Origin of the sequence: Rhizobium sp. BK399, assembly GCF_014194695.1 — a bacterium.
Lineage (GTDB): Bacteria > Pseudomonadota > Alphaproteobacteria > Rhizobiales > Rhizobiaceae > Rhizobium.
In genome coordinates this window covers 1-55,329 of the sequence record NZ_JACIAH010000001.1, presented here as the reverse complement: position 1 = coordinate 55,329, position 55,329 = coordinate 1, and the positions used below count along the sequence as shown (strand labels likewise).

Sequence of the window (55,329 nt, the reverse complement as noted above, 5' to 3'; positions counted from 1 at the left end):
TGATCGGCGCGACGCCGAGCAGCGTCCCGATGTAGGTGGCGACACCCTTGCCACCCTTGAAGCCGATCCAGACCGGGAAGAGGTGACCGATGAAGGCGAAGAAACCCGCGATCAGCGCTGCTTCGTTGCCCAGAAAATAGCCGACGATCCAAGCTGCGGCCGATGCCTTCAGCGCATCGAGAAGGAGCGTTGCGGCTGCAAGCTTCTTGTTGCCGGTTCTAAGCACGTTGGTCGCGCCGATATTGCCAGACCCGATGCTGCGGACGTCGCCGAGCCCGGCGGCCTTTGTCAGGATCAGGCCGAAGGGGATGGAGCCGAGCAGGTAGCCAATGGCGGCCGCCGCGAATGCGATCGGCAGCGTGATCTGCCAGGTCATGAGATCCGAGACCATGTTCCCTCCGGTGGTCTTTTTATATCGTATGCACGCAGCGTCCGGCGACGTAGGTCGCAACAGCGCGCCCGCTGAGGCGAGCGTCTTCGAACGGCGTGTTCTTCGAGCGGGAAAGAAGCATGTCCTTCGAGACAAGCCAAGGGTCATCGAGATCGATCAGCGCAATATCCGCCTTCGCGCCCGGCTTCAGCGTGCCGGCCTCGAGGCCGAAAATCTGCGCCGGCCGCGTCGACATGGCATCGATCAGCCGCATCAGGCTGACCTGGCCGCTGTGATGCAGGCGCAGCGCCGCAGCTAGCATCGTTTCAAGGCCGACGGCTCCGTCGGCCGCTTCACCGAAGGGCAGGCGTTTCGTGTCAACGTCCTGCGGGTCGTGCGAGGAGACGATGATATCGATCGCACCGCGCGCCAGCGCATCCACCATCGCCATACGATCATCTTCGGAGCGCAGCGGCGGATAGAGCTTGAAGAAGGTGCGATATTCGCCGATGTCGTTTTCGTTCAGCGAAAGATTGTTGATCGAGATACCGCAGGTAACGCGCGCACCACGGCTGCGGGCAAGCTCGATCGCCTCGACCGATTCCGGCACGGAGATCATCGCGGCGTGGTAGTTGCCGCGTGTCAGCTTGGCGATGCGCAGGTCGCGTTCGAGCGGGATGAGTTCTGCTTCCTTCGGGATACCCCCGAGACCGAGCCAGCTGGCAAACAGTCCCTCATGCATGACCCCGGTGGCACCCAGATATTTGTCGCGGGTCTCGCAGGAGATGACGGCGCCGAATTCACGCGCATAGGTCATCACGCGACGCAGGACCTGCGTGTCGTGGACGCTCGAGCGGCCGTCGGTAAACGCGACGGCGCCGGCTTCCATCAGCAGGCCGATCTCGGTCATTTCCTCGCCGGCAAGATGTTTCGTGATCGCCGCTGCCGGATAGACGTTGACCAGTGCCTTGTCCTTCGCCGTCTTCTTGACGAATTCGACAAGCGCGATGTCGTCGATGACGGGATCGGTATCCGGCATCATGATGATCGACGTAACGCCGCCGGCCGCTGCCGCGCGGCTTGCCGAAGCGATCGTTTCACGATGCTCGGCGCCCGGCTCACCGATATGAACGCGGGCATCGACGAGGCCAGGCGTAGCGACGAGGCCGGTGCAATCACGCACGTCGGCACCGGCGGGCGCTGCCTGGTTCTGTGCGTCCGCGCCGGCCGCAACGATCAGGCCATCCCTGACGATGATGCTGCCGACTTCATCGAGATTGCGCGAGGGGTCGACGATGCGAACGTTCTTGAGGACGACCGAGTTCTTCATGCGCCGGCTCCTTCGGTGCGTGGACCCTGGTTCTGTGAGACCAGCAGCGTCTCCATGACGGCCATGCGCACGGCGACCCCCATTTCCACCTGTTCGGCAATCACGCTCTGCGGTCCGTCCGCGACCTCGGAGGAGATCTCGACGCCACGGTTCATCGGGCCGGGATGCATGACAAGCGCATCTTCCTTCGCCGCTTTTAGCGTTTCCGCGTCGAGCCCATAGAAGTGATAGTATTCGCGCACCGATGGCACAAAGGCGCCGGACATGCGCTCGCGCTGCAGACGCAGCATCATCACAACGTCGGCGTCCTTCAGACCTTCCTTCATGGAATGGAAGACCTCAACGCCCATGTCGGCGATACCTGATGGCAGCAGGGTTGCGGGCGCTACGACGCGCACGCGTGCGCCCATGGCGTTCAGCAATAGGATGTTCGACCGCGCCACGCGCGAATGCAGCACGTCGCCGCAGATCGCGACGATAATGCGCGACAGCTTGCCCTTGGCGCGGCGGATCGTCAGAGCGTCAAGGAGGGCCTGCGTCGGATGCTCATGTTGGCCGTCGCCGGCATTGACCACCGAGCAGGAAACCTTCTGTGCGAGCAGGGCAGCAGCCCCGGCGCTGGAATGGCGGATCACGAGCACATCAGGCCGCATCGCGTTCAGCGTCATTGCCGTATCGATCAGGGTCTCGCCCTTCTTCACCGAAGAATTGCCGACCGACATGTTCATCACGTCGGCGCCGAGACGTTTCCCGGCAAGCTCGAAGGAGGCCTGCGTGCGCGTCGATGCCTCGAAAAAGAGATTGATCTGAGTCAGGCCGCGAAGGGTCGACGTTTTCTTCTCTCTCTGCCTGCTGATCTTGACGGCCTCGTCGGCCTTGTCGAGGAGAAAGGTGATATCCTGCTCGGTGAGCCCTTTGATACCGATGAGGTGGCGGTGGGGAAAGAAGACCATGAACCTGCCTCTTGCTGTCGTCTGCGGGGTCTATAAAGAGTGAGCCGGGCGGCGGCAAGCTTGCGCTGTGGGCAAAGGCCCGTCTCCCCCTGCAATTTTGCCCGAATTCAACTATTGCAGAGGACAGGGAAATTGTAACTTCCGGTTTCCCTTTGCCTGCCTCTTGCACTAGAAGCGATTCATGACGCCCGCCGAAGAGAAACTTGCCGAACTCAACCAGCCGAGCCTGTGGTCCGGCATCAACGCCTACAGGTCCGATCCGCTGATCGTCGACCTGACCGGCACGCTGCCGCGTGGGATCCGCGACGATCTCGACAACATGGGCCGGTACGTGACCTCTCCGGAGGCGCAGGAGCTGGCGCGCATGGCGAATCAGGGCGTGCCGCAGCTGCGCACGCATGGTCCGCGCGGCGAGCGGCTCGATGTTGTCGAGTTCCATCCGGCCTGGCACGCGCTGATGCGCCGTTCGATGTCGTCGGGGCTGCATTCGTCTGTCTGGGATCCGCAGGCGGACACTGAGGCCAAAAACCAGGCGCACAAGGTTAGGGCAGCGCGCTTCTATCTGACGGCGCAGTTGGAATCCGGCCATCTCTGCCCGCTGACGATGACGAGTGCCTCGGTCGCAGCGCTTTCGGCTTCGCCGGCCGTGCAGAAGGACTGGGCACCGAAGATCCTCTCGCGCAAATATGATTCCACCAACAAGCCTGCCATGCAGAAGTCCGCCGTGACGATCGGCATGGGCATGACCGAGAAGCAGGGCGGCACCGACGTTCGCGCCAACACGACGACGGCGGAGAAGGTCAGCGAAGGCATCTATCGTCTGTCCGGCCACAAGTGGTTCATGTCGGCGCCGATGAGCGACGCCTTCGTGATGCTGGCGCAGACCAAGGATGGGATGGGCTGCTTCCTCGTTCCACGTCTTCTGGAGGATGGTTCGGCGAACGGCCTGCACTTCCAGCGCCTGAAGGACAAGGTCGGCAATCGCTCCAATGCCTCGTCGGAAGTCGAATTCAACGATACGTTCGGCTTCCTGCTCGGCACGCCGGATGGCGGTATCCGCACTATTCTCGACATGGTGACATTAACGCGGCTCGACTGCGCGCTGGCCTCCTCGGGCATCATGCGCGCTTCGCTGGCCGAGGCCGTGCATCACACCCGCGGCCGCAGCGTTTTCGGAAAGATGCTGGTGAGCCAGCCGATCATGACGCGCGTCCTGGCCGATATGGCCCTCGATGTGGCGGCTGCGACGGCGCTGTCCTTCCGCCTTGCCGATGCCTTCGATCGGGCACGCGGCAGCGCCGAAGAGGCGGCCTACGCCCGCGTCATGACGCCGGTCGCAAAATACTGGTGCTGCAAGATTGCGCCATCTCTGATTTACGAGGCGATGGAATGCATCGGCGGCAGCGGCTACATCGAGGAGCGCCCGATCGCCCGCCACTATCGCGAAGCGCCCGTTAACGCGATCTGGGAAGGCTCGGGCAATGTCATGGCACTCGACGTGCTACGCATCCTGAACCGCGGCAAGGACCTTTTCGAAACGGTATTCGCAGGTCTCGCGCGCGATCTCGGACCGGCCGGCAAGAAGACCATCGACGTGCTGCGCGCCGCCATGGCGCTTTGCGAGCGGGACGAGGGCGCTGCACGCCTGCTCGTCGAACAGCTGGCGCTCGCTGCCGGTGCCGCCGAACTCTATCGCCTGGGGGCAGGGCGGATCGCCGATGCCTTCATCGAAACCCGCCTTGCAGGCGGCTGGCGCTCGACCTACGGCATGCTGGATTCGCGCTTCGACGCCAGCTACATCGTCGATCTTCTCTATCCGCCGGCAAGCTGATGACTGTGCTGCGTCCCGTCCGTACCGACGATCTCGAGCAGATCTATCAAATCTCGCTCGTGACGGGCGACGCCGGCAGCGATGCGTCCAAATTGCACCGCGACGGCAAGCTGATCGGACATATTTATTCGGCACCCTACGTGCTGCTGAGCCCTGAAACCGCTTTCGTGGCAGAGGACTCCGAAGGAGTTGCCGGCTACATCGTCGGCGGGTTCGATACGGTTGCATTCGATCAGCGGCTTGAACGCGATTGGTGGCCGGCACTTCGTCGGGCGTACAGCGATCCGGAGGGCGATCCCGAGAACTGGGACGCCGATCAGAAACGCATTTCCGCGATCCACCATCCGTCTTCGGCGCCTGCTGCGCTCGTCGAAGCCTTTCCCGCGCACATCCACATGAACCTACTGCCGCGTTTACAGGGGCAGGGGATGGGCACGAAGCTCCTCGACCGATGGCTGTCGAATGCAAGAGAGGCCGGCGTCGAAGCCGTCCACCTCGGCGCCAATGCTAACAATTATGGCGCTCTGCGTTTTTGGGGCTCCCGCGGGTTCAGCCGACTTGGCCCGCCATTGGTCGACGCTTCCGACCGAACGGTCTGGTTTGGACAGAGACTATAAGGGCAGGCAGCTAAATGTCACCGTATGGTGACACTTTGAAATCGTTGCCATCTTTCGCGAACTGTCCACAATCTTTGCAAGACATGTCCGTTGCCGCTGATCTGTGGCGTTGTTACTCACCGCAAAGTGACAACTGGACCGAATCCCTCATGCTGAACGACCCCATGGTGCTTGCGCCCGTTGCCGACGCAATCCGTGTCGAACCCGAAAAGCGTATTCGCGACCGAAGCGCTACCGAGAAGGCAATTCTGAACGCAGCCAAGTCGTTGCTGGCGGAAGAGGGGTTCCAGAATTTCGGCATCAACGCGGTTGCCCGCCGCGCCGGCTGCGACAAGCAACTGATCTACCGCTACTACGGCGGCTTGAACGGCCTCGTGGAAGCGATCGGCGCCGATCTCGGCAATTGGGTCAAGGACCGCATTCCCGAGGATACCGGTGGCATGTTTCTCCTGACCTACGGCGACCTCATGGAGCGGCTGTCGCTGCTTTTCCTCGAGGCGTTGCGGGATGATCCACTTGTTCGCCGAATCGTTGCCTGGGAGGTTTCCGAAAACACCGAGCAGGTCAGGCGGCTTTCCGAGGCGCGGTCGAAGGCCCTAGCAAACTGGCTCGATCGCATGCGGGGATCGCTGATGCCGCCAAAGGGCGTCGACGTTGTGGCCGTCAATGCGCTTCTGATCGCGGCCATCCAGCATCTCGTTCTTTCCGCATCCGCTGGAGGCCAGTGCGCCGGACTGACGCTCAAGACGTCGAAGGATTGGGAGAAGGCCGCAACGGCTCTGAAACGTATCGTTCGCGGCGTCTACGGCTGAGGCCGAGCACAGTCTTTCCACAGGCGTCCCCGCGCGCGTTAACCTTAACAAATGGTTTACGTTGCGCCTTCCCGGGTAAGAAGTCAGTTTGCCAGTCAGTCCAAAATGTTGGGTGTCTGGAACCATGGGAACTAAAATCGCGAGAGGCGCGTTTCTTGTTGCCGCGATGATGTTTTTCGCTGTGCTTGCGCTGGATATCGCTGTGCCAGGGCTGGTTCTGGGTTCGATGGCGTTGTCGATATGGGCGGTTTCCCACGAGGGGCTATCCAGTCGAAGAGAACGAGAGACGACCGCATGAAGTGGTTCCTGATCTTCTGGGCCGGTCCCATTGTCTTCCTGGCGGGATGGTATTGGCTTTCCTATTACGACATGAACTTCGGCATCTATATGCTCAGTAGGCAGGTGCATGACCTGACCTTCGAGATTTATGGCAAGGTGCTCGGCATTCCGCCGGAAACCATTCCGCCGCTGGTTGCCCGCGCGATCGTCGTCGACAGTCTTGTCGTCTTCGCAATCATTGGGTTCCGCCGACGCAAGGCAATTGCCGCCTGGTGGCGTGCACGTCACGCGTCAAAATCGCCCGATGCCGTTCTGCCGAGCAACGATAGCCTGTCCAGCGCTCCCTGAAGAATGAAGCTTGCCGCTGCCGAGTCGATCCGCTCGGCACGCTGCCTGCGTGATACGTCCATCTCGAGCAGCGCCCGCTCGGCGGCGACCGTCGACAGCCGCTCGTCCCAGTAGACGAACGGCAGGTCAGTCTTCTGCTCCATGTTGCGCACGAAGGCGCGCGTCGCCTGAACGCGCGGTCCGGCCGATCCGTCCATGTTCATTGGCAGACCAATCACAAAGGCGGCGACCTTTTCCTTAGCGGCAAACTCCAGCAACGTCGTCGCATCGATCGTGAATTTTTCGCGCTTGATGACCGGCCGCGGCGTCGAAAAGCGCCGGCCGAGATCGGACATCGAAAGCCCGATCGTCTTCGTGCCGAGATCGAGGCCCGCGATCGCCTGTCCCGGCTGCAACGCAGTTGAGAGTTCTTCGATCGTTAGCACCGTCATCGTCGTTTCATCCTGTCAAAAGAAATTGAAGCGGTGACGCTTTTCTTTGCGACCGCATCCGATATGTCCATAGCCAGCAAAACAGGCTTTTGCATCCGATAATCGAAGGAGACATTTTATGAAGATCACTTGGCTCGGTCACTCCGCTTTCCGCATCGAGATCGGGAAGGCGAAAATCTTGCTGGATCCGTTTCTCACGCACAATTCCTCCTTCGCTGGGCAGAACCTCAAGGATGTCGCGAGCGGCGTCACCCACATCCTGCTGACCCACGGTCACGGCGATCATGTCGGCGACACCGTAGCGCTCGCCAAGGAGACCGGCGCGGTCGTTCTCGCCAACGCCGACCTTGCCTCGTGGCTGGGGTCCAAGGGCCTGGCGAAGCTCGAAATGGGCAATACCGGGGGGACTGTTTCCTTCGACGGTTTCTCGGCAACCTTCACCAACGCGCTGCATTCCTCCGCCCAGATCACCGAAGACGGCGTTTCGCATGCGCTCGGCAATGCAAACGGCCTGATGCTGCATTTCGACGAGGAAGCCTCCATCCTCGCCATGGGCGATACCGACATCTTCTCCGACATGGCGCTGATCAATGAACTGCATCAGCCGGATATCGGACTGGTGCCGGTCGGCGACCGCTTCACGATGGGCGGCGCGGTCGCGGCGCTGGCCTGCCAGCGCTACTTCAACTTCAAGACGGCGATACCTTGCCACTACGGCACCTTCCCGATCATCGATCAGACGCCGGAGAAGTTTGTCTCGGGTATGGATGGATCGACGACCGCGGTGAGGACGCCGAAGCCGGGCGAGAGCCTTTCCGTCTAGGTTACGTCAGCAAAACCGCTCCGATTTCGGTAGCGGAATTCTACGCAATCCAAGGGCCATGCCCGTTGCGCACGGCGGGCATGGCCTTTATAGCGGGTAGGAAAAATCCTATCCGGAGAATACCATGTCCGTCGACTTTGCCACCGTTAAGCGCGTAGCGCGCCTTGCCCGTATTGCCGTCACCGAAGAAGAGGCAAATCGCATGGTGGGTGAGCTGAATGGCATCCTCGGCTTCGTCGAGCAGCTCTCCGAAGTCGACGTCGAGGGCGTCGAGGCAATGACATCGGTCACGCCGATGGAGATGAAGAAGCGCACCGATGATGTGACCGACGGCAACAAGGCTGCTGACATCGTCTCGAACGCGCCTGTCACCGATCAGAATTTCTTCCTGGTACCCAAAGTCGTCGAATAAGGCCTTCGCCGTTTTTCGACCTTTGTTGCCATTCCAGATTTGAAGCGAATTACCATGAGCGAACTCACCAGCCTGACCATTGCCGAAGCCCGCACGAAGCTGCGCGCCAAGGAAATCAAAGCGACCGAACTGACCGAAGCCTATATTTCGGCGATCGAAGCAGCGAACGACAAGCTCAACGCCTACATCAAGGTCACGCCCGAGAAGGCGCTGCAGATGGCGGAAGCCTCCGACGCGCGTCTCGCCGGCGGCAAGGGCGGCGAGCTCGAGGGTATTCCGCTCGGCATCAAGGACCTGTTTGCCACCGAAGGCATTCACACGCAGGCCTGCAGCCACATCCTCGATGGTTTCAAGCCGCACTACGAGTCGACAGTCACGCAGAACCTCTGGGACGATGGCGCCGTCATGCTCGGCAAGCTCAACATGGACGAGTTTGCGATGGGCTCTTCCAACGAGACCTCCTACTACGGCTCGGTGATCAACCCCTGGCGTTCGGGTGGCTCCAACCAACAGCTGGTACCGGGCGGTTCCTCCGGGGGCTCGGCGGCTGCCGTTGCAGCCCACCTCTGCGCCGGCGCCACGGCAACGGATACGGGCGGCTCGATCCGCCAGCCTGCAGCCTTCACCGGCACTGTCGGGATCAAGCCGACTTACGGCCGCTGCTCGCGCTGGGGCACGGTAGCCTTCGCGTCTTCCCTCGATCAGGCCGGCCCGATTGCTCGCGATGTGCGCGATGCCGCGATCCTGCTGAAGTCGATGGCCTCCGTCGATCCAAAGGACACGACCTCCGTCGATCTGCCGGTTCCCGAATATGAGGCCGCACTTGGCAAGTCGCTGAAGGGCATGAAGATTGGTATTCCGAACGAATACCGCGTCGACGGCATGCCTGAGGAAATCGAAACGCTATGGCAGCAGGGCATTGCCTGGCTGAAGGACGCAGGCGCCGAGATCGTCAACATCTCGCTGCCGCACACCAAGTATGCCCTGCCGGCCTATTACATCGTCGCTCCGGCGGAAGCCTCATCAAACCTTGCCCGTTATGACGGCGTCCGCTATGGCCTGCGCGTCGATGGCAAGGACATCGTCGACATGTACGAAAGGACGCGTGCCGCCGGCTTCGGCAAGGAAGTCAAGCGCCGCATCATGATCGGCACCTACGTGCTGTCCGCCGGCTACTACGACGCCTATTACATCAAGGCCCAGAAGGTCCGCACGCTGATCAAGCGCGACTTCGAACTGGCGTTCAACGCCGGCGTCGATGCGATCCTGACGCCCGCGACACCGTCGTCGGCCTTCGGCGTCGCCGACGAGAACCTCGCGTCCGATCCGGTGAAGATGTACCTGAACGACATCTTCACGGTGACGGTCAACATGGCCGGGCTGCCGGGCATTGCCGTTCCTGCCGGTCTGGATCACGGCGGCCTGCCGCTCGGTCTGCAGCTGATTGGCAAGCCGTTCGACGAAGAGACGCTGTTCAAGACTGCGCACGTAATAGAGCAGGCGGCAGGCAAGTTCACGCCCGCCAAGTGGTGGTGAGCGAGCCACATCGGCATCGGCCGCCGACGAGGCGGTCGTTCCTTGTCGGGCGACTGAGGTCCAGCTACCTCGGGCGTGGACTTTGTATTCGTCCATTGCGGCCCTACCAGGAGGAGGACTCATGTCGGCGTCAGATATCACTCAGATGATCGAAGCATTCGACCGTCTCGCCGCGGCAGGTTTCATCGTTGGTCCGGAATGGCAAGCAGTGCATGAAGTCTGCCAGGCGCATGAGGGCGAGGCGCTTTTCGATTGGGGGCATGCCATCTGCCACCGCATCGAAGGCGACGACTGGAATGCCGACTACTGGTACCGCCAGGCGGGTAAACGGCGTGGGAACGCTAAGGTCGCCGACGAATGGTCGGTGATGAAGGCGGAGCTTTTCAAGCAGCTTTGAAAGTAAGCCGCGCGCCAGGCGACGCGCGGCTCGGACAACTATCTGTTGTCCTGTTCGGCTCTGACGAGAACCAGTCCTCGTTCGGTAATCCGGTAGGGCTTGCCGCCTGAGGATTTGATCGCCCGCTTCTGCTTCAATTTGCGAAACAGCTCAAGGCCGAAGCCGGGATAGACCCAGCCGTCGCGGGTAAGGCATCTTACCGCCTCGATTTTCCGGTTGTCGTCGCGTTCGATTTCAATGCGGCCGCCTTGGGCCAACAGGTGCAGGATGCGCTGCTCCGTGCGTGAAATATCCATGGAAATGTTGATCCGGTCTTGCGCCGTGAGGCGCGCAAAAACATCTGGCGTCCGGTCGGACGTCAGGGCTTCGTTCTTTTCGGGGCCCATGCGCACAGGGAAAACCTGCGGGCAGGGCCTCTACCGGGTCTGAGAAGACGAATTCAACATGCGGCCTTGATACTGGCTGCGCGACACCTCGTCAAGATTTGCAACCGAGAGAGGACATTTCCGCCGTGTCTCGCGCTCGAAACCTGAGGCTTGGAGAACGGGGTGATTCGGTGCTTTACTTCCGTGGAAAGTCGGAGGTGCCGTTGATCCACATTCGCAATGCCCGGGAAGGCGAAGCGGAGCTTTTGAGCGAGATCGGAATAAGGGCCTGGCAGAAGGCGATGGCATCCATCGGCGAAGGAGATGCTATGGTCGACGCCGCGCGAAGCGCGTTCTTCAACTTCGTTGCGGGGAGCTGGATCACCGTCACCGTCATTGAGTGGAACGGGCATGCGGCTGGGTGGGCAGCGCGCGAGACGCTCGACGAGAAGATCTCGGACTTCTGGATCGATCCTGCCTTCACCGGTCACGGTCTCGGAACCGCACTCTTGCAGGATATCGAGAAGGACATCGCCGCGCAGGGCTTCGACACGGCAATGATGCAGACACACTCGGGGAACTCTGAGGCGATCGGCTTTTTCCAGAAGCGTGGGTATGCAATTCATTGGCTATCGATTGCCTACAATCCCAAGCTCGATCGTGATGTCCCGTCGGTCGGGCTGTCAAAGTCATTGGAATCCGCGGACGACGGCATCTATGGCCTAGTCTAGCAGCGCGCCCTCCAGCGCGAGGTAGCCGAGAGCGCTTGATAGCAAAAGCGCGATCGCCATATGAACCAGCACGATAGCCCTCAGGATCGACCGGAACGGTTCCTTCTGCGTCTTATGACGAAAGAGCCGTTGTGCACAGACCGCCCCAAGGCTGCCGCCGACGAAAGCGAGTGTAAGCAAGGTCTTCTCGCTGATCCGCCGCCGATGACTGCGGGCAGCCTGCTTGTCGAGAAAGTAGATCGAGAACACCAAGGCATTCAACGCCACGAAGAGCCCGATGATCTTTAGAATATCAATCGTTGTCATTTAAATCACGCTAAGCCCATTGCGTTAACATGCGCCAAACCGGCCGGCTTGCTGCGACGCAGAGCCGAAAGCCTTGCACCCGCAAGCCATTTCCGTTACCTCACCAGTTGAAAAGAACAGCCTCAAAAAGAGCATCCCAATGACCATTGTCGACGTTCGCACGCCTGATCCGAAACGCTTCATTCCCGGCGCCACTGGCGATTGGGAAGTCATCATCGGCATGGAAGTCCATGCGCAGGTGCTGTCGAATTCGAAGCTGTTCTCGGGCGCTGCGACCGAATTCGGCAAGCCGCAGAATTCCAACGTTTCGCTCGTCGATGCCGCGATGCCCGGCATGCTGCCCGTCATCAACGAGGAATGCGTCGCCCAGGCGGTCCGCACTGGCCTTGGTCTCAAGGCGCAGATCAACAAGCGCTCGATCTTCGACCGCAAGAACTACTTCTATCCGGACCTGCCACAGGGCTACCAGATCTCGCAGTTCAAGGATCCGATCGTCGGCGAGGGCAAGATCATCATCTCGCTCGGCCCGGATCGCCAGGGCCAGTTCGAGGACATCGAGATCGGCATCGAGCGCCTGCATCTGGAACAGGACGCCGGCAAGTCGCTGCACGACCAGCACGCTACGATGTCCTACGTCGACCTCAACCGCTCGGGCGTCGCGCTGATGGAGATCGTATCCAAGCCCGATATGCGCTCGTCGGATGAAGCCAAGGCCTACATGACGAAGCTGCGCTCTATCGTGCGCTACCTCGGAACCTGCGACGGCAACATGGACGAAGGCTCGATGCGCGCCGACGTCAACGTCTCCGTCCGTCGCCCAGGCGAAGGCTTCGGCACGCGTTGCGAGATCAAGAACGTCAACTCCATCCGGTTCATCGGTCAGGCGATCGAATACGAAGCCCGCCGCCAGATCGGCATTCTGGAAGATGGCGGCGCGATCGAGCAGGAGACTCGTCTTTTCGACCCGAACAAGGGCGAGACGCGGTCTATGCGCTCCAAGGAAGACGCGCACGACTACCGTTATTTCCCAGATCCGGATCTGCTACCCCTCGAGTTCGACGATGCCTTCGTCAAGGCGCTCGCAGCCGACCTGCCGGAACTGCCGGACGACAAGAAGGAGCGCTTCGTGCGCGAACTCGGTCTGTCGATCTACGACGCTTCCGTTCTGGTCTCGGAAAAGGCGATTGCCGACTATTTCGAAGCCGTGGCTGAAGGCCGCGACGGCAAGGCGGCCGCTAACTGGGTCATCAACGACCTGCTCGGTGCGCTGAACCGCACCGGCAAGAGCATCGAGGAGACCTCCGTTTCGCCGGCTCAGCTTGGTGCGATCATTGACCTCATCAAGGCGGAGACTATTTCAGGAAAGATCGCGAAGGACCTGTTCGAAATCGTGCTGAACGAGGGCGGCGATCCCGCCGAGATCGTCGAAGTCAGAGGCATGAAGCAGGTGACCGATACCGGTGCGATCGAGCGGGCCGTCGACGAAATCATCGCCGCCAACCCGGATCAAGTCGCCAAGGTTCAGGCCAAGCCGACACTGGCCGGCTGGTTCGTCGGTCAGGTCATGAAGGCGACCGGCGGTAAGGCAAACCCGCAGGCTGTCCAGGCTCTCGTGAAGGCGAAGCTCGGCATCGAGGAGTAGGGACTGTGTATTTCGTGCGCACTGCCAGCGAGGGTGATCTTAGCAAGATGCGCACGTTGTTGGATGAGGGGTTTCGCGCGACCTATGCTGGCCTCTATGGCGAAGCGAAGGTAAAGGATCTCGTTGGTCATCTGTTTTCGCCGGCTGCGCTGCAGGCGCGGCTGGCGAAGAAGAATGCCGAGTTCCTCGTTGCCGACAATGGCAAGGATATCGGCGGCATCGGTTATGCCGCCATGTCGGATGAAATGACGAAGACCGTCATGCTTCATCTGCTCTATGTCCGTCCACCTCTCCATCGGCAGGGCATCGGGCGCGAGATCTTCGCCGAGTTGGAAACCTGTTTTCCCGATGCAGAAATCATGCGTCTGGAAATAGAGCCGCAGAATGCGGCGGCAATCGCCTTCTACCATGCCCACGGTTTCGAGGATGTCGGCCGCAATGAAAACGACGGACCGGGGCAGTCCGGCATACCGACCCTGATCCTCGAAAAGCCCCTGGAACTGCGCTAACCATCATGACCCAAACCATTATTCGCGAAGCGCGTAGCGCCGACGTTGCTGCGCTTGTGGCGATCTTTGCCGCCGATGATCTCGGCGGTCACGGCGACACGACTGCGCCCGAGGCCTTCGGCGACTATCTCAGAGCATTCGAGCGGATCGCCTTATCACGCGATCAGACGCTATATGTCGCTGAACGGGAGGGGCAGGTTGTCGGCACGTTCCAGACAATGATCGTCACGTCGCTGGTTGGTCGCGGTTCGTCGTCGATGATCATCGAGGCGGTGCAGACGCGTGGTGACATGCGTGGGCAGGGTATTGGCGCTGAGATGATCGAGTTTGCCATCGCGGAGGCAAAACGTCGCGGCCTGCGCCTCGTTCAACTAACCTCGAATGCCGGTCGCAAGGACGCCCACCGCTTCTATGAGCGACTTGGCTTCAAGCAATCTCATCTCGGCTTCAAGATGGCGCTGAAATGAACCGATGTGACACTGGAATCACTGGACAATGCACCTCGCTGGCGGCATAAGCGAGGGATCAAATTCTGGTCCCGCTTGCCGTCCGGCTAGCTCAAGGAAAAGACATGAAGAATCTCCTCGTGCAAATCTTCACCTGGTGGAACGGTCAGACGATCGGTACGCGCTTCGCGACCTGGCGTTTCGGCAAGCGCGTCGGTGAAGACGAATTGGGCAACGTTTACTACGAAGGCGGCATGTCGTCCTACGGTCTCCCGAAGCGTTGGGTCATTTACAAGGGCTATGCCGAAGCTTCCGCTATTCCCCCGGGCTGGCATGGCTGGATGCATCACCGCACCAATGTTCCGCCGACCCAGGAAAACTATGTTGCGAAGGAATGGCAGAAGCCGCACCGTGCGAACCCGACGGGTTCGCCGCAGGCCTATCGCCCGCCCGGCTCGCTGGTCGTTCCTGGTGAACGTCCGCGGGTGACCGGCGACTACGACGCCTGGACGCCTGGCAACTGAGCGCGCGGCGACAGCCCCGCTTTTAGCCACAATTGACCATTACCCGCAGAATGGCCGCAGCGATTGCGGCCTTCGATTTTAAGATGCTGTGGAGACGGGCAGATATGAAGCTTTTCACGCGGAACCAGATCCTGCGTGCCGCCGGGCTTTCCCTGGCGCTTGGCTCGACGCTTCTCCCACAAGTCGTCTCCGCTGCCCGGATCGAGAACTCGGTTGCCGTGTTCTCCGGTCTCGACAAGATCACCGGCCGCATCACGACCTTCGACGTCTACGTCAACGAGACCGTGCAGTTCGGCGCGCTGCAGGTGACGCCGAAGGCCTGCTATTCACGCGATCAGGCCGAAGCGCAGAAGATCGACGGCTTCGTGGAAGTCGACGAGATCACACTGGACCGCAAGATCCGCCGTATCTTCACCGGCTGGATGTTCGCCGACAGCCCCGGTCTCAATGCCGTCGAGCACCCGATCTACGACGTCTGGCTGAAAGACTGCAAGCAGAACTCGGACGTTCCCGCACCCGACAAAGCGGCTAACTAAATTTCAGAATTCGAGGTTCGGCGAAGCCATCGCTGCTGCCAGCATGTGGGTGTACTCATCCTTCGGAACGTCTATGGCTCCGAAAGTCTTGAGGTGCTCGGTCGTAAACTGGGTATCGAGCAAGGTAAAACTCTTGGCCCGCAGCCGTTCCACGAGATGAACGAGGCAGATCTTCGAGGCATTTGTCCGCCGGGAAAACATACTTTCACCGAAGAACGCCGAACCCAGCGATACGCCATACAGTCCGCCGACGAGTTCGTCCCCGTCCCACGCCTCTACCGAGTGCGCGTGCCGAATCCGATGCAGCGTGGAGTAGAGCGATTTGATCGTTTGATTGATCCAGGTACTTGGCCTGTCCCCGGTCTCTGCCGCACAGGCTGCGATGACCGCATCGAAATCGTGGTTGAAGCGGATATCGAACGGCTTGCGTCGAATGGTCTTGGCGAGGCTTTTGGAGACGTGGAATTCTTCGAGCGGTAGGACACCGCGAAGATCGGGCTCGACCCAGAATATCTCCGGGTCATCAGCCGATTCGGCCATCGGGAAGAGACCGATCGAATAGGCGCGCAGGAGAATTTCCGGTGTGATGCCTGGAGATTTCCTGCGCGATCCTGCCATTCTCTGTTACGCCGGTTTTTGGGCCAGATAGTTTTCCAGCCAATGGATGTCGTAGTCGCCGTTAGCGATATCCTGATTATCCACCAGATCCTGGAACAACGGTAGCGTCGTCTTGATGCCATCGACGACAAACTCATCGAGTGCGCGGCGCAGACGCATCATGCATTCGACGCGGGTGCGACCGAATACAATGAGCTTGCCGATGAGGCTGTCGTAGTAAGGCGGGATCTTGTAACCTTGGTAGGCACCGCTGTCGACGCGTACTCCAAGACCGCCCGGCGCATGGAAGTGCGTGATCGTGCCAGGAGAGGGTACGAAAGTACGCGCGTCCTCGGCGTTGATGCGGCACTCGATGGCATGGCCATGGAAGTTGATTTCTTCCTGCTTCACGGAAAGTCCGCCGCCGGAGGCGACACGGATCTGCTCGTGAACGAGGTCAATGCCAGTGATCGCTTCGGTGATCGGATGCTCCACCTGCAGGCGGGTGTTCATTTCGATGAAATAGAACTCACCGTTCTCGTACAGGAACTCGATCGTCCCGGCGCCGCGATACTTCAGCTTCTTCATGGCATCGGCACAAACCTGGCCGATCTTCATGCGCTGTTCGACGTTGAGGGCAGGCGAATTTGCTTCTTCCCAGACCTTCTGGTGGCGGCGCTGCAGCGAGCAATCGCGTTCACCGAGATGGATCGCATTGCCCTCGCCATCGCCGAACACCTGGATTTCGATGTGGCGTGGCTTGCCGAGATACTTTTCCATGTAGACGGCGTCGTTGCCGAAGGCGGCAGCCGCTTCGGTGCGGGCCGTCGACCAGGCTTCGATCAGGTCGGCTTCGGACTTTGCGACCTTCATGCCGCGGCCGCCGCCGCCAGCGGTTGCCTTGATCAGAACCGGATAGCCGATTTCGGCTGCAGTCCGTAGCGCGTCTTCCTCGGTCTTCACTTCGCCATCTGAGCCCGGGACAACAGGGATGCCGAGTTCCTGGGCCGTCGTCTTGGCGGTGATCTTGTCGCCCATGAGGCGGATATGTTCCGCCGTCGGGCCGATGAAGGTGATGCCGTGCGCTTCCAGGATCTCCGCAAACTTGGCGTTTTCGGACAGGAAGCCATAGCCCGGATGTACCGCATCGGCGCCGGTGATTTCGCAGGCGGCGACGATCTGGTGGATGTTCAGATAGCTGTCACGCGACGGCGGAGGACCGATGCAGACGCTCTCGTCGGCCAGACGCACATGCATGGCGTCGGCGTCCGCGGTCGAGTGAACCACGACGCAGGGAATGCCGAGCTCCTTGCAGGCACGCAGCACGCGAAGCGCGATTTCCCCGCGGTTGGCAATGAGGATTTTCGAGACCATGACGCCCGCCTTATTCGATGACGACGAGGGCTTGGCCGTATTCGACGGGGCTTCCGTCCTCGACGAGGATTTCGGTAACCTTGCCGGATTTCGGCGAAGGAATCTGGTTCATGGTCTTCATCGCTTCGATGATGAGCAGAGTCTGGCCTTCCTTCACGGTCGTGCCGAGCTCGATGAAGGCTCGCGCGCCCGGAGCGGGAGCCATGTAGGCGGTGCCGACCATAGGAGCGCTGACGGTGTTGGCAGGGTTGCGTGCAGGGGCCGCAGGCGCTGCGGCAACCTGGGCTGCTGCGGCGACGGGAGCCGGAGCCGCCGCAAACGCGGGCGCAGCCATCGGAGCCTGAATGTACTGGGTGTTGCCGGCGCGCGAAACGCGGATGCGCAGATCATCCTGCTCGACTTCGATTTCCGTCAGATCCGTGTCGTTGAGGATGTTCGCGAGGTCGCGGATCAGCGCCTGGTCGATACCGTTTTTCTTCTCAGCCATGAGTGTTTGCCCTGTCTTCTTTTTATGCCGTAAGATTCTTCAGCGCCTGCAGCGCCAGAATATAGCTGTAAGGCCCGAAGCCGCAGATGACGCCCTTCACCGCTGGCGCAATCATCGACTTGTGGCGGAATTCTTCCCGCGCGTGAACGTTGGAGATATGGAGCTCTATCACCGGAATGGAAATAGCGCGAATTGCATCGTGGAGCGCAACCGAGGTATGCGTGTAGGCGCCGGCATTAATCGCCACGCCAACTGCCTTATCGTTCGCTTCATGGAACCAGTCGACCAGCGTACCTTCGTGGTTGCTCTGGCGGAAATCGATATCGAAGCCGAGCTCGCGCCCGGCGACCTTGCAATCCGCCTCGATATCCTGAAGCGACTTGCCGCCATAGATGCCGGGCTCTCGTTTGCCGAGCATGTTGAGGTTGGGCCCGTTCAGGACGAAAATCGTTTGCGTCATCGAATGTTCCAATAGATGCGAGACGGCAACCTATAGACTCCCGACGGACCTAATGAAAGCCCTTTGGGAAGCGCAGCCCGAATCGCGCCATATTTGTCCACATGGCTGAAACACTTCGATTTTGGCGATTTGATGGGCGCCCTATCAGCAACTTGTCTTGCCGCAGGCGCGCATGTTCTTGACCTTGGTCTCAAGGTCGTCGAAACCGACCGCGCCCTGAACCAGTTCGTTGCCGATCACATAGGACGGCGTGCCGGTGATGCCGAGGCTCTGGGCGAGCTGATAGGTCTCCTTCACGGACGCGTCGCTCGAACTCTTGGCCATCTCGTCGCGGATCTGCTTTTCGCTGACGCCAAGCGACTCGGCGACTTCTATCGCACTCGCTTCATCGGCCCGCCCATCGCTGCCGAGCAGAGCGATGTGGAACGCGCTGTACTTCTGCGGGGCCAGCTTGCGGAAGGCATCGGAAACCTTGTGGGCAGCGACAGATTCCGGACCAAGGATCGGGAATTCCTTGAGCACGAAGCGGACGTTCTTGTCTTTCTCGAGCATCGTCTGCATGTCGGAAAGGGCATGCCGGCAATAGCCGCAGTTGTAATCGAAGAATTCGACGATGGTGATGTCGCCCTTCGGATTGCCGATCGTCACGTCATACTTCGAATCGAAAATCGTCGACTTGTTGTCGGAGATTACGGCGTTGGCTTTAACGAGGCGCGCCTGTTCCTGTTTTTTCTGCAGGGCATCCTGAACGTCGAGCATGATCTCTGGGTTTTCGATCAGGTATTGCTTGATGAACTCGCCGAACTCCTTCTTCTGCGCGTCATCGAGTGCTGCCGCCGGATAGGCTGCTGCCACCGACGCAGTAAACGCCAGCGCGGTGAAGATTTTCGGAAGTATGGCCATTATATCCTCGTTATCAGCAGTTCGTATGCGTCGTTCTAGGCGCCGGATAACACTGCACGGTTAACGGCGGAACTCCGATGCCGCCAAGTTACGGTGCGTCCTGTCGTCTTCAAACAGGAATTTTCGTATCCGCTGTTCAATCGCGGGATTGTGATGATCCGATTATTGCGGCAATTGTCTGGTCGCACGCAAAGTTAGAGAGAAGCGACCTTGTTTTCTATTTCCCAACGCAGCGAAGTCGAGCCCTTTCATGCCATGGATGTCCTGGCCGAAGCGACGAAGCGGCGAGCAAGCGGTCATCCCGTCATCTCCATGGCTGTTGGCCAGCCCTCTCATCCCGCGCCCCGCGCTGCACTGGAGGCTGCGCGCGCAGCACTTGTCGAAGGCAAGATCGGCTACACGGACGCGCTCGGCACGACAAGGCTGAAACATGCATTGGCCGCGCATTATCGTGACAGACACGCTTTGGAAATCGATCCCTCACGCATCGCGATAACTACCGGTTCCTCCGCTGGCTTCAACCTTGCGTTTCTTTCGCTGTTTGATTCCGGAGACGCGGTTGCGATCGCCCGACCGGGCTATCCCGCCTATCGCAACATTCTCGGCGCGCTTGGCCTCAGAGTGATCGAGGTGCCGGTTACGGCCGAAACTCATTTCACTTTGACGCCCGAAAGCCTTGAGGCCGCGCAAAAGACAAACAATGTCAAGCTGAAGGGCGTGCTGCTGGCGAGCCCTGCCAATCCGACGGGTACGGTAACCGGTCGCCAGGGACTGCAGGTGCTGGCTGACTACTGCTCAGCCGAGTCGATCGCATTCATTTCAGACGAGATTTACCACGGGCTGACGTTTGCCGGCGAGGAAACCAGCGCGCTGGAATTGACCGATGAAGCGATCGTAATCAACTCGTTCTCCAAGTACTATTGCATGACCGGCTGGCGCATCGGCTGGATGGTGCTGCCCGAGCGGCTGGTGCGCCCGATCGAGCGCGTTGCACAAAGCCTATACATCTCGCCACCCGAACTCTCACAGATTGCGGCTACTGCGGCGCTCGGCGCGAGCGCGGAACTGGATATCTACAAGGCGAGCTATGCGGCCAATCGCGAGTTTCTATTGAAGCGTCTGCCGGAAATCGGGCTATCGATCGCGTCGCCGATGGATGGCGCCTTCTATGCCTATGTCGATGTCACCCGGTTCACCAATGACAGCATGGCGTTTGCCAAGCGAATGTTGGCCGAGATCAATGTTGCCGCAACGCCGGGCCTGGATTTCGACCCACTGGAGGGCAATCGATCGATGCGCATGTCTTATGCCGGCTCGGAAGTCGAAATCGTCGAAGCAGTTGACCGCATGGCCGACTGGCTGAAGTAGATATCCCAGTGGCTTGCCAAGATTTTCTCGATTAACCTGTAAGCAGCTTGCCGGGGGTTCGGCAGGCTGCTCGGCTCTCGCATTCACTTCGCGGGACGGCAATTTTCGAGGTCGAGTTGCGACACAAGAGCCAAAATCGTTTCGGACACCGGCGTCGGAGTTGCAGTCAGGCGACCGAGTGAAACGAGCATCCCCACCAGCGGCGTTATCTCGAGCGACTTTCCCGCAAGAAGATCTTGCAGCGTCGAGGTGCGCACCGGCCCGATCTGTCGGGCTTGTTCCAGTCGCTGTTCCACCGACATTCCCACGTTCGCCCCGAGTGCCTCCCCAACGGCCTTCACCTCTTTCATGACCTTGCCGATCTGATCCGCGATGGCGGCATCCGCCATGAGATCGGACATCAACGATCTGGTGAGAGCGCTGATCGGGTTGAAAGAGGCATTGCCCATCAGCTTGCTCCAGATATCGTCGCGGATGCGGCTCGAGAGTTTCACGCCGATGTCGGCGCGCTGCAGCAGCGCCTCGATGTCACCCAAATCAGCGGTGATTTCGCCGGAGGGCTCGCCGAGAATGAAATGGCCTCTGTTGCTGAGCCTGACTTCGCCGGGCCTGCTGACTTCGGCTCCCTGATGGGCGACGCAACCGACTACGCGCTGCGGGCCGACAAAACGCCATAGCTTGCCGCCCTCGTCGAGCTCCTCAAACTGCAGTTCCGCATGACCGCTGTCCTGATCGCGATGAAAATACCACCACGGAATGCCATTCAGGATCATCATGACGCGCGTGCCGTCCTTCAATAGGCCGCCGATGCCTTCCGCTGCGGCATTGAGCTGATGTCCTTTCAACCCGGTAATAACGAGATCCTGTGGCGGCAGTTCTCGGGGATCGTCTGTCGCTGCAAGGTTCACGGTGAGTGGTGCTTCCGCACCGGGTTCAACGAGACGCAGCCCCTCGCTTCGGATGGCGGCCAGATGGGCGCCTCGAGCAACAACGGAAACCGTTGCCTCTGCGCCGAGCGACGAGGCAAGCCTGGCAGCGATGGCGCCGCCGAGTGCACCGGCTCCGAAGATGCAGATATTCTTGAAGGGCATGGGATGATCTTTCCGCGTTTGATGGACCGCGCAGAACTTAGGTCATCCCTCCTTCAAGGCGAGTGATATTTTGAAGCCGCCCAAGCTTTTTAGTGGCCGCCGCGGGGAAGAAGTTCGTTGCGGCGAAGCTCATCGATGGCTGCCACCGCGTCTTCTGCAGACCAGCCAGCGCGAATGGCGGCGCCGATCATCCGGACCTCGGCCTCCTCTTCGATCTTGAGGAAGAGCGGTTCCAAGGCCTCCTGGGCTGTTAGGATGTGCTCGTTTGGAGGGGTAACTGACTGGCGGGTGGCTGATGTAGGCATCTGCACGGTACTCCTCTCTCTGGCAGGGGATGATTCAACATAATGCACGAGGGCTAAAAAAGGTTCCGGATAAAGTTTCAACTGCGCTTCATCTTGTTCTTTCGCCCCGGCTCTGCCTTGTTGCGCGATTAGTCTGATGCTCGATTCGGTTCCCAATAAGCGGCGGAGCCACAACGAAACGCACGAAGGAGATTGCGATGACGAACGCCAAGAACGGGATTTCCGAAATGCGGCCCAGAATTACAGTAATTGGTGTCGGCGGCGGCGGTGGCAATGCCATCAACAACATGATTGCGGAAAATCTTGAAGGCGTCGAGTTCATTGCGGCGAATACCGATGCACAGGTACTGGCGACCTCGAAGGCATCCCGCCGTATCCAGCTTGGCGCGCATGTGACCGAAGGGTTGGGCGCCGGTTCGCTGCCGGAAGTCGGTCGCGCAGCTGCCGAAGAATCGATCGATGAGATCATGGATCATCTGGCCGGCTCGCATATGTGCTTTGTCACCGCTGGCATGGGCGGCGGCACCGGAACCGGAGCGGCACCGGTCATCGCTCAGGCCGCTCGCAACGCCGGCATTCTGACAGTTGGAGTTGTTACGAAGCCCTTCACCTTCGAAGGCAATCGCCGCATGAAAACGGCCGATGTCGGCATCGAGGCGCTCCGCGAAGCGGCCGATACGGTGATCGTCATCCCGAACCAGAACCTTTTCCGTATCGCCGATGCAAAGACCACCTTCGCGGATGCCTTCATGACTGCCGACCGCGTGCTTTATGCCGGCGTCGGCTGCATCACCGATCTGATCGTCAAGGAAGGTCTCATCAACCTCGACTTCGCGGACGTGAAATCCGTCATGCGCGGCATGGGCCGGGCGATGATGGGCACAGGCGAGGCTTCGGGTGAGGGGCGCGCGATGAAGGCAGCGGAGGCGGCGATCGCCAACCCGCTGCTGGACGATATCTCGATGAAGGGTGCCAGGGGCGTTCTGATCTCGATCTCCGGCGGCTCGGACATGACTCTCTTCGAGGTGGACGAGGCGGCAAGTCGCATTCGTGACGAAGTGCAGGATGAAGCGGACATTGTCGTGGGCGCGATCTTCGATCGTAATCTCGACGGCAAGTTCCGCGTCTCGGTTGTCGCGACAGGCCTGGACGGAGCGAGCAACGCGACACAGCCGCGCCAGGGCATCGCGCTCGGTCAGGATATGCAGCCCCGTACATTGCAATAGGTTCTCGCGGTCTGCGCATCCGCCGAGATGCGCAGATCTGCCCTGATTTCGTTTGTTTCGACGTCGCCTTGCGCTTACCAATCTCGGATTGCGCAACCGATGCTGAGGAATGTCGAATGGCCAAGATTGCCTATTTTGTTGCTGGCCTGCTTATTCTAGTCGGGCTCGTTTGGATGGGGCAGGGCAGCGGCTATTTTCCCTATCCCGCAGAGAGCTTCATGATCAACCAGACGCCCTGGGTTTATTGGGGTGCTCTTGCTGCAGCGGTCGGAATTATCGTGATTGCAGCGATGAGAAACGCGCGGCGGCCGCGATAGCTAGGAGCGCGCTCTCGAAACAGTTCGCCGGCGAAAGACATTTGGGTAAATGTCCGTCGCCGGCGAGGGTATGATTGTGTAAACAGCGGTTTACGCTCGGCGGGAACGAACGTCCGCCATCTCGGGCCGGGTGCCATCAGGGGCGCGAAGGCCGTAGTGCTTGCTTGCGAACACCCATTCCACATTGCCCGGCTCGAAGGGGCGGCGTGGGTTTCTCAGCGCCAGCCTGCGCTCGGCAAGGCTCCGGGGCAGGGTATCGAGCATGTCGTTGACGAAGGTTTCAACGCTGTCTTTCCAGCGAGGCGAGATCGAAACATCGACGCCGCCATAGCGCTGGAAGTCTGGATGTTTGCGGGAATAGCATGCGCCGAGCATCCATGCATGCTGCTGCTTCAGAAAACGTTCTTTGATGGTCATTCCTAGTCTTTTTCCTTGGCGTCATCGACGACATCGGCCTCGGGACGGTCGCCTGCGTTCGACCGTTCCGTTGTCCAGCTGCCGTCTGCACGCTGATATGTAATGTCCGCATCCTGGCCATCGAGCTGTTGTCGCTCCGCGGCTTGTTTGGCCGCTGCCAGTGCTTGTTCGTGAGTTGGGAAAGTTTCCGACCAGACATCGTCCAGGCGGTAAGCCCAGGCGCCATCGTGTTCGGCGACGTGGTAGGTAATCGACATCGATCATTCCTTCAAGAACTTTTCTCAGGAATTTGCGGGACGGCTTCCTACAGATTGCAAGACTGGAACGCAGGTCGCCAGATGCTTGTTCCCATCGACGCCTGGCCTGTGTGAGGCTGGATTCAGTGTGAAGAACGATCTTGCGCGAGCGGGGAACGCTTCATAGGTTTGAGACGTTGATGGATTCGTTCAACGCCTTTCAATAGGAACCACATGCGCGCTCAGTCGAAGCCGTTCATCGTCGAAGTTAAATCCTCGCGCCGCCAGGAGCGCCGCCAATCCGCGTCGATCTGGGGAAATCTGGATCTTTCGGCCGTTGCTGAAGAAATTGCGGAGGAACTGCCGCAACCAGCCGCCGCGCCGGCAGAATCCGCCGACGCGCAGTAGCCTTTTAAAGCTACGCCGCGACAAAGCGATAGGATGTGTCCTTGCGTTCGGCGTAGCCGACGCCCGGGTAACTCCAGTGATAGCCGAGCATCTTCAGCTTGTCGGTGGCGGCGCGATCCAACAGCATTTGACGGGTTTTCAACGCAACCTCCGGCTCGGTGTCGAAGCCGAAATGCCAGGCGGCATGTTCGAAGAAGATTACGTCGTTGGTGCAGGCGTCGCCCGTAATCAACAGACCACCGTCTCCAGCCAATTCGATCGAGATGTGGCCGGGCGTGTGCCCGCGGCTCTGCAGGATTCGCATGCCTGGAATGATCTCCTGATCGGGCCGAACCAACGTCAGACGGTCTTTGACGGCAAAAAGGTCCCGTTGCGCTCCGCGGGCAAAATCGTGAAGCACCGACGGCAGATGCGTCTCATAGTCCTTGTCGGTCCAGAAGTTCCATTCGGCTTCACTGACGAAATACTGCGCATTCGGATAAAGCACCTTGCCGTCGGCTGTTGTCGTTGCGCCCGAGTGATCCGGGTGAGCGTGAGTGAAAACCACCTTGGTGATCACCTCCGGCGCGACGCCGATGGATTGCAGGTTGGCGGCCAGCTTACCCGCGCTTGCCTGGAAATGACTGCCGGAACCGGTGTCGATGAGAATCAGGTCGTCGCCGTGGCGGATCAGCGGGATGTTGGCCTGGACCGGAGCGGCGGCCGAAGTTCCGCCGAGCCGCGGCATGATCGCCTTGCGCTCTTCAGGCGTGGCGTCGGGCAGCAGGATCTCGACCGGGAGCGTTAGAAAACCGTCGCTGACGACCGTAATGTCGAACGCGCCGTGATGGAAGCGATGGAACTCGGCCGCGATGGCATCGCGGGAAGCGAGCATCGCCGCTGCTGCAGCCGTCAGCTTCAGCAGGTCGCGTCGGGATAATCCATTTGGAATGCTGTCTCGTGTAGTCACAGCCGTCTCCTTTGCTGGGCAGATACGTCATGTGTCGCAGGCGAGCGCGACCGCACTCACCTGCGAATACTCATCCGCATAGCGGCAGCCGTGACGAACGGAGCCGCGGATCCACATGCTTAATCCAGGAAGAACTCCAGCAGGTCGGCGTTGATAACTTCAGGGTGCGTTGTGCACATGCCATGTGGCAAGCCGGCATAAGTCTTGAGTATGCCGTGCTTCAAGAGCTTGACCGAAAGCGGAGCGGAGTCGGCATAGGGAACGATCTGATCGTCGTCTCCATGCATCACCAGGGTCGGTACCGAGATTCGCTGGAGATCCTCGGTAAAGTCCGTTTCGGAGAAGGCCTTGATGCAATCGTAATGCGCCTTTGCACCACCCATCATCCCCTGCCGCCACCAGTTTTCGATGACGCCCTGACTGACCTTGGCACCCGGGCGGTTGAAGCCGTAGAAGGGGCCGGTGGGTACGTCTAGGAAGAACTGCGCACGATTGGCGACGAGCGCCGCACGGAACCCGTCGAAAACCGCGAGCGGCAGGCCGCCGGGGTTCTTGTCCGATTTGACCATGATCGGGGGGACGGCGCCGATCAGAACGGCCTTGGCGACCCGGCCGGGCTTCGCACGCGCGACATAGTGAGCAACCTCGCCGCCGCCGGTCGAGTGGCCGACATGGATGGCGTTCTTGAGATCGAGCGCGTCGGCTAGCGCGATAACGTCCGCCGCGTAGGTGTCCATCTCGTTGCCCTGCCACGTCTGGCTGGAGCGGCCGTGGCCACGCCGGTCATGGGCGATCACCCGATAGCCCTTGTCCAGAAAGAACATCATCTGCGCATCCCAGTCGTCTGCACTGAGGGGCCAGCCATGATGGAAAACAACAGGCTGGGCGGTGGCCGGACCCCAATCCTTGTAGAAGATTTCGGTTCCGTCCGTGGTCTTGATGAATGGCATGATCAGGTCCCTCTTTCTGGATGTGATTGCTTCGATGGTGGCAAGGCACGCCAGCATCCTTCCGGCGCCCATATTATGGAGCGTCCGGCTAGAGCTGGCCCACCGCGCTGCCGTACTACGTCATCATCATGACGCGGCTTTAGCGGCGCTGCGAACCAACGGTAACTTGAGGCAAATATTACAGAATGGAAGATGCCGTTTTGAAGAAATGGTGCGCAGGAGAAGCTAGCCGGTCGTGCCTTCGGACGGACGCGGGGCATGGGACGCATTCGTTATAGATCGGTCCCTGATTGGGAACACGGAGTGTCTACGAATTCAACGGGGCACTGGCCATGATATCGCCAAAGTCAGCATCGACCTTCCTGGAAGGGAGGCGATCTGATGAACGCTGACGAAAACCGCTATATCGAGATCACCACGCGGCTCCGTTCCGCGCAGTCGTTCTGCGAGTTTCTTGCGCACGGCGGCACTGTCCGCATCGCGCAGTCCGATGGCGCGCCATTCCATGACGTGAGCCACCGACTTCTCCAGCAGCATCGCCTGGAGGTCGAAGCCTTGAAGCGAGCCCGTAGGCAACTGTTTCCCGATCGAGTCGACGACGACATCAATCCTTGCCTCTACAGCCTGAACTAGCTGCTCGCTGTGACGCGATCGCATTCGCGGCGGTGCCGGCGGCGAGGCTGGCGTGATCAGCGCAACGTCAAGTTCGAAAACTGTGCGAATTGCCGAGCCCTCGAATTGAGCTCCAAAAATTATCCTGGGTTGCAGGCCCGCCACGTCGTCGGGATCGTCGCGCGCATGTTGACGTGAGTTCGAGGGTGGGCGGGCGGAACCGTGTCACCAATTCCGGAGCGCCGCCATTGTACGATGGTGTCGGCGAGACCCTGGTACAATCGACGCTGGCACTCGACGGTGTAGGATCTGCCAGTGTGCAAAGATTTCGCACGGGGAGTTTTGAATGGATCGGATCGACGCGATGAGTTTTCCTTGCGGCAGTGGGCGAGGGCAATCTGGCTGGTGTGGCGCGAAATCGAGAGGCAGCAACGGACTTCTCGATCGTCTGTGCGATCGGCGTCACCAGCTTTCCTGCGCAACCCTTCGCTTAGCGTTCCGACGCGACGTCGGTGATGGCGCTGGACAACGGAACGCAAACTGAAGATCATTGCCGCGAGCTATGCCCTTGGGAGACCGTCTCCTCGGCGGCTTGACGACATGGAGTTGCGCCGAGCCTTCTTTGCGGGCGTCGGCGCCTGAGCGAGGGAGGCGCGGTGGCCGTGGTTTCCGACCAGCCTGTGACTGGCAGTTGCAATGCAAAGAAGCTGGAAGATCGGGTGCGCAGCCTTGAGACTATTCTCAGACGCAAGGTGTTGGAGAATGAGGCCCTGCGAGAAGCTCTTTCCAATGTGCAATCCGAGAAACCGATTGGGATACCCTTTGACGCCGGGGCCGCGATCAGATTCTCGCAGGCTCTTTCCCGCAACCTCCTCCATTCTACACTCGTTGGGCGTCTTTTGCAGATCTCCGTGGATTATGCAGGCGCCGAGCGGGGCCTCCTGATCTTCATCATCGATAATGCGGCGACGATCAAAGCGGAGGCTGTCGTTCGGGCCTCCGGCATTGAGGTCCAAGCACGAAATGATGCAGTCGGCATGTTCAAGGAGTTGCCGATGGCGATCTTGCAATACGTGATCCGAACGAACGAACCGGTGATACTCGACGATGCATCAACCGACGCTGTCTACGGTCGCGACGAAACGGTGCTCTCGCGAGGAATGCGTTCGACACTTGCGCTTCCGATCCTCTCGCAGTCGAAGCTCATCGCGATACTCTTTCTCGAAAACAACTTCGCACCCTGCGTGTTCACTCCGGATCGAGTCGCGGTGCTCGAACATCTTGCATCGCAGGCCGCGATCTCCTTCGAAAGCGCCGATCTTTACGCCGAATTGGAAAAGAAAGTCGCGCTCCTTGACGTCCTCCCGGTATCCGCTTGGATGCTCGAGCCGAGCGGCACTCCCGAGTTCGTAAACCGCTCCGGATTGGAATTTGCCGATCAGTCTTTGGCTCATATCACGTCACATCCAGCCTCATGGATGGACGCTGTTCATCCGGACGATAGAGACGCGGCAACTCGGATTTTCCGTCGGGGTGTTCAGCTAGGACAAGACTTTTCCTTCGAGACACGAAGCCTTAGCGCCCGCGATGGAAGCTACCACCTGCATTTGCATCAAGCGGTTGCGCTACGGGACCGCGAGGGTCAGGTGGTGAAGTTCGTTGGAACGACCACCGATATCGACGAACACAAACGCGGTGAGGAATCGCTACGCACAACACAGTCAGCGCTTGCCCATTCAACCCGGCTTGCCACCCTTAAAGCAGTTGTAGCTTCGCTCGCGCACGAGGTGAGCCAACCGCTATCGGGAATATGGGCGAATGCAGACGCCGGCGCGCGGATGCTGGCTTTAGATTCTCCTGATCTCTCCGGTGTTGCAGAGTCGGTCAAACGAACAATGAGAGACGCAGTGAGGGCAACGGAAATCGTCCAACGGATGCGAGCGATGTTCGCTGAGGCCGCGCCGACTTCAGCAGCGGTGAATATCAACAATGCCGTCAATGAGGTCGTAGCGCTTATCGCGGGCGAACTGGAGAAGGGCGGCGCTACAGTACAAACCAGCCTGTCCGACAGAATACCGCTTGTCGCCGGCGACAAGATCCATTTGCAGCAGGTGATGCTAAACCTGCTGTTGAACGCGATCGAGGCTATGGCTTCCGTTGATGATCGCCCCCGGATTGTCCGGATCGAGACCATCTATGACGATCGGACCGGCGGTGTGCTCGTGAGTGTCCGAGACGTCGGGATTGGACTGGACAAGACGACGCTGGAAAAGCTGTTCCAACCATTATTCACGACCAAAGCGAAGGGTGTTGGTGTCGGCCTTTCGATCTGTCGAACGATAGTCGAAAATCATGGCGGGCGTATATCTGCCGCCGCCAACGCGCGTGAGCCGGGAGCATGCTTTTCGTTCGTCCTTCCGACGCACGAAGCGTCGGAAAAGCAGGCCCCGTCGAAATCGTCGGCCTAAGCCGTGAGGGTGCAATATGATCGTGCAATGGCTCAGCTTGGACGGTCAAAGTAAGTTCCGTTAAGTCATCAACACTCGATGATTAGCCCCTGCACCCTTGACGATCCGCTGTCGTCACGCCGTCGCGGACGCTTGTCGTACGATGCAATGGTTTTCGTTGCTTAGCCTAGGTGTGCTGCATCGGGTGACATGGTCGCGAAGGCACGCAGTCGCTGCGACGGTAGGAAGGTTCGAGAGGCACCGGTAAATGCTCGATGTGCTTGCACTCTGCTTTTTGCGATTGTCTGGGTCGCGATCGAGCCGCTGATGGCGCTCGGCGGGCCTATGCAGAATGACAACCTCTCGAAGGATATGGTGGTAGTCCGGCGTGCTTGGATGCGCGAGGTGCTGACGCGCGATCGAAAGGTGGGCCGTCTCTAGGCGGAAGAGACGGCCCAAGCGGGCCTCCGTAGGCCGCTGGCCCCGGCGGAGGGGAGGGCGCCGGGACATGTCGCCGGTCTTGAACGTGCGTTCGAGAGTGGGAGGTCAACGACAGGTCCAGGGTAACCCGCTGCGGCAGACGATTTAAGTGCACTTAGGTATTGGTCAGAGGGTCTGCGCCCCGTGGAGAAATTCCCGATACCATGGTGCAATTGGAGGAGCGAGCACAGTGGCAGATTGTAGGCGCATCGATCGGCAGGATCTGCAGGGCCTTTGTCCGGAATTGCCTTCTGAAGCCGCTTTCGGACAACAGCCATCCTGCTATTGTGTTGGCACGCAGTCCGCTCGGTCAACGAAGTGCAGTGTGTGAAACAACCGAACCTGGGTGCTGAAATGAACAGCGCGTTTACAAGACAGCCAGCGAACGAGGCCTTCCGCCAGACCGCATTCCTCGACAGCACGAATGCTTCCTATGTTGAGGAGCTACAGGCGATGTTCGCCAAGAATCCGAACTCCGTGGGTCCCGAATGGCGCGATTTTTTCGACCAGCTTGGCGACGACATCGGCGACGTCGCGAAGGGGGCGTCATGGAAGGATGCGAATTGGCCCGTTCCACTTCAAGGTGAACTCATCGCGGCGCTGGACGGCAACTGGCAGCAGACAGTGTCGGCAAAAGCCGAGGCTGATGCGACCGGCGATCGTACGGTCTCTGCAGAGTTTGACGCACGGGACACCGCGCGTGCCCTGGCGTTGATCGGGAGTTACCGGACCAGAGGACATCTTGCGGCGGACCTGGATCCCCTCGGTTTGAGTCCACGCGCACAGAACCGCGAACTGGAACCATCGTTCCATGGGTTTGAAGACGTGGATCTGGACCGTCCGGTCTACATAGGCGGCGTCATGGGCTTGGAGTCGGCGAGTGCACGTCAACTGGTCTCGGCCTTGCGCAGCGCGTACTGCGGAAAGATTGGCTTTGAATACATGCACATTGCCGACCCCGCCGGGCGCGAATGGATGCAACGGCAGGTCGAAGGGCAGAGGTATCAGCCGGAGGGGACGAAGAAGCGTGCCATCCTTCAGACACTTGTCGAGGTCACCGGGTTTGAACGCTTCCTCGGCAAGAAGTTCGTGGGTACGACGAGGTTCGGGATCGATGGCGCGGAAACCACGATCGTCGCACTTGAGGAGATAATAGCGCGGGGAGCTGAACTGGGCGTTGCCGAAGTGGTCCTGGGCATGGCCCACAGAGGGCGCCTCAACGTACTGGGCCAAGTCATCAAAAAGCCGCACCGGGCCATCTTCAGCGAGTTCAAGGGGGGGGCCTCGTTTCCTGACGACGTGGAGGGATCTGGAGACGTCAAGTATCACCTTGGAACCTCTTCGGACCGCATCGTCGATGGCAGGCAAATGCATTTGTCGCTGGTGGCGAACCCCTCCCATCTGGAGGTCATTGACCCCGTCGTTCTGGGCAAGGTGCGGGCCAAGCAGGAGCAGAGGGGTGACTCCGTCGAGCGATCAAGCGTGATGCCGTTGCTGATCCACGGAGATGCGGCCTTCGCAGGCCAAGGCGTCGTCGCGGAAAGCCTGGGGCTGTCTGGGCTAAAGGGCTATCGAACCGGTGGATCAGTCCATCTTATAATAAACAATCAGGTGGGATTCACGACTGATCCAAGTTATGCGCGTTCTTCTCCTTACCCTTCCGACGTCGCCAAGGCCGTAGATGCTCCCATTTTTCACGTCAACGGAGACGATCCGGAAGCCGTTGCATGGGTCGCGCGGCTTGCGACCGAGTACCGGCAGACGTTTCACCGGCCGGCGGTCATCGATCTGATATGCTTCAGGTTGTTCGGCCATAACGAGGGCGACGAGCCTTCATTCACGCAGCCGGCGATGTACAGGGAAATACGATCGCATCGGTCAAGTCTGGAGCTGTACGTCCAGCGGCTTGTCGCCGAGGGGATTATGACCGAAGCCGACGTTGACGCAGCCGGGGCAACATGGTCGGCTTATCTCGAAACAGAACTGGAAGCGTCAAAGAGCTACCGGCCCAACAAAGGCGACTGGCTCGACGGCCGATGGGCGGGATTGGAACGTGGTGAACCTGATAGCGAAGAAACGTCGGATAGTCCGACAGGTGTTGATCTCGGAGTGCTACGGGATATCGGGCGGGCGATAACTGCTCTCCCCGATCGCTTTGCAGCGCATCCGACCGTCATCCGGTTCCTCGAAGCTCGCCGCAAGGCAGTCGAGAGCGGACGGGATCTCGACTGGTCTACGGCCGAGGCTCTCGCCATGGGTTCTCTTGCGAGACAAGGCGATCGCGTGCGCCTGTCCGGCCAAGACAGCGAAAGGGGAACCTTCTCTCAGCGTCATTCCGTGATCATCGATCAGGAGACCGGCGACCGCTATCTACCGCTATGTCATCTAAGCGTAGACCAGGCGCCGTGCGAAACCTTCAACTCGATGTTGTCTGAGGTTGCCGTGCTGGGATTCGAGTACGGCTACTCTTTGGCGGAGCCGCATTGCCTCGTCATGTGGGAGGCTCAGTTCGGAGATTTTGCAAACGGAGCCCAGGTGATATTCGATCAATTCCTGTCGTCGGCCGAAAGAAAATGGCTGCGCATGTCAGGCTTGGTCTGCCTCTTGCCACACGGATATGACGGACAGGGGCCTGAGCATTCGTCGGCTCGCCTCGAGCGCTATCTGCAGAACTCCGCAGAGGGCAACTGGCAGGTCGCTAATTGCACTACTCCTGCCAACTACTTCCACCTGCTTAGACGACAGGTAACGCGGCCTTTTCGCAAGCCGCTCATTCTCATGACGCCGAAGAGTCTTCTGCGGCATAAGAGGTGCCGCTCCGATCTCAACGAACTGGGTCTCGGATCGTCATTTCGGAGAATTCTTCGCGACGATGCGGAGAACGACGGCGACCTCGTCGAGACTCCGTCGATGCGAAGAGTTCTCTTGTGCTCAGGCAAGATCTATTTCGATCTCGAGGCAGAACGACGCAAGCGCGGCGTCACCGACGTCTACATACTGCGGCTCGAGCAACTCTATCCGTTCCCCGCAAAGGCGCTTGCTCTCGAGCTGAACCGGTTCGGGACAGCCGAAATATGTTGGTGCCAGGAAGAGCCGAAGAATATGGGCGCTTGGTCTTTCGTCGAAGCCTACGTGGAGTGGTCGTCGGGGCAGGGACGCGGCCTGGCGCAGCGGCCAACCTATATCGGCCGCGCCGCGTCGGCCTCTACTGCTACTGGACAGATGGCACGGCACGTCGCCGAGCTCCAGGCGATAATGGACCGGGCCTTCGCTACCGATTGATCTCTTAGACTGGACGGGCCGATCGAATGGAACTTGAACTTCAAACAGCCAACGAGAGCACTAAGCGGTCGCGTGCGGCTGACCTACTTGAATATTACGGATGATGCTCTTGATACGGCGCTTCGAGGAGCGCGCAGGCCAGATGTATGGGGCAGGCCTGATTGGCGGCTTTTGTCATCTGTACATCCGACAGGAGGTGATCGATGGGAATGCGGGCCGCATTCATCCACGGCGATCAGGTCATCACCAGTTACAGGGGGCGCGGGCACACGCTGGCCGCCGGCATGAGCCCGCGATCAGTTATGGCGGAACTCTCGAGGAGGCCGTTCGCCAACGCTGCAAACGGCAAATGACAACTAGGAAATCAGATATGGATTCCGCGACCATCATCAGAGCGCTGGCCCATCCGACGCGACTAAATATCCTAAAGTGGCTGAAGGATCCTGACCGGTATTTTGGGCCGCAGGGATATCCAATTGATTTAGGGGTTTGCGCCAGCCAATTCCAGCGCGACGGAATGGCTCAGTCGACGGCATCCGGTCATCTCAAAGTACTAACGGACGCTGATTTACTGAGCGCCAGGAAGATCGGGCAGTGGAAGTTCTACCGAAGGAATGAGGCAGCCATATCGAGCTTTCTGCATCAGCTCACAACAGAAATTTAGGCCGGCTCAAGCGCCCGTCGCAGTGAATATTTCTTTTGGCGGTGGGGTAACGCCCCGACGGAAGCGACTTCTGTATTCGACCGGCGTGACGTTGATGCGGCGGACGAAAGCTCGCCGAAAGGCGCTCTGATCGTTAAAGCCGCACAAGGCTGCTACGCGCTTCAAGGGAACGTCGCCCTCTTCAAGCATTCTTCTCGCGGCATCCACCCTGACGGCTTCGACGTAGTCCCCTGGCGTCATGTCAGTTTCGCGTTTGAACGTGCGGGCGAAGTTGCGCGCGCTCATCCCAAGACGAGACGCCAGCGTCTCCACGGCGAGATCATTGGCGATATGTTCCGCTACCCATTGAGTTATCTCGCGAATAGGCCCCATTTCAGAGACCTGAGCTTCAAGATGCACGCTGAATTGCGACTGACCGCCTGGACGCTGCAGGAAAAGTATTAGCTCTTTCGCGACCCTCAGCGCCACGCCCCGACCGAAATCTTCCTCGACCATCGCGAGTGCGAGATCCATGCTCGCCGTTACACCGGCACTGGTGTAGACGGTTCCGTCTTTGATGAAAATCGTATTCGGCTGGACGTCGATCGCTGGGAACATCTTTCTGAGCCTTGTCGTGGAATTCCAGTGCGTCGTTGCGCGTCGTCCGTTGAGAAGGCCTGCGCTGCCCAGCAAAAAAGCTCCGGTGCAGATAGAAGCCAGCCGGCGCACCTGGACGGATCCGCTCTTCACCCAATCGACCAACTTGGGGTCCGCCTCGAAGTCTTGAACGCGCGGGCTGCCAGCAATTAAAAGCGTGTCGAACCCTTCCAGCGAATCGTCGATGGTCCGATCAGGGAGCAGGCGCCCGCCGTTAGACGCCACGACCGGCTCCCTGTCCCGCCCGACGACAGCTAGCTCGTATCCGGTGCTCCCATTAATGAGCTTGTTCGCTTCAGAAAAGACGTCCATCGGTCCCGCGACGTCCAGCATTTGCACGCCGGGCATGGCTAGTATCGCTATGCGCATGAGCTTACTCCTCGCGCCGGCCACCAGAGTCCGCCGAAATCTTCCGCGCCTACTTTGCCGGCGGCGGTGGCTGTCGGACAATAGTACTTTGGCATCGACTTACTCGTAACTCGCTCGGAGACGAGCGTACTCCTCAACAAGGCGCTGCAGCGAAAACGATCGATTTAGCCCGCTGGGATTGGGCAGTACCCAGACCTCCGCGCCGGCGAATGTCATGGCTTGCCGGCCCCAGTCAAAGCGTTGCGATGCGCAGAGACTGGCAAATGCCGGCTTCCCAAGGAACGCCAGCCTTTTCGGCCGAAAAGCCCGTAACTTGCGTTCGAATTCCGGCGCGGCGGAGGCGTAGTCCTGGGGACCGAGTTCGACGGCGCTTTTTGTCGCACGAGATACGAAGGCCGTGACGCCGCAACCGTATTCCAGAACCTGGCGCTCCTGATCCGCGCGCAACAGATACGGGGTGAAGCCGGAAAGATGAAGGACGCGCCAAAACCGGTTGCTCGGTGATGAAAAGTTGTGCCCGTCCCGGACAGCAGAGGTCGCCGGGTTCAGCCCGCAGAAAACTACAGAGAGGTCAGGCGCCAAGACGTCCGTCAGCCCCGCGGGTGAGACCGTGGGGCCCGGCGCCTCGTTCTGGGGACCTCGTTCACTCATACAAGTGCGCGGCCATCCCCGGTGATCACTGAACTCAGATCGACCGCCTCGTCCGAAAGGATCATTTCGTTGTGGGGTTTTCCGGATGGAATCATAGGCAGACAGTTTTCCGTCTTTTCTACTCGACAGTCGAAGATTACGGGACCGGGGTGGGCCAGCATCTCAAGGATCTTTCCATCCAGTTCCGCCGGGATCTCAGCTCTCATTCCCTTGGCGCCGTAGGCCTCCGCCAACTTCACGAAATCGGGCAGGCTTTCCGAGTAGGAGTGACTATATCGCTCATCGTGTAGCAACTCTTGCCATTGTCTGATCATCCCCATGTACTCGTTGTTCAAAATGAAGATCTTGACGGGAAGCTTGTACTGCACCGCCGTGGACATCTCCTGGATATTCATCAGGATGGAGGCTTCTCCGGCGATATCGATGACCGTGCTCGTCGGATGGGCGAGTTGAGCCCCGATTGCTGCGGGGAGGCCGTAGCCCATTGTGCCAAGCCCGCCTGAAGTCATCCAGCGGTTCGGTTCATCCAGGCTGAAGAACTGTGCTGCCCACATCTGGTGCTGCCCGACTTCGGTCGTCACATAAACGTCCCGGTTAAGGGTGAGGGCGCGCAATCGTTCGATGGCATATTGTGGTTTGATGACCTCGTCGGACTTCCGGTAGCCGAAGGCGTTGCGTGATCGCCACTTTTCGATCTGTTCCCACCAGACCGAGAGCTGGTCTTGGCGGCTTGTGGTCGAGGTTTTCGGCCAAGCGGCGATCATGTCGTCGAGCACCGAGCAGGCGTCACCGACAATCCCGACGTCCACCTGGACGACCTTGCCGATTGACGAGGGATCGATGTCGACATGGATCTTGCGCGAACCGGGAGAGAATGCGTCCAGCCTACCCGTGACGCGATCGTCGAACCGGGCGCCCACGCAAAACATCACGTCGCAGTCGTGCATCGCGTGGTTCGCCTCGTAGGCGCCGTGCATCCCAGGCATTCCAATCCAAAGCGGATCGGAAGCAGGAAACGCACCCAGACCTGTCAACGTCGATGTGACCGGGGCGCCCAGAAGAGCCGCGAACTGTCTAAGCCGCTGGCTCGCCGCTGGGCCTGAATTGATTATCCCGCCGCCGCTGTAGATGATCGGCCGTCGTGCTTTCGCCAACAAGGCTATCGCCTGGTCAATAAGTAAGGGGGATGCCTTGGTCTGCGGCTCAAACCGATGCAGAGGTCGCGCTTCCGCTGGCCCGACATATCTTCCTACCTTGACCTGAATATCTTTGGGGATGTCGATGACGACTGGACCCGGCCTGCCAGTGGTTGCGATACGGTACGCCTCATGCAACACGTGGGGCAGTTCCTCGATGCTTCTGACCAAATAGCTGTGCTTGGTACACGACCTGGTTATACCGATAGTGTCCGCCTCTTGGAACGCGTCCGTACCTATCAGATGCGTAGGCACTTGGCCCGTGATCACGATAAGTGGGATCGAGTCCATCAGCGCGTCCGCAATTCCGACAACGGTGTTGATCGCTCCGGGGCCGCTCGTGACGAGCACGACGCCGGGCTTTCCGCTGGAGCGCGCATAGCCTTCAGCCGCATGTGCGGCACCTTGCTCGTGGCGAACCAGAATATGCCGCAGCCTCGGCTCGTCGAGCATGGCATCATAAATCGGCAGAACGGCGCCACCGGGGTATCCGAAAAGCACTTCGACGCCATGATCTGCAAGCGCCCGAACAACCATCTCCGCTCCCGACATTTCGTCCGGCGCGGACGGCATAGCGTATTCGTTTGGTTTCATCCTTAAATTCCATTCGGTACGAGAAAGCTTCCACTTCGCTTTCGCGCCAGTATATAGAATTCGAGCATGACCGAATTGTCTTGCTGGGGGCAAAAACGGACAGATGCGCGTCCATTGCTGCCAGCGTCACTACCGACGCCTGAGCTTCATGGCGCCGGGGGTATTCCAGCGATGTGCGCCATGAGCCTTCTGACGCTCAGTTCCTGATCAAGCTCGTTCACCAGCAGTTTGAACCAGCTTAGGCCGACCCAGAGAGTTACCTTGTCGTCTACGTCCTCTGCGCGAACCTGACCTCGTTCCGCGCCCCTCTTCAGCATCTGTCTCACGTCGGCGGTGCGGGCGGGCAGGAACCGCTCCCGCAATGCGTCCAGAGCCTCGGACGCGCCCTGCGCTTCGGCAATGAGACTTTTCAATGCCGCGCCGGCAGGATGCGAGGCCCAAAAGCGCCACAAGCTGACAGTGTACTGCTCCAGGTCGTCCAAAAGATCACCGGTATCGGGAACTGGAACTGAAAGATGGCGCTCCGCCGTGTAGATCGCGATGAAAAGGTCCGCCTTTGTAGGATACCATCGGTAGATCGTCGTCTTGCCCGATCCCGCCCGGCGAGCGACTTCCTCGACCGAAAATCCGATGTACCCCTTCTCGGAGATCACTTCGCGCGCCGCCGCAAGCACGGCCGCCTCCGCCTCGGGATTGCGGCGGGCTCCGGTGGACTTGCGAGGTTTGGCGAGAGGCTTTGGCAGACTGGTCATACTTCAGGGGTAACTCAGGTTGAAGGTCAGGATCAACCGCGAAGCGCGAGGCTTATTTAAAAGCTTGACGGTCGCGCGCGCGGGATGAAGCCTGGAACGCCGGTGTCGACGACCGAATTGAACCGGATCTCGGTCTCGATCTTCTGGTCGATCTCGACCAGCGCTTCCTCGGGAATAGAGAGCAGGTTGGCGTTTTCCATGATGCGACTTGGCGTTACGGACGTCGTCAGAAAGGCTGTTCCTCGCTGAGCGGCCCATGCAAGAGATACTTGGGCTGGAGTCATATCAAGGCGGCTGGCGACGTTCTGGATCACCGGATCCTCAAGGAGGTTCGGTTCCATGCCATGTCCCAGGGGTGCGAAGGCCAATAATACGATTCCTTCCCGCTTGCAGTACTCGAGCATCTCCCATTCAGGAAGATAAGGGTGTGATTCAACCTGAACGATGGCAGGCTTTATCCTTGCTGCTTCGACGACGAGCTTCAGTTTCGGCAATGTGACGTCGGAGAGACCGATCGCCCTGCATTTCCCGCCATCGACAAGTGCTTCCAGCGCGCGCCATGTGTCGATCAAGTTCACCTGATCATCATAGATGACGGCGCCATGCTCATCGCGTGGATCGTGTTCATCTCCCGGCTGAAAGGCAAACGGCGTGTGTATGAGGTATGCGTCTACGTAGTCCACCTGCAGTCTGAGGCAGCTCGCTTCAAACGCGGCCTCGACCCGCTCTGGCCTGTGATTGGTGTTCCACAGCTTCGTGGTGATAAAGATGTCCTCGCGGCCGACCAACCCGGCGCTGAATGCATCCTGTAAAGCTTCCCCGATCACATGCTCATTCAGATAGCGCTCCGCGCAGTCGAAGTGGCGGAAGCCACTTTCGATGGCCAGCTTGACCGCGTTCTTTGTCGCCATAGGGCTGGGTATCAACGTCCCGAAGCCGACAACCGGAATATGGCCGCGGCCGTCCAGGAGAGGAAGGCGGCGATCGCGAGGCGCTACCGTTTCTTTCATTGTATGCTCCTTGGTTGAGAAAACATCGATGCGACAGCGCTCATTGCGCTACGGCAACAGATGTCTCGGTCGAAATTACTGCGAGGCATCCACGTCGACCCGTCGTTCGATCGTGAAAAGTTCTTGAGCACGGCTGACCCCTCGTAAAGTGTGAGCGCCAACCGACAGCAGGCAACCTCCGTTGTCCGCCTCCAGCGCTGAGGCAAATGTCGACGATATCAGGAGGTCCCTTTCGAGCGAGCGGCAGAGCGAGGCAATCCTGCTCACCTCGTTCACCGTCGGTCCGATGACCGTGAAATCCAATCGCTCCCGTCCGCCAATATTGCCGTAGAAGACGTCGCCGAAGTGCAGAGCCAGATAGACTTCCGTCACGGCGCGGCCTTCGATCCTGCGGCGCGCGTTCAGATCAACGAGCTTCTTGTCGAGCAAGCCCCGCCCGTGCAGCGCTGCAGCGCAGGCCTCCTGCGCAGTAGCTCCTCGAAAGATCGCGAGAGTGCCGTCGCCCATCAGCTTGAGCACTTCGCCGCCTGCAGCATTCACCGACGAAATGACCGCCTCTGCGTAGTCGTTGAGCATCGGGATGATCTCCTGCGGATCGGATAGGTCCGAGATGCGGGTGAAGTTCGCGAGATCCGAGAACCAGAGAGCGGCGGCAATCTGATCGGTCTTGTCTCGACGCATCCGGCCGAGCAGCACATGTCGTGCGGCATCCTCACCGAGATAAACCTTGGCAATTGTCTGCGCGACGCCGCTGATGGCGACGCACTTCGTCGCGAGCGCCAGACAGGGTGCGAGCGCTTTAAGCGCGTTGAGATCCGCTTTCGAAAAGCCGCCGGGTGCTCGTGTTGCAAACTGCGAAAAGAAGCAATCGATCTCCCCGATCGTTCCGTTGTCTCCGAACCTATGTGCTAAGGCCACAAAATCTGTGAACCCATCTGCCTTCATGGAGTCGAGCAGATAAAAGTCACCCGCATCACCATGGCAAAAGCGCCTCCTTACTTCGAGGTCGCCAGTCGTACGCAGGTAGAAGAAGGCGGTCCGTTCCCAGTTTATCGCGAGGCTTCCACCCGTTCCCAATCCGAACTCTGACAACCTCTCGATCGCCTGATTAGCGTCCCATCTGAAAGCGCGACGCTCGTACATGGGATGCAGCGCCTCGATCACCGCACTGGCTCGTTCCACCGGAACGCCAGACGCCGCGCAACGTACGCAGAAGCCGGCCAGCAAGTCGGCCTCGGGCATTCCTTCGATGCCCGACTGCATCAGCCAGGCGGTCAACTCTGCAACTCGGTTGTCTTTCATTGGCATGTCAAAGCAGTCTGTTGGCAAGAATCTGCGATTTTAGCGGGTCGTAAGTGGATGCGCGGGTGAGGGAGCCATGAGAGAAACAACGAGCAGTCCAGCGACCGCTGCAGCGAACGTAAGCCAAAACCCGTCGATATAGGCTAGAACATTAGCCTCCCTTTGCACGATCGAAGCGAGCACGCCCAATCCCCGCTTCAAAGCATCCGCGGACGTCGAACCGCTCGAGGAACCGGAACCGAGACTGGAGAGCATCGAGTTCCATCCGGGCGTCGTGCCGGTGACGTGAAGACCGATGAGGTTGGAGTGCAACTGCTCGCGCTGCCGAATCCAGGTCGTCATCGTGGTGGCGACGGTTTCAGAGCAGATCAGACGCATGACCTGAACATATGCTGTGAGCGACACGGCCCGCGCAGGATTCACGTTGCTGAAAAGCGTTGCCACGGCGGCAAGGAACACCAGCTCTTCTCCAAACGTTTGAAGAACGACTATCAGACGGAATTCGGGCAGCGCCCACAGGTTGGTGAGTTGGGTGCCCAACCATGCCGAGACAAGAAAACATGAGAACCCGAGGATCAGGGTGGCCCTCTGCTTGATCGTCCTTACCAGCACCACAGCGGTGCCGGTGGCTACCAGGAGGAGTGCAATAGCAAGCGGCGCCGAAAAATCGCCCACTTGCTCGGGGCGCAGTCGCGTGACCGAGACCAGGAAGTTCGGCTCGAGAAGCGAGCTCCCTAAGCTGGTGGTCATGAAACAAGCGATTGCCGCAAAGCCCAAGGCCACATTCCGAGAGAAGAGCACGGAAATATGCGCCCACGGATGCGTTACGCGCGCCTCATGCAAGAGGAATACGAGGACCAGAAAAGCGCTGGCGATCATCAATGAAACGACCATTCCAGATCGAAACCAATCCAATCGATTCCCCTGATCCAATGCAAAATAGAGCGTGGTCAAGGCGACGCCGAAGAGCGCCATGCCGCCCCAGTCCGCACGGCTCAGCAACTCCCGGTCCGTTACGACCGGCTTCGCGCCATACCAGAACAGGATTCCGACCATGGGAGCAATCAAGGCGCCCTGCCAGTACAGCCATTGCCAACCGATCGTCTGGGTGTAGCTTCCCGCCGTGTAGAGACCGAGATTCTGGGCGAACGGTATCCGGAGCACGTAGAAAGCCAGCGCGAAGATCCAGTACCTGCGGTCGAGATTCTTGAACGCTATCATCAGCGTTGCGCCGACGAACATTCCGAGGACCACAGCTCGCAGCGCGTGCAGAACTGCAAGCACTTCGAACGAATGCTGGAAGGGGATGAGAACCGACACCGTCGAGTAGAGCGCCACGGGCACAGTCATCACCCGCTTGACGCCAAAGACGGCTATCAACCAGCCGACGCTCGGGGCGACCAGTATCTGAGGCGCTGTCGCAAACGTGCTCAGCCACGCGCCTTCGTCGAAGCTCAACCCGAACGCTCCGCGCAGGTCCGCAAGGCCGATGTTTGCCGTCCGGACGTCGAACGCGGTCAATATCGACGCCAGAACCATTGCCACGGCAACAAAACCTTGCCGCGGCAGGTCGCTGCCATTTCCGGTCTTAGTCATGGCCTTCGGCCTCGGTGTCTATCTTCGTGATGACCGACATTCCTGGCCGAAGCCTTTCGAAGTGCGGCTGCTTTGCATCGAGCTCGACGCGAACCGTCAGGCGCTGAGCAACTTTGGTGAAATTGCCGGTGGCGTTGTCGGGTGGAAGCAGGGCGAAGGTCGAGCCGCTGGCAGGCGAAATCTTCGAGACGGCGCCATGAAACGTCTCTCCGGGAAGGAGGTCCGCTGTCACCTCTACCGATTGCCCTTCGCGAACTCTCGAGAGCTGGTTTTCCTTGTAGTTCGCAAGAACGTACACATGGGGAAGAGGGACGATCGAAATGAGACTGGTGCCAACGCTCACATAGTTGCCGATTTGCACATTTCGTCTGGCGACAATGCCATCGATCGGCGCACGAACGGTCGTATACCCGACGTCCAGCCGCCGAGCAGCGACGTCCGCTTCGGCCAGGTCGACATTCGCCTGCAGGACTTCGCGTTGTTTTGCGAGGACTTCCAGCTTCACCTGTTGCGCATCTACATTCGCTTTGGCGGTCTTGGAATTCGCCGAAGCTCGCTCGAACGCCGCCGTAGCCTTCTCGAGGTTTTGAACGGAGCTTGCTCGGCCGTCCAAGCCCAGCCGGGTCTGACGCTGGAGCTCCTTGTCCGCCTGGACCTTATCGGCTTCCGACGCTTGGCGTTGCGCCGCAGCCACGTCGATCTGCGTGAATTGAAAAGTACGCTGCGTCGAATTGTCTTCGAGCTGGGCGCGCGCGGCCTCAAGCTTCGCCTCGGCGGAACGCAATGCCACTTCGTATGGCTTCCGATCGATCGAAAAAAGAAGATCGCCGGTTTTGACACGCGTGTAATCGGCTACAGGCACCAACTCGACCGTCCCGCCGATGCGCGCACTTACGGACGAGACATCGGCAAAAACCGCCGCGTCGTCGGTAGATTGAACGCTTCGCGCGGCGACCCATGAGTCCCAGTTCGCCCCGGCTGCGACCACTGCGCCCAGTGCTATAATGATTGCCGAACTGGGGACGATCAACGATGAACGGTTGCGGACTGCCGCCACCGGAGCCGTGGGAGCCGCCGACGCTTTTGCTTCCCCCGGCTGCGGCACGAGCGCCGTTACATTGTTTTCGTGTGCCAAGCTCCAATTCCTTTTCTTTGACCACGCCATGACTTCATCCGTCGTGATGGACCTCGCGGTCCGCGATTGCAGAATTCGTTCGCCGCTTCCGTCGCTGGAAGGCGGGCCGTCTCGTCGACGGTCAACCGTAAGAATCCTGAGACGCTTCATATATACGATACGTATCGTATCGAAAAGGACTGTTTCATGAATTCTCGCCGGTACTGCTATTCGTTTTTGCTGACACTGGACGGGGGTATCAGATCATCCGGCGGCGCTACACGCCACAGGACTTAGGTATCGCCGATACTATCGTATGATGGTTCGACAGGTTGTGAGATGGTTCGATAGGCGCGCTGGACGCTCCGCCCTCGATGGCAACGAGACTTTGAGGTAACCCGATGGCCCGACTACTATCTGTCAACGTAGGTTTGCCCAAGACCATCTCCTGGCACGGCAGGGAGGTCCGGACCGGCATCTGGAAGGAACCCGTTGCCGGGCCCAGGATGGCAAGGCGCCTGAATATCGATGGGGACGGCCAGGGTGACCTGGCGGGGCACGGCGGTGAGAACCGTGCGGTGTACGTGTACCAGATCGAATCCTATGACTACTGGCAACGTTTCCTCGGTCGGAGTGACTTTGTCTTCGGACAATTCGGCGAAAACTTCACGGTAGAAGGGCTGTCAGATGCGGAAGCGTGCATCGGAGACCAATACCGGATTGGCAAAGCGTTGTTCGAAATCTCGCAACCACGCGTGACCTGCTATCGCCTCGGGATCCGTATGGATGTCCCAGAGATGGCGTCGCTTCTCGTCTCCCATGGTAGGCCGGGGTTCTATATGCGGGTCTTGGAGGAGGGGCTGGTCGAGGCGGGCGACGACGTCGAGATGGTCGCCGCCGGACTCAACCGGTTGACGATCTCGGAGGTCGACGCCCTGCTATATAAACCCGACCATCCCATCGACCGTCTCGACCTTGCGATCGACAATCCGGCATTGAGTCTGGGCTGGCGGCAGTCCTTCGAGAAGTTGAGGGACGCTAACCTCGACGGTCGGGCCAGCGGAAACGCAGGTCTGGCCGCGTACCCGCAGCCTGATCCGGCCTGGGAGGGATTTCGCGAATTCCGAGTGAGCCGGAAGACGTTCGCGAGCAGCGACGTCGTCTCGCTGGAGTTGGAGCCGAGCGACGGGCTCCCGATCGGCGACGCCCTTCCTGGGCAATTCGTCGTAATCGAGTTGAAGCCGACCGCTTCGATCCCGTGGCTGAGAAGCTACTCCCTATCAGCGCGGCCGGATAGTAGAGGGTTTTCCATTAGCGTGAAGCGTGAAGTTGGCGGAAGCGCTAGCGGCTACATCCACGACACCCTGGTCGTCGACGACGTCGTCGGCTTGAGCGCCCCGCGTGGCGCGTTCGTTCTTCCGCAGGGTGACGGTCCCGTGGTGTTAACAAGCGCCGGGATTGGAGTGACGCCAGTGCTTGCAATGCTTGAGGCGTTGGCGGAAGAGGGGACAGAACGGGAGATCTGGTGGCTTCACGGCGCGCGGAACGGTCTGCAACATCCGTTTGGTGAAACTGCCCGTCGGTTCCTGTCATCGATCCCACGCGCCCACAGCGTGATCTGCTACAGCTCACCGACGCCGATGGACGTCATTGGACGCGACTACGACCGCAAATCCCGACTGAATTCGGATGTGCTCAAATCCTTGCCCTTGCCCCTCGACGCCGAATACTGCATCTGCGGTCCCGCCGAATTCATGAGCGATCTCATTGAGTTTCTCCGATCGTCGGGGGTCGATAGGAGCCGCATCCACTCCGAGGCATTTGGGCCGGTTTCCTCGATCACGCCCGGCATCGCGGCGGTCGAGGGACGTCGTCCGCATCAGCCTCCCGGAGAACGGGGAACTGGACCATTGATCACATTCGCCAGGAGCGGGCTCAGCGTCGCGTGGAGTTCAAACTACGACAGCCTGTTGAATTTTGCCGAAGCCTGCGACCTCCCGGTGCGCTGGTCTTGCCGCGCTGGTGTCTGTCACACGTGCGAGACGGCGCTAATTTCTGGTGCCGTCGTCTACGATCCCCAGCCGTTGGACACGGCTGCGAAGGGAAACGTCCTCATCTGCTGTTCCAAGCCCAAAGCGAATGTAATCCTCGATCTTTAAGCTTATGGAGCCGCCCGCTGTTGCTCGTGCCGTGATTTATCGCTTCAGGAGCCATCGAATGCTCCCGATTGCGATGGCCAGCACGATCGCACTTGAGATGATAAGGAGGAACGGCGCGATCATCCCCAGAACTGGACCATCAGTCCGCGCTGCCATTTTCATCGATGCACTGGTAAGCGCCGTGAGCCCGAACGTAATTCCCCAGTAGGATAGATCGAGAGGCTGCCGCCTGATCCACGGGATCAAACGGGCGAGTATCAGTAATTGAAGCAGGCCATATCCAAAGAGAGCATGCGAAAGCGGATCCGGGTGCCCGGTGGTGCCACTCAGATATGCAAGGCACCCGACAGCAGGCGGCGCCAGTTGAATGCCCAGCATGGGGCGGAGCAATTCTGGCAACTCCTTGTTCGTGAGAAGCCTGTGCAGGACCACCGACTCTATCGCCAACCAGGAGAAGAACCCGGCGCCAAACGCCAACTGGCTCCAGTCTGAATGGCCGAAAGCGCTTGCGGCGATCGCGGTCACGAACGATCCCGCGCCGGCTGGGAGATATAGGGCGGCCGTGGTGGAAACTGGATCGCGGTTTCCCTCCCACAAGGAACCTGTCAACCAGACTCCGAAAACGACCGTGAATATAGCGCCAAATGCGAATAGGCTCACTCCCGCGAGCCAGGAATATGGCAGGACACCGAGCGCAATGAGCATTGACGACACGCCGAGAAGGCCGACGAAGCAGCTCTGCACCGGATTGGAGAATTCGGCGAGTGCTTCATCTCTCGCGAGCGCCCATTTGGTTAGAAACAGAAGGGTGAATACTACCCAGATCGCGCCGGCACAGAGATATAACGCCTCGCCGATAATCGTCGGAAGCCTCCACAATTCCGCAGCGAGGCGCCAGTTCGTCGCCAACCCGGATAGACCCAGAACGCACCCGAAATAACTTGCCTGGACTCTAGGAAATAGCACCGCACCATAGGTGGATCCCAAGCTTCCGTTGGTCGATAATCTGCTCACGAACGCCTCCATTTTTATAGTCAAGCGCCTTCGATGGTCGCCGACGGTCTCCGGATCGGGCAAACGCGTTGCTCTGACGCGCCTCGACAGGTGGGTGCGGTTGATCCAGAGAGGCTCCAAATCTGAAAGGATGAATATCTGCGGCAGGTTCTGCAGCGGTCGCGTCGCGGCAGGAAAGGACAATCTGCACCGCAGCCGAAGCTGCGCCGGCAAGCACCTTCCTACGGATGTGATGCGCAAACGCAATCATCGAACACTCCTGCCTTTCGAAGCGGAAAGCCTCTCACTGAACCGAGTTTCGATCTATTGCACCATGGTGTCAGGGAGCCGGCGAAGCGATCTATGTTCAGTCGTTCGGACCGTCCGAAGGAAGCCGCGGCTACCCCTGTGTCGCGTCGAGAGCTCAGTAGCGCCCCCCATGTGGGACCGTCGTCAGAATCTCGAACCGTCGGCCGACCGAGGCTTTATCAACGATGGAGTGCAGAGGCGACTGCCTTGCGAAGTTCGTCAACGCACAGCGGCTTATACAGGCAGTCGATCGCTCCCATTGATATCAGCCGGTCTCGAAGAATTTCGTCCTCGACGCCCGTGATGAATACGATCGGAATATCGCGTCCGCTGGAGATCATTGATTGAAAAAGTTCCGGGCCAGACATTACCGGCATCGCGACGTCCAGAACGATGCATTCCACCTCAGCTATCCGAGGAGAGCGCAGAAAATCATTCGCGGATGAAAATGTCTCGACGTCGAACCCGAGAGAACCAAGCAAACCAGACAGAGATTCGCGCACCGACACATCGTCGTCTACGACGGATATGAGCGCACGCAGATCCACCATCATCACCTCCGGAATTGGGTTCCAGCTTGCCCTCTTTTGCGACCACCTCTGGATGTCTCATGGCGCACAATCAGGCATATGCTTCCGACAACCAAGAGTATATTGGACAATGGTATCGGATGTGCTCTCGATTGCGGTACGGCTCGATCTCGAACACGAGCTCGATGGGCACCATCACGCGAAAGAGGGAGGGATGATATTGTACGAAGGTGTGTTCGCTACCTCGGTAGCGGGTCGAGGAGGCACGCAGGATCGGACAATCGCGGTTTCACTAAAACCGGCGCTCTCGTCTGTCGGCACGCTCGTGGGCTCGCCGCGAACGCGTTCCCCTAGCTTTGCCTCTTGACGTTCAACAAAGCCGCCATGGTCACAAGATCGGGAAGCGAACGGGCATCCATCTTTCGCATGACCTGGCCTCGGTGCGCCTTCACCGTTATTTCGCTAATGCCAAGCTCGTATGCCACCTGCTTGTTCAGCAACCCGGCAACCACAAGTGCCATCACCTCTCCTTCGCGCCGCGTCAGGGAACCGTGTCGCTGGCGTATTTGGCCAAGGTGATTTTCTTCCTGTTGGATGGACTCGTTTTGTGCGATCGCCGTCCGTATCACCGCAAGGAATGCGCCCGGATCGATTGGCTTGGTCAGGAAATCGCTAGCTCCGGCCTTCAGAGCTCTTACTGTCATCGGTATGTCGCCCACGCCTGAAACAAACACTATGGGCACCCGGCTTCCCCTGCTGGTTAGAGCCGCCTGTAGGTCGAGGCCGTCCAGTCCGGGCATATTAACGTCCAGAACCAGGCAGCTTGGGAGCTGCCGTGGAAGATGCGATAGGTAGTCTTGCGCAGATGAAAACAGCAGGGGTGTCCACCCCACGGAGCGTACGAGCAATTCCAGCGATTCTCGAACGGAAGCATCGTCATCAATGATGATGATAACGGGACGTGGCGGCACCGACAGCGCACTAGGCGCCGATTGGCATCGATCTGTTGGAGGGTTCATGTTCTGCAAGACATCCTCCTGTGCGACGACCGTTGGAAATCTGCCATGCCTCAGCGGCCTGTGCCAAAGGCCTTCGACCCGGCAGCCGGATCACACCGTACAGGCCAGTGTAGCATAACACACAGGCCGAGCTTCAATTGTCCGAAAGTATTGGTTTGAAAACAAGTCGCGGGCGCGCCACGTCATCACCAAGAATAATACATCCTACGTCCGACGCTCGATTCACACCCCGACTCCTTAAAAAAGAAGGGCTACTGGACGATGGTGTCGGCAATACTTTGGTGTCCCAGATACCTTCGCACAAGTGCGCTCCAGCGACCCGTTGCACATACTTCGCCTGAACAGCCCCTAGGAGCAGGCGATGATAAATCGGGATGAGAGACCACGCCAGGGCTGCGGCCTTCCGCTTTTCGCTATCGCTGCCGCTATGACTGCGATGGCCGCATCACTGGCCGTCGTACGGCATCCAGCTACCCTGACTCGGGTCTGGGTACCAGGCCCGGAGCAGATGTCCGCTGATGGAGCCGAAACTGCGCGGCGTGGATTTTGTGACAAAGAGTTGTTTCAAGGCAAGGGCAATATGTTCAGAACATTCGATAACCAAGCTGCCAAAAAGCACTTGGACGGCGCGGAAGTCGCTATGTTGCGCGTCGTCCTGCGAGACTTCTGCGAGACCCACGGCTTCGCGCTGGACGATCAACGAACACTTCACGCGGCTCGCAGACTTATCCGCCTTTTTCAGGGCGGAGAGAGTGACTGTGCGCGTTTGCGTATGTTGATGGACATGCAATCACTGAGCTGAGATCCGAAGGAAGGCACGACGAGGAAGTTACTTCTGCCGGCGCATCTCCTGATGTCAAGCTGCTCGCCGAGCGCCACACTCGCCGAGGGGTCCGGTGTCTCATTCGATACGGGGCCGACGTCGCATCTGCAACGTGAGGCCGACAGTGTGTGATGGGGCAAATTGGGGGAGGGCGAAGCCAGCATCGATTTGAGATACAGCCCCTCACATCTGCGGTGCGGTCGCGTCTTCGGTACAAATTCGCCCCGACAGAAATTCGGCATAACCTCCACGCGCGATGTCCACTCGAGACCCACCCAAGCTTGGAAACTGCCCGCTTGGATGCTCGTGGAGCTACTCGTCAAGCAGCACGGCGACCGAGACGCCCGCCGCGATGGTGAATATGCTTGCCAGCACACTGGCCAAGGTACTGCCCGCGGCCCGATCCCGATAAATATTCCTTGAGACCGCTATGGCGGAAACCTCTGTTGCTGTGGGCAGTACGCCCAGTAGAAAAGTCTGGGCCAAAAGCGCCCCTCGCAACCCCACGAGATAGGCGGTGCCAAAGATCACAATGGGTTGCAAGATGTTCTTCACGAACACATTGAACGTCACCTCCTTGTTGAGCTGCAAGCTGATCCCCGACAAAGTCAGACCAAGGGCGAAAAGCGCTGCGCCCCCAGCCGCTACGCCGATCTCGCTTGCTGCGGTCACGGCAAGTTCAGGCAACTTGAATCCGGACGCCGCGAAACCGGCGCCTGCAATAGGCAGAAAGACCAGGGGCTGCTTTGCCGCATTCCACAGCGCCCTGCCGATCCCGATCCGATGCTCTTCATCGGTAGCGCTCCGTGCAAGGACGACAAGCGTGATCGGGACGACGATCAGAGTCACGATCAGATTTCCGGAGACGACCATCAGAAGCGCCGACGACCCGACGGATGCGACCAGAACCGGTGGGCCGCAGTAGGCGATGTTCGGGAAGGAGCAGGCCAAGGCCTGCAGAGCGCTGTCCGCCTCTCCATGCTTGAAAAGCAAGTGTCCGGCAGCCCAGCCAATGAGGAACGTCAGGCCAAACCCGATCAGGAGAGAGAGTAGGATCCTGGCGTTGAAGATGTCTGCCGGATTGGCCTTCGCCGCCGCGAGAAAAAGTGCGATCGGAAGTGCGAACAGCACGACGAATCTCGCTAGCGCGCGTCCGTACTCGATCGGCATCATCCCGAGCTTCCCAGCCATCCATCCCAAGGTTATGCAGAAGGCGATGGGCGCGAGTGAATGAGTCGTGGTCGCAAGAATGCTCTGCATCAGTAATGCTCCTGTTCTGGGCTCACCTTGCCTTTGAAAACGAAGTAGACGAGCAGGGTGTAGACGATCGTGATCTGCAGAACGAAGATGCCCGCTCCCCAGAACATGGAGGCTAATGTCGATTGGGGCGCGACCGCCTCTTCCAGAGTCACCGCAGGAGGGATGACATAAGGGTAGAACGACACGGCGAGCGTCCCATCCGCCTCCTCAGCGCCGCAGGAAGTTCGATACGGTGAGATCGACGAGTTGATCGCCTCGGCCATTCATTACCGCCTTCAAAGCCCATACGCCGAAGCCTTTCACCTGCGCGGCCTCGATCTTCGGGGGCATTGAAAGCTCCTCGGTATTCGTGACCACGTCGAGCAGGGCGGGGCCGTCATGCGCGAGTACCTCGCGCAGCGCGCTTTCCAACTCGCCTGGATCCTCGACGCGAACACCGTGGATCCCTGCCGCCGCGGCTACCGCAGCAAAATTCGGGTTTGAGAGATCGACGCCGGTTTCAAGAAAGCCCGCGGCCTTCATTTCGAGAGCAACGAATCCCAGAACCGAATTGTTGAAGACAACGATCTTTACCGGAAGCTTCTGTTGCACGAGCGTCAGGACGTCGCCCATCATCATTGCGAAACCTCCATCCCCGGAAAGGCTTATTACCTGTCGGTCGGGGTAGGCGGCTTGAGCACCGATCGCCTGCGGAAGCGCATTTGCCATCGAACCGTGCACGAGCGAACCGATCATCCGTCGTCGGCCATTCATGGCAAGGTACCTTGCGGCCCATACGGTGGGGGTCCCGACGTCGAACGTGAAGACCGCGTCGTCGGCAGCGAGATCGCTTACGAGCTTGGCGAGGTACTGAGGATGGATCGGCTTGCGGCCCGGCTTGCCGGATGCGAGGTCATCGAGGCCTTCGCGAGCTTTTGCATAATTTTTCAGACTGTCGGACAGATGCGAGGTGTCCGACTTTTCGTCAATCCTAGGCAGCAACGCTCCGACGCTGGCCTTGACGTCGCCAACGAGGCCAATGTCGAGAGGCGCGCGGCGCCCAAGGCTTTCCGGTCTGATGTCGATCTGAGCGATCTTGGAGTCGGTGGGATAAAACTGCCGATAGGGAAAGTCCGTGCCGAGCATCAGCAACGTGTCGCATGCGAGCATCGCCGTGTAGCCCGAAGAGAACCCGATGAACCCTGTCATGCCAACGTTGTAAGGGTTGTTGTGTTCGATGTATTCCTTCCCACCAAGGGCATGCACTATGGGCGCCTTCAGGCGTTCGGCGAGAGCGATAACTTCGCCGTGGGCGCCCCGGCATCCTCGACCACAAAGGATTGTCGTCCGCTCACTCTTGTTCAGGAGGGCTGCGAGGCGATCTAGTTCAGGATCTCGTGGGAGTACCGTGGGTACATGAATCTTGAGCCCCTCGGGCTGCGAGATCGGGGCGTCGTAGTTCGCCAGCGCAATGTCGCCCGGTATGACCACCACCGCCACGCCCTTCTTGCCGATCGCCGCCCTGACAGCGGTCTCCAGAACCCCCGGGAGCTGCTGCGGGTTTGAAACCAGTTCGCAATAGTGACTGCATTCCTTGAAGAGGTTGTCTGGATGCGTCTCCTGGAAATAGCCGCGGCCGATCTCCGTGGAGGGGATCTGTGCGGCGATGGCCAGGACGGGTACTCGAGAGCGATGTGCGTCGAAGAGACCGTTTATCAGGTGGAGATTTCCTGGTCCGCAGCTTCCCGCGCAGACCGCGAGCTCACCGGTAAGGTGCGCCTCGGCGCCCGCGGCGAACGCCGCGGTTTCTTCGTGCCTGACATGCACCCATTCGATGTCGCCTCGACTTCGCATAGATTCTGTCAAACCGTTGAGGCTGTCTCCGACGACGCCGTAGATGCGGCGCACGCCGGCGGCGTGCAGGACTTCGGTGATGATATCTGCTGCTTTATGCGGCATGACCGCCTCCTTGAGTGGCGCTATCCCGCTTGCGCGAGCGTTGGACATCCGAGGGTACCGGAGTGGCAAAAGATGAAGGGTCGCCGTCTGATATGAGTCTGGCGCTCCGCTGACGCGTCACGAACGCCCAGATCCAGTCGAGCGCGACTGAGGTCCTGCTGCGAAATCCGATGAGAAACATCACGTGCACGAGTGACCAGAAGACCCAGCCCGTGAAACCGGATAGCGAGATCTTTCCGACGCGTACCACCGCGGCCCCGCGTCCGATAACAGCCAGGTCTCCTTGATGACGATACTTAAAGGGTGGGGGCAAGGGCTCCTGCGCCGCATGTGCCTCGATCACCTTTGCGACATAACTGCCCATTTGCTTGGCAGCGGGAGCGATCCCCGGAACCTGCTTCCCATCCGAAGTCGCGACGCACGTATCACCGATCACGAATATCTCGGGGTGATCACCTAGGTTAAGGGTTGGCGACACAGCGAGCCACGACAAGCATTTTTCAGAAAGTTCCACCGGAAACGCGCGAAGAAGTCTTGGCCCGGCCTCGACCACCACAATCCGCATCGATTGCGTGTCGATGGTCCGGAACTCGCCCTTCAAGGTCCTGTGTGTCAGCTCCGCGGCGGCACCCGCCATTTCGACGCCAGTTGCACCGCCACCGACGATCACTGTCGTCAAGCGTCGACGCCTCTCCTCTGCATCGGGCGTCTTGTCCGCAATTTCATAGGCGCGTAACAAATTTTCGCGCAAAGCCCTTGCGTCTTCAATTGTCTTCAATCCGGGGGCGAAGGGTTCCCATCCTTCGTTGCCAAAGTACGCATGCCTGGCGCCCGTGGCGAGTACAAGATAGTCGTATGGGACGATGGAGCTGCCATCCGTAACGGTACGCGAGCGAGTATCAACGCCGCTGACCTCCATCATCAGGACGCGTGTGTTCCTTTGAGCCGAAAAGATGCTTCTCACCGGCCAGGATATCTGGCCCGGCGACAGCGATGCCGTGGCGACCTGGTAGGGCAATGGCTGGAAGAGATGTAAGTTTCTCCTATCCAGCAACGTGATATCAACCGGCGCAGACCTGAGACCCCGTGCGACAGCAAGGCCTCCAAAGCCCGCGCCGACGACGACGACGCGGGGCCGGGGTGCAGCGGGAGGACGGTTTGCCACGACCAGCCCTCTCAATTCAAATGCCGGTAGACAGGCCTGTACGTCTTGCTGCTGATGAGTTGGGCGACGTCGGCTGGGCGTTCGACATTCGCCAGACCTTTGTCGAAGATATGCTCGGCAATTTTGCGGGCGACGTGCAACGAAGCCTCGAGGATCTTGCTCTGTGGCGGATAGATCAAACCGGCGTTCAGGCTATCCTCGTCCACCTGTTCTGCGACGGCCTTGGCTGCAACGATAAACATCTCGTCGGTCACAAGTTTGGCTTCGGTCGCGTAAACGGCCATCCCCATGGCCGGAAAAATGTACACGTTGTTTCCCTGGCCAGGAACTAAACGGTGCCCGTTTACGGTCAAGGGCGGGAAAGGGCTCCCGCTCGCGAACACCGCTTTTCCTTGCGACCACGTGTACGCCTCCTCGGCGGTGCATTCGGACCGCGAGGTGGGATTGGAATAGGGGAAGATGATCGGGCGATCGTTTATCGCCGTCATCGTCTCGATGACGGTTTTGGTGAAAAGCTTCGGGGCGGTGCTGACCCCGATGATCGCGGTGGGTTTCAGTAGCTTGATCGCATCGACGAAGTCCGCGACGGGTTCGTGATCGACGACGAACGGCTTCTGGAAGTCCTTCACTGCGCGGGACGCCACGAGGAGACCATCGACGTCGAACAGCGAACTACGACTACGAGCTTCCGCAAAGGGAAGACCCTGCATCGCCATGCCCTGAGCGATCAAATCCGCGATGCCGGTTGCAGCAGATCCGGCTCCAAGGAATAGGAACCGCTGATCCGTGAGCGTTCCCCCCGTGATCTTCAGCGCGGCATAGATGCCTGCGAGAGCGATCGAGGCGGTGCCCTGGATGTCGTCGTTATAGGTGCAGATCTTCGTCTTGTACCTCGACAGGATCGGGATAGCGTTGAAGTTGGCAAAGTCTTCCCACTGGATGCAGCATTTCGGAAAGAGGTCCGTGACCGCCGCGACGAACTCGTCAATGAACGCGTGATAGTCATCGCCGCGAATGCGGTCATGCCGAAGCCCGAGATAGAGCGGGTCGTCGAGTAGAGCGGGATTATTGGTCCCGACATCGAGAGTGATCGGAAGGCACACCTCCGGCGGGACGCCCGCGCATGCCGTATAAAGAGAAAGCTTTCCTATTGGGATTCCCATCCCGCCAACGCCGAGATCGCCCAGGCCAAGAATTCGTTCTCCGTCAGTGACCACGATGAAACGGACGTCTCTCTGTGGCCAGTTCGAGATGAGTTCTCTGATATGTCCCTTGGCGGATATTGGAATGTAGAGCCCGCGGGCTGAATGAAAGATGTGGTCGAACTTCTGACAGGCCTCGCCGACCGTGGGAGTGTAGACCAGCGGCATAAACCCTGCCGGGTCGGACATCAGGACTGCGTAGTATAGGGTCTCGTTTCTCGCCTGGAGGTCCGAAAGCAACAGGTACTTCTGGAGGTCGTCTTTTAATGCGTCGAGCTGCGCATTAATTCGCGCAACCTGGCTTTCGATCGATGTAGGCGTCGGCGGAAGAAGCCCCTCAATGCCATACCTGTGGCGCTCATTGCTGTCGAAGGCAGTCCCTTTGTTCGTGTGGGGGTCACGCAAAAGGGCATAGCCGTTGGACATAGCTTCTACAGCCATGGTCAAGCTCCTTGGTTGTTTGATTGTTCGGATTGTAGGCCAACCGAGGCCGGACGGGTGTCTCGATACGGGCTCGAGACACAGTCTGCCTGCAGGGCGTCTTGCTTTCGGTCTTGCCCTACGTGCACGACCACTCGCTCGAGGCTTCCTTAACTCTGACGGAAGACTAGGCTTGGGGACTGTCCCCGGCAACACGTACGATGGTATCGATCCTTACGTCGTCCATTTCGAGGCCAGAACCGCTTCCGTGAAATCCGTCCGCTTGTAGGCCGTCGACTCATAAACTCTGACACCAGATCCTTGCCGCGACGAGTTTGACCGCTGCGAGATAGTTTTCCGGGCGCTTGTCGTAGCGAGTAGCGATACCTCGAAACTGTTTGATCTTGTTGAAGAAACGCTCGACCAGGTTCCGTTGCCTGTAAACCCAGCGCGAGAACGAGAAGGAGCCCTTGCGAGTTGCCTTCGGCGGGATGTTGGCCCAGGCCTTGCGCTCGGCCGC

At 59.3% G+C, this 55,329-nt stretch carries 58 protein-coding genes and 3 pseudogenes (1 of these 61 only partly in view); 26 read left to right on the top strand and 35 right to left on the bottom strand.

The annotated features are described in order from the left end of the window. The 3 genes in view from plsY to FHT97_RS00285 are tightly spaced (at most 19 nt apart) and all read right to left on the bottom strand, a layout consistent with a single transcriptional unit that may run on beyond the window. Window positions 1-391 carry the 5' portion of a glycerol-3-phosphate 1-O-acyltransferase PlsY gene (gene plsY / locus FHT97_RS00295; protein WP_183859159.1) on the bottom strand. The gene continues 230 nt to the left of window position 1, outside the view, so only the first 391 of its 621 coding nucleotides appear in the window; the start codon lies at window positions 389-391; its stop codon lies beyond the left edge, outside the window. A 19-nt stretch (window positions 392-410) separates the two neighbouring features. Beyond that, a complete protein-coding gene (locus FHT97_RS00290) occupies window positions 411-1,700 on the bottom strand; it encodes a dihydroorotase (RefSeq protein WP_183859157.1) in 1,290 nt (429 codons plus the stop codon). After that, window positions 1,697-2,653 (bottom strand): aspartate carbamoyltransferase catalytic subunit, encoded by a 957-nt coding sequence (locus FHT97_RS00285; protein ID WP_037127400.1) that lies wholly within the window; start codon window positions 2,651-2,653, stop codon window positions 1,697-1,699. Before FHT97_RS00285 ends, FHT97_RS00290 begins: the two co-directional genes overlap by 4 nt. A gap of 181 nt (window positions 2,654-2,834) precedes the next feature. On the opposite strand from FHT97_RS00285, the gene FHT97_RS00280 reads away from it, so the two are divergent. The 4 genes from FHT97_RS00280 (at window position 2,835) to FHT97_RS00265 (ending at window position 6,540) form a co-directional block, all read left to right on the top strand. Continuing rightward, window positions 2,835-4,484: an acyl-CoA dehydrogenase family protein gene (locus FHT97_RS00280; protein WP_183756811.1), complete on the top strand. Its 1,650-nt coding sequence runs from the start codon at window positions 2,835-2,837 to the stop codon at window positions 4,482-4,484. Beyond that, a complete protein-coding gene (locus FHT97_RS00275) occupies window positions 4,484-5,101 on the top strand; it encodes a GNAT family N-acetyltransferase (RefSeq protein ID WP_183859155.1) in 618 nt (205 codons plus the stop codon). The genes FHT97_RS00280 and FHT97_RS00275 overlap by 1 nt, the downstream gene beginning before the upstream one ends. Window positions 5,102-5,250: 149 nt before the next feature. After that, entirely contained in the window at window positions 5,251-5,913 is a 663-nt protein-coding gene (locus tag FHT97_RS00270) for a TetR/AcrR family transcriptional regulator (protein ID WP_183859153.1), read from the top strand. Window positions 5,914-6,207: 294 nt separating this feature from the next. Next, window positions 6,208-6,540 (top strand): DUF6105 family protein, encoded by a 333-nt coding sequence (locus FHT97_RS00265; protein ID WP_183859152.1) that lies wholly within the window; start codon window positions 6,208-6,210, stop codon window positions 6,538-6,540. Here the strand turns inward: FHT97_RS00265 and ruvX are convergent. Beyond that, on the bottom strand, window positions 6,477-6,971 hold the full coding sequence (gene ruvX, locus FHT97_RS00260) for a Holliday junction resolvase RuvX (RefSeq protein WP_183756807.1): 495 nt from the start codon (window positions 6,969-6,971) through the stop codon (window positions 6,477-6,479). The genes FHT97_RS00265 and ruvX overlap by 64 nt on opposite strands. Before the next feature lie 118 nt (window positions 6,972-7,089). On the opposite strand from ruvX, the gene FHT97_RS00255 reads away from it, so the two are divergent. The 4 genes from FHT97_RS00255 (at window position 7,090) to FHT97_RS00240 (ending at window position 10,139) form a co-directional block, all read left to right on the top strand. Further along, window positions 7,090-7,794 (top strand): metal-dependent hydrolase, encoded by a 705-nt coding sequence (locus tag FHT97_RS00255; protein WP_183859150.1) that lies wholly within the window; start codon window positions 7,090-7,092, stop codon window positions 7,792-7,794. 124 nt (window positions 7,795-7,918) lie between these two features. Further along, window positions 7,919-8,206, top strand: coding sequence for an Asp-tRNA(Asn)/Glu-tRNA(Gln) amidotransferase subunit GatC (gatC, locus tag FHT97_RS00250; protein ID WP_016553653.1), 288 nt, complete (start codon window positions 7,919-7,921; stop codon window positions 8,204-8,206). 54 nt (window positions 8,207-8,260) lie between these two features. After that, a complete protein-coding gene (gene gatA / locus FHT97_RS00245; protein ID WP_183859147.1) occupies window positions 8,261-9,742 on the top strand; it encodes an Asp-tRNA(Asn)/Glu-tRNA(Gln) amidotransferase subunit GatA in 1,482 nt (493 codons plus the stop codon). A gap of 121 nt (window positions 9,743-9,863) precedes the next feature. Continuing rightward, window positions 9,864-10,139 carry a hypothetical protein gene (locus tag FHT97_RS00240; RefSeq protein WP_183859145.1) on the top strand — a complete coding sequence of 92 codons (276 nt, stop codon included), beginning with the start codon at window positions 9,864-9,866 and terminating at the stop codon, window positions 10,137-10,139. A 38-nt stretch (window positions 10,140-10,177) separates the two neighbouring features. Here the strand turns inward: FHT97_RS00240 and FHT97_RS00235 are convergent, their stop codons facing one another. Beyond that, on the bottom strand, window positions 10,178-10,435 hold the full coding sequence (locus FHT97_RS00235) for a YjhX family toxin (RefSeq protein WP_183859143.1): 258 nt from the start codon (window positions 10,433-10,435) through the stop codon (window positions 10,178-10,180). 293 nt (window positions 10,436-10,728) lie between these two features. Between FHT97_RS00235 and FHT97_RS00230 the strand changes: the two genes are divergently transcribed. Beyond that, window positions 10,729-11,235 (top strand): GNAT family N-acetyltransferase, encoded by a 507-nt coding sequence (locus FHT97_RS00230; protein ID WP_183859141.1) that lies wholly within the window; start codon window positions 10,729-10,731, stop codon window positions 11,233-11,235. On the opposite strand, the gene FHT97_RS00225 is transcribed toward FHT97_RS00230, so the two are convergent. After that, window positions 11,227-11,541 carry a DUF1294 domain-containing protein gene (locus FHT97_RS00225; RefSeq protein WP_183859139.1) on the bottom strand — a complete coding sequence of 105 codons (315 nt, stop codon included), beginning with the start codon at window positions 11,539-11,541 and terminating at the stop codon, window positions 11,227-11,229. The two genes, FHT97_RS00230 and FHT97_RS00225, sit on opposite strands and share 9 nt — an antisense overlap. Before the next feature lie 139 nt (window positions 11,542-11,680). Here FHT97_RS00225 and gatB point away from each other — a divergent pair, with 139 nt between their 5' ends. The 5 genes from gatB (at window position 11,681) to FHT97_RS00200 (ending at window position 15,198) form a co-directional block, all read left to right on the top strand. After that, complete coding sequence (gene gatB / locus FHT97_RS00220; protein WP_183859137.1) at window positions 11,681-13,183, top strand: Asp-tRNA(Asn)/Glu-tRNA(Gln) amidotransferase subunit GatB; 1,503 nt, start codon at window positions 11,681-11,683, stop codon at window positions 13,181-13,183. A 5-nt stretch (window positions 13,184-13,188) separates the two neighbouring features. Then, window positions 13,189-13,692, top strand: coding sequence for a GNAT family N-acetyltransferase (locus tag FHT97_RS00215; protein WP_183756802.1), 504 nt, complete (start codon window positions 13,189-13,191; stop codon window positions 13,690-13,692). A 5-nt stretch (window positions 13,693-13,697) separates the two neighbouring features. Then, on the top strand, window positions 13,698-14,159 hold the full coding sequence (locus FHT97_RS00210) for a GNAT family N-acetyltransferase (RefSeq protein ID WP_183859135.1): 462 nt from the start codon (window positions 13,698-13,700) through the stop codon (window positions 14,157-14,159). Window positions 14,160-14,263: 104 nt separating this feature from the next. Then, a complete protein-coding gene (locus tag FHT97_RS00205; RefSeq protein WP_016553662.1) occupies window positions 14,264-14,662 on the top strand; it encodes an NADH:ubiquinone oxidoreductase subunit NDUFA12 in 399 nt (132 codons plus the stop codon). Window positions 14,663-14,766: 104 nt separating this feature from the next. Beyond that, entirely contained in the window at window positions 14,767-15,198 is a 432-nt protein-coding gene (locus FHT97_RS00200) for a DUF2155 domain-containing protein (RefSeq protein WP_183859133.1), read from the top strand. Between the two features lie 3 nt (window positions 15,199-15,201). On the opposite strand, the gene aat is transcribed toward FHT97_RS00200, so the two are convergent. The 5 genes from aat to FHT97_RS00175 all read right to left on the bottom strand — a co-directional run bounded on the left by aat (window position 15,202) and on the right by FHT97_RS00175 (window position 19,019). Further along, window positions 15,202-15,816 carry a leucyl/phenylalanyl-tRNA--protein transferase gene (aat, locus tag FHT97_RS00195; RefSeq protein WP_183859131.1) on the bottom strand — a complete coding sequence of 205 codons (615 nt, stop codon included), beginning with the start codon at window positions 15,814-15,816 and terminating at the stop codon, window positions 15,202-15,204. A gap of 6 nt (window positions 15,817-15,822) precedes the next feature. Beyond that, window positions 15,823-17,169, bottom strand: coding sequence for an acetyl-CoA carboxylase biotin carboxylase subunit (gene accC, locus FHT97_RS00190; RefSeq protein WP_183756798.1), 1,347 nt, complete (start codon window positions 17,167-17,169; stop codon window positions 15,823-15,825). Window positions 17,170-17,179: 10 nt separating this feature from the next. Continuing rightward, window positions 17,180-17,656 carry an acetyl-CoA carboxylase biotin carboxyl carrier protein gene (accB, locus tag FHT97_RS00185; protein WP_183859129.1) on the bottom strand — a complete coding sequence of 159 codons (477 nt, stop codon included), beginning with the start codon at window positions 17,654-17,656 and terminating at the stop codon, window positions 17,180-17,182. A 22-nt stretch (window positions 17,657-17,678) separates the two neighbouring features. Beyond that, window positions 17,679-18,116 carry a type II 3-dehydroquinate dehydratase gene (gene aroQ / locus FHT97_RS00180; RefSeq protein ID WP_153270193.1) on the bottom strand — a complete coding sequence of 146 codons (438 nt, stop codon included), beginning with the start codon at window positions 18,114-18,116 and terminating at the stop codon, window positions 17,679-17,681. Window positions 18,117-18,260: 144 nt separating this feature from the next. Then, a complete protein-coding gene (locus tag FHT97_RS00175) occupies window positions 18,261-19,019 on the bottom strand; it encodes a DsbA family protein (protein ID WP_183859127.1) in 759 nt (252 codons plus the stop codon). 210 nt (window positions 19,020-19,229) lie between these two features. Between FHT97_RS00175 and FHT97_RS00170 the strand changes: the two genes are divergently transcribed. After that, window positions 19,230-20,387, top strand: coding sequence for an aminotransferase class I/II-fold pyridoxal phosphate-dependent enzyme (locus FHT97_RS00170; protein WP_183859125.1), 1,158 nt, complete (start codon window positions 19,230-19,232; stop codon window positions 20,385-20,387). Window positions 20,388-20,470: 83 nt separating this feature from the next. Here FHT97_RS00170 and FHT97_RS00165 read toward each other — a convergent pair whose 3' ends face one another. Both FHT97_RS00165 and FHT97_RS00160 read right to left on the bottom strand, forming a co-directional pair. Beyond that, window positions 20,471-21,478: a 2-dehydropantoate 2-reductase gene (locus FHT97_RS00165; RefSeq protein WP_183859123.1), complete on the bottom strand. Its 1,008-nt coding sequence runs from the start codon at window positions 21,476-21,478 to the stop codon at window positions 20,471-20,473. Between the two features lie 89 nt (window positions 21,479-21,567). After that, window positions 21,568-21,783: a hypothetical protein gene (locus FHT97_RS00160; RefSeq protein WP_040674191.1), complete on the bottom strand. Its 216-nt coding sequence runs from the start codon at window positions 21,781-21,783 to the stop codon at window positions 21,568-21,570. A gap of 197 nt (window positions 21,784-21,980) precedes the next feature. On the opposite strand from FHT97_RS00160, the gene ftsZ reads away from it, so the two are divergent. Both ftsZ and FHT97_RS00150 read left to right on the top strand, forming a co-directional pair. Further along, window positions 21,981-23,009, top strand: a complete 1,029-nt coding sequence (gene ftsZ / locus FHT97_RS00155) for a cell division protein FtsZ (protein ID WP_016553672.1) — start codon at window positions 21,981-21,983, stop codon at window positions 23,007-23,009. A 116-nt stretch (window positions 23,010-23,125) separates the two neighbouring features. Beyond that, window positions 23,126-23,326: a hypothetical protein gene (locus FHT97_RS00150; RefSeq protein WP_183859121.1), complete on the top strand. Its 201-nt coding sequence runs from the start codon at window positions 23,126-23,128 to the stop codon at window positions 23,324-23,326. Between the two features lie 90 nt (window positions 23,327-23,416). On the opposite strand, the gene FHT97_RS00145 is transcribed toward FHT97_RS00150, so the two are convergent. Both FHT97_RS00145 and FHT97_RS00140 read right to left on the bottom strand, forming a co-directional pair. Beyond that, window positions 23,417-23,743 (bottom strand): hypothetical protein, encoded by a 327-nt coding sequence (locus FHT97_RS00145; RefSeq protein WP_016553674.1) that lies wholly within the window; start codon window positions 23,741-23,743, stop codon window positions 23,417-23,419. Window positions 23,744-23,745: 2 nt separating this feature from the next. Then, complete coding sequence (locus FHT97_RS00140; RefSeq protein WP_183859119.1) at window positions 23,746-24,000, bottom strand: DUF2188 domain-containing protein; 255 nt, start codon at window positions 23,998-24,000, stop codon at window positions 23,746-23,748. 213 nt (window positions 24,001-24,213) lie between these two features. Between FHT97_RS00140 and FHT97_RS00135 the strand changes: the two genes are divergently transcribed. After that, entirely contained in the window at window positions 24,214-24,387 is a 174-nt protein-coding gene (locus tag FHT97_RS00135) for a hypothetical protein (RefSeq protein ID WP_183859117.1), read from the top strand. A gap of 10 nt (window positions 24,388-24,397) precedes the next feature. Here FHT97_RS00135 and FHT97_RS00130 read toward each other — a convergent pair whose 3' ends face one another. Beyond that, window positions 24,398-25,261, bottom strand: a complete 864-nt coding sequence (locus FHT97_RS00130) for an MBL fold metallo-hydrolase (protein WP_183860698.1) — start codon at window positions 25,259-25,261, stop codon at window positions 24,398-24,400. 194 nt (window positions 25,262-25,455) lie between these two features. Further along, entirely contained in the window at window positions 25,456-26,286 is an 831-nt protein-coding gene (locus FHT97_RS00125; protein WP_183859115.1) for an alpha/beta hydrolase, read from the bottom strand. Window positions 26,287-26,667: 381 nt separating this feature from the next. Between FHT97_RS00125 and FHT97_RS00120 the strand changes: the two genes are divergently transcribed. The 7 genes and pseudogenes from FHT97_RS00120 to FHT97_RS00100 all read left to right on the top strand — a co-directional run bounded on the left by FHT97_RS00120 (window position 26,668) and on the right by FHT97_RS00100 (window position 33,771). Beyond that, window positions 26,668-26,919, top strand: a complete 252-nt coding sequence (locus FHT97_RS00120) for a hypothetical protein (protein WP_183859113.1) — start codon at window positions 26,668-26,670, stop codon at window positions 26,917-26,919. 453 nt (window positions 26,920-27,372) lie between these two features. Further along, window positions 27,373-27,704 (top strand): annotated as a pseudogene (locus FHT97_RS30725) (transposase); the annotation flags it as partial. Continuing rightward, on the top strand, window positions 27,690-29,366 hold the full coding sequence (locus FHT97_RS31500) for an ATP-binding protein (protein WP_348649615.1): 1,677 nt from the start codon (window positions 27,690-27,692) through the stop codon (window positions 29,364-29,366). The pseudogene FHT97_RS30725 and the gene FHT97_RS31500, both read left to right, overlap by 15 nt. 306 nt (window positions 29,367-29,672) lie before the next feature. After that, window positions 29,673-29,765: pseudogene (locus tag FHT97_RS30720) on the top strand (DUF599 domain-containing protein); the annotation flags it as partial. Window positions 29,766-30,179: 414 nt separating this feature from the next. Beyond that, window positions 30,180-33,107, top strand: a complete 2,928-nt coding sequence (locus tag FHT97_RS00110; protein WP_183859109.1) for a 2-oxoglutarate dehydrogenase E1 component — start codon at window positions 30,180-30,182, stop codon at window positions 33,105-33,107. A gap of 26 nt (window positions 33,108-33,133) precedes the next feature. Continuing rightward, a pseudogene (locus FHT97_RS00105) lies at window positions 33,134-33,430 on the top strand (thiamine pyrophosphate-dependent enzyme); the annotation flags it as partial. Window positions 33,431-33,477: 47 nt separating this feature from the next. Beyond that, window positions 33,478-33,771: a metalloregulator ArsR/SmtB family transcription factor gene (locus FHT97_RS00100; protein WP_183859107.1), complete on the top strand. Its 294-nt coding sequence runs from the start codon at window positions 33,478-33,480 to the stop codon at window positions 33,769-33,771. A gap of 6 nt (window positions 33,772-33,777) precedes the next feature. Here FHT97_RS00100 and FHT97_RS00095 read toward each other — a convergent pair whose 3' ends face one another. From FHT97_RS00095 to FHT97_RS00060, 8 genes are all read right to left on the bottom strand, one after another. Continuing rightward, the gene (locus FHT97_RS00095) at window positions 33,778-34,776 is read right to left on the bottom strand and encodes a GlxA family transcriptional regulator (RefSeq protein WP_183859105.1); all 999 of its coding nucleotides are present in this window, start codon (window positions 34,774-34,776) and stop codon (window positions 33,778-33,780) included. Between the two features lie 99 nt (window positions 34,777-34,875). Further along, a complete protein-coding gene (gene mug / locus FHT97_RS00090; RefSeq protein ID WP_183859103.1) occupies window positions 34,876-35,427 on the bottom strand; it encodes a G/U mismatch-specific DNA glycosylase in 552 nt (183 codons plus the stop codon). Beyond that, a complete protein-coding gene (locus tag FHT97_RS00085; RefSeq protein ID WP_246712538.1) occupies window positions 35,424-37,217 on the bottom strand; it encodes an acetolactate synthase 3 large subunit in 1,794 nt (597 codons plus the stop codon). The genes mug and FHT97_RS00085 overlap by 4 nt, the downstream gene beginning before the upstream one ends. Window positions 37,218-37,363: 146 nt before the next feature. Next, complete coding sequence (locus FHT97_RS00080; protein ID WP_183756786.1) at window positions 37,364-37,969, bottom strand: TetR/AcrR family transcriptional regulator; 606 nt, start codon at window positions 37,967-37,969, stop codon at window positions 37,364-37,366. Between the two features lie 56 nt (window positions 37,970-38,025). Continuing rightward, window positions 38,026-38,979 carry an aldo/keto reductase gene (locus FHT97_RS00075; protein ID WP_183859101.1) on the bottom strand — a complete coding sequence of 318 codons (954 nt, stop codon included), beginning with the start codon at window positions 38,977-38,979 and terminating at the stop codon, window positions 38,026-38,028. Between the two features lie 75 nt (window positions 38,980-39,054). After that, window positions 39,055-40,281 carry an adenylate/guanylate cyclase domain-containing protein gene (locus tag FHT97_RS00070; protein WP_183859099.1) on the bottom strand — a complete coding sequence of 409 codons (1,227 nt, stop codon included), beginning with the start codon at window positions 40,279-40,281 and terminating at the stop codon, window positions 39,055-39,057. A 39-nt stretch (window positions 40,282-40,320) separates the two neighbouring features. Further along, the gene (locus tag FHT97_RS00065; RefSeq protein WP_183859097.1) at window positions 40,321-41,877 is read right to left on the bottom strand and encodes an MFS transporter; all 1,557 of its coding nucleotides are present in this window, start codon (window positions 41,875-41,877) and stop codon (window positions 40,321-40,323) included. Continuing rightward, window positions 41,870-43,012, bottom strand: a complete 1,143-nt coding sequence (locus tag FHT97_RS00060; protein WP_246712537.1) for an HlyD family secretion protein — start codon at window positions 43,010-43,012, stop codon at window positions 41,870-41,872. Before FHT97_RS00060 ends, FHT97_RS00065 begins: the two co-directional genes overlap by 8 nt. Window positions 43,013-43,392: 380 nt before the next feature. On the opposite strand from FHT97_RS00060, the gene FHT97_RS00055 reads away from it, so the two are divergent. After that, complete coding sequence (locus FHT97_RS00055; RefSeq protein ID WP_183859093.1) at window positions 43,393-45,150, top strand: MOSC and FAD-binding oxidoreductase domain-containing protein; 1,758 nt, start codon at window positions 43,393-43,395, stop codon at window positions 45,148-45,150. A gap of 36 nt (window positions 45,151-45,186) precedes the next feature. Here FHT97_RS00055 and tehA read toward each other — a convergent pair whose 3' ends face one another. From tehA to FHT97_RS00005, 10 genes are all read right to left on the bottom strand, one after another. Further along, window positions 45,187-46,377 (bottom strand): dicarboxylate transporter/tellurite-resistance protein TehA, encoded by a 1,191-nt coding sequence (gene tehA / locus FHT97_RS00050; RefSeq protein ID WP_246712536.1) that lies wholly within the window; start codon window positions 46,375-46,377, stop codon window positions 45,187-45,189. A 254-nt stretch (window positions 46,378-46,631) separates the two neighbouring features. Next, window positions 46,632-47,006 (bottom strand): response regulator, encoded by a 375-nt coding sequence (locus FHT97_RS00045; RefSeq protein ID WP_310503132.1) that lies wholly within the window; start codon window positions 47,004-47,006, stop codon window positions 46,632-46,634. Window positions 47,007-47,332: 326 nt separating this feature from the next. Further along, complete coding sequence (locus FHT97_RS00040; protein ID WP_183860690.1) at window positions 47,333-48,001, bottom strand: response regulator; 669 nt, start codon at window positions 47,999-48,001, stop codon at window positions 47,333-47,335. Between the two features lie 445 nt (window positions 48,002-48,446). Next, window positions 48,447-48,701 carry a hypothetical protein gene (locus FHT97_RS00035; RefSeq protein ID WP_183859091.1) on the bottom strand — a complete coding sequence of 85 codons (255 nt, stop codon included), beginning with the start codon at window positions 48,699-48,701 and terminating at the stop codon, window positions 48,447-48,449. Window positions 48,702-49,136: 435 nt separating this feature from the next. Continuing rightward, on the bottom strand, window positions 49,137-50,084 hold the full coding sequence (locus FHT97_RS00030) for an AEC family transporter (protein WP_183859089.1): 948 nt from the start codon (window positions 50,082-50,084) through the stop codon (window positions 49,137-49,139). Further along, window positions 50,084-50,269 (bottom strand): hypothetical protein, encoded by a 186-nt coding sequence (locus FHT97_RS00025; RefSeq protein WP_183859087.1) that lies wholly within the window; start codon window positions 50,267-50,269, stop codon window positions 50,084-50,086. Before FHT97_RS00025 ends, FHT97_RS00030 begins: the two co-directional genes overlap by 1 nt. 22 nt (window positions 50,270-50,291) lie before the next feature. Then, window positions 50,292-52,022: a ubiquinone-dependent pyruvate dehydrogenase gene (poxB, locus tag FHT97_RS00020; RefSeq protein WP_183859085.1), complete on the bottom strand. Its 1,731-nt coding sequence runs from the start codon at window positions 52,020-52,022 to the stop codon at window positions 50,292-50,294. Beyond that, window positions 52,012-53,187, bottom strand: coding sequence for an NAD(P)/FAD-dependent oxidoreductase (locus FHT97_RS00015; protein ID WP_183859083.1), 1,176 nt, complete (start codon window positions 53,185-53,187; stop codon window positions 52,012-52,014). The genes poxB and FHT97_RS00015 overlap by 11 nt, the downstream gene beginning before the upstream one ends. Window positions 53,188-53,198: 11 nt before the next feature. Then, window positions 53,199-54,830 carry an NAD-dependent malic enzyme gene (locus FHT97_RS00010; RefSeq protein WP_183859081.1) on the bottom strand — a complete coding sequence of 544 codons (1,632 nt, stop codon included), beginning with the start codon at window positions 54,828-54,830 and terminating at the stop codon, window positions 53,199-53,201. A 277-nt stretch (window positions 54,831-55,107) separates the two neighbouring features. Continuing rightward, on the bottom strand, window positions 55,108-55,329 hold a 222-nt coding region (locus FHT97_RS00005), incomplete at its 5' end, for a transposase (protein ID WP_183859079.1).

Coding starts and splice junctions, on each gene's coding strand:
- FHT97_RS00290 (WP_183859157.1), bottom strand. CDS start 1,700: ATGAAGAACTCGGTCGTCCTCAAGAACGTTCGCATCGTCGACCCCTCG.
- FHT97_RS00285 (WP_037127400.1), bottom strand. CDS start 2,653: ATGGTCTTCTTTCCCCACCGCCACCTCATCGGTATCAAAGGGCTCACC.
- FHT97_RS00280 (WP_183756811.1), top strand. CDS start 2,835: ATGACGCCCGCCGAAGAGAAACTTGCCGAACTCAACCAGCCGAGCCTG.
- FHT97_RS00275 (WP_183859155.1), top strand. CDS start 4,484: ATGACTGTGCTGCGTCCCGTCCGTACCGACGATCTCGAGCAGATCTAT.
- FHT97_RS00270 (WP_183859153.1), top strand. CDS start 5,251: ATGCTGAACGACCCCATGGTGCTTGCGCCCGTTGCCGACGCAATCCGT.
- FHT97_RS00265 (WP_183859152.1), top strand. CDS start 6,208: ATGAAGTGGTTCCTGATCTTCTGGGCCGGTCCCATTGTCTTCCTGGCG.
- ruvX (WP_183756807.1), bottom strand. CDS start 6,971: ATGACGGTGCTAACGATCGAAGAACTCTCAACTGCGTTGCAGCCGGGA.
- FHT97_RS00255 (WP_183859150.1), top strand. CDS start 7,090: ATGAAGATCACTTGGCTCGGTCACTCCGCTTTCCGCATCGAGATCGGG.
- gatC (WP_016553653.1), top strand. CDS start 7,919: ATGTCCGTCGACTTTGCCACCGTTAAGCGCGTAGCGCGCCTTGCCCGT.
- gatA (WP_183859147.1), top strand. CDS start 8,261: ATGAGCGAACTCACCAGCCTGACCATTGCCGAAGCCCGCACGAAGCTG.
- FHT97_RS00240 (WP_183859145.1), top strand. CDS start 9,864: ATGTCGGCGTCAGATATCACTCAGATGATCGAAGCATTCGACCGTCTC.
- FHT97_RS00235 (WP_183859143.1), bottom strand. CDS start 10,435: ATGGATATTTCACGCACGGAGCAGCGCATCCTGCACCTGTTGGCCCAA.
- FHT97_RS00225 (WP_183859139.1), bottom strand. CDS start 11,541: ATGACAACGATTGATATTCTAAAGATCATCGGGCTCTTCGTGGCGTTG.
- gatB (WP_183859137.1), top strand. CDS start 11,681: ATGACCATTGTCGACGTTCGCACGCCTGATCCGAAACGCTTCATTCCC.
- FHT97_RS00210 (WP_183859135.1), top strand. CDS start 13,698: ATGACCCAAACCATTATTCGCGAAGCGCGTAGCGCCGACGTTGCTGCG.
- FHT97_RS00205 (WP_016553662.1), top strand. CDS start 14,264: ATGAAGAATCTCCTCGTGCAAATCTTCACCTGGTGGAACGGTCAGACG.
- FHT97_RS00200 (WP_183859133.1), top strand. CDS start 14,767: ATGAAGCTTTTCACGCGGAACCAGATCCTGCGTGCCGCCGGGCTTTCC.
- aat (WP_183859131.1), bottom strand. CDS start 15,816: ATGGCAGGATCGCGCAGGAAATCTCCAGGCATCACACCGGAAATTCTC.
- accC (WP_183756798.1), bottom strand. CDS start 17,169: ATGGTCTCGAAAATCCTCATTGCCAACCGCGGGGAAATCGCGCTTCGC.
- accB (WP_183859129.1), bottom strand. CDS start 17,656: ATGGCTGAGAAGAAAAACGGTATCGACCAGGCGCTGATCCGCGACCTC.
- aroQ (WP_153270193.1), bottom strand. CDS start 18,116: ATGACGCAAACGATTTTCGTCCTGAACGGGCCCAACCTCAACATGCTC.
- FHT97_RS00175 (WP_183859127.1), bottom strand. CDS start 19,019: ATGGCCATACTTCCGAAAATCTTCACCGCGCTGGCGTTTACTGCGTCG.
- FHT97_RS00165 (WP_183859123.1), bottom strand. CDS start 21,478: ATGCCCTTCAAGAATATCTGCATCTTCGGAGCCGGTGCACTCGGCGGC.
- FHT97_RS00160 (WP_040674191.1), bottom strand. CDS start 21,783: ATGCCTACATCAGCCACCCGCCAGTCAGTTACCCCTCCAAACGAGCAC.
- ftsZ (WP_016553672.1), top strand. CDS start 21,981: ATGACGAACGCCAAGAACGGGATTTCCGAAATGCGGCCCAGAATTACA.
- FHT97_RS00150 (WP_183859121.1), top strand. CDS start 23,126: ATGGCCAAGATTGCCTATTTTGTTGCTGGCCTGCTTATTCTAGTCGGG.
- FHT97_RS00145 (WP_016553674.1), bottom strand. CDS start 23,743: ATGACCATCAAAGAACGTTTTCTGAAGCAGCAGCATGCATGGATGCTC.
- FHT97_RS00140 (WP_183859119.1), bottom strand. CDS start 24,000: ATGTCGATTACCTACCACGTCGCCGAACACGATGGCGCCTGGGCTTAC.
- FHT97_RS00135 (WP_183859117.1), top strand. CDS start 24,214: ATGCGCGCTCAGTCGAAGCCGTTCATCGTCGAAGTTAAATCCTCGCGC.
- FHT97_RS00130 (WP_183860698.1), bottom strand. CDS start 25,261: ATGCTCGCTTCCCGCGATGCCATCGCGGCCGAGTTCCATCGCTTCCAT.
- FHT97_RS00125 (WP_183859115.1), bottom strand. CDS start 26,286: ATGCCATTCATCAAGACCACGGACGGAACCGAAATCTTCTACAAGGAT.
- FHT97_RS00120 (WP_183859113.1), top strand. CDS start 26,668: ATGAACGCTGACGAAAACCGCTATATCGAGATCACCACGCGGCTCCGT.
- FHT97_RS00110 (WP_183859109.1), top strand. CDS start 30,180: ATGAACAGCGCGTTTACAAGACAGCCAGCGAACGAGGCCTTCCGCCAG.
- FHT97_RS00100 (WP_183859107.1), top strand. CDS start 33,478: ATGGATTCCGCGACCATCATCAGAGCGCTGGCCCATCCGACGCGACTA.
- FHT97_RS00095 (WP_183859105.1), bottom strand. CDS start 34,776: ATGCGCATAGCGATACTAGCCATGCCCGGCGTGCAAATGCTGGACGTC.
- mug (WP_183859103.1), bottom strand. CDS start 35,427: ATGAGTGAACGAGGTCCCCAGAACGAGGCGCCGGGCCCCACGGTCTCA.
- FHT97_RS00085 (WP_246712538.1), bottom strand. CDS start 37,217: ATGAAACCAAACGAATACGCTATGCCGTCCGCGCCGGACGAAATGTCG.
- FHT97_RS00080 (WP_183756786.1), bottom strand. CDS start 37,969: ATGACCAGTCTGCCAAAGCCTCTCGCCAAACCTCGCAAGTCCACCGGA.
- FHT97_RS00075 (WP_183859101.1), bottom strand. CDS start 38,979: ATGAAAGAAACGGTAGCGCCTCGCGATCGCCGCCTTCCTCTCCTGGAC.
- FHT97_RS00070 (WP_183859099.1), bottom strand. CDS start 40,281: ATGAAAGACAACCGAGTTGCAGAGTTGACCGCCTGGCTGATGCAGTCG.
- FHT97_RS00065 (WP_183859097.1), bottom strand. CDS start 41,877: ATGACTAAGACCGGAAATGGCAGCGACCTGCCGCGGCAAGGTTTTGTT.
- FHT97_RS00055 (WP_183859093.1), top strand. CDS start 43,393: ATGGCCCGACTACTATCTGTCAACGTAGGTTTGCCCAAGACCATCTCC.
- FHT97_RS00045 (WP_310503132.1), bottom strand. CDS start 47,006: ATGATGGTGGATCTGCGTGCGCTCATATCCGTCGTAGACGACGATGTG.
- FHT97_RS00040 (WP_183860690.1), bottom strand. CDS start 48,001: ATGAACCCTCCAACAGATCGATGCCAATCGGCGCCTAGTGCGCTGTCG.
- FHT97_RS00030 (WP_183859089.1), bottom strand. CDS start 50,084: ATGCAGAGCATTCTTGCGACCACGACTCATTCACTCGCGCCCATCGCC.
- poxB (WP_183859085.1), bottom strand. CDS start 52,022: ATGCCGCATAAAGCAGCAGATATCATCACCGAAGTCCTGCACGCCGCC.
- FHT97_RS00010 (WP_183859081.1), bottom strand. CDS start 54,830: ATGGCTGTAGAAGCTATGTCCAACGGCTATGCCCTTTTGCGTGACCCC.